Raw genomic sequence first — 57,671 nt, 5'->3', positions numbered from 1 at the left:
CAACATCGCTTCGCTCAACGCGCAGCGCAACCTGAACACCTCGGCCGGCTCGCTCGCCACCTCGCTGCAGCGCCTGTCCTCGGGTCTGCGCATCAACAGCGCCAAGGACGACGCCGCGGGCCTGGCGATCTCGGAACGCATGACCTCGCAGATCCGCGGCCAGGATCAGGCGCGCCGCAACGCGAACGACGGTATCTCGCTTGCGCAAACGGCCGAAGGTGCCTTGCAGTCTGCCGGCGATATCCTCCAGCGTGTGCGCGAACTTGCAGTGCAGTCGGCCAACGCAACCAACTCTGCATCGGACCGCCAAGCGCTCAATGCCGAGGTCAACCAGCTGACATCGGAGCTCGATCGCCTTGCCAAATCGACCGAGTTCAACGGCCGCAAGCTGCTCGACGGCTCCTTCTCCACCGCCACCTTCCAGATCGGCGCTAACGCCGGCCAGACCATCCAGGCCACCACCGCGAACTTCAGCACGAACCAGTACGGCGGCTACAGAATCGGCTCTCAGGTTGCAGCCAACACCGGCGCGAAGGGGGATCTGACCCCGGGCAGCACCGCGTTTGCACTTGGCTCCTCCGCGGCGGCACTGAACCGCGTGCAAGGCGGAACGGTCACCATCAGCGGTGCCGCAGGCACTGCAGCGGTGACGATCGGTGCAGGCGCCTCGGCAAAGAACGCCGCCGAACTGATCAATGCCGAAAGCGGCACGACAGGGGTTACCGCCAGCGCGCGCACCGAGTTCGACATCGACTTCAGCGCACCGAACACCAGCTACAAGTTCGACATCACCTCGAACAACGCTGCGCCGCTGACGATCTCCTTCACCATCGGCGCAGAAGACAATGACGGTCTGGCAGCAGCCATCAATGCCTTCAACGATGTCTCGGCCAAGACAGGCGTGAGCGCGCGAGTGAACGATACCGGCGACGGCATCACCTTGTTGAACGCAGCCGGCGAGAACATCACCATCGCAAATGCCGCCTCCGGGTCCGCAACGGCGACCATCGGGGGGACCTCGACAGGCGCTGGTGCAACTGCGATCGGCACCGGGCAGCTCATCATCGACTCCGATCGCTCCTTCAGCATCGAAGCGCCCAACACAACCGATTTCTTCAACAACACGACTGCTGCATCTCAACTGCAGGCTGTCAGCAATCTGGATGTCAGCTCGGTCGAGTCGTCGCAGCGAACACTGGCGATGGTCGACGCGGCCCTGTCCGCAATCAACGGCCAGCGCGCCAAGTTCGGCGCCCTGCAGTCGCGCTTCGAAAGCACGATTGCCAACCTGCAGATCTCGTCGGAGAACCTGTCGGCGTCGCGCTCCCGCATCCGCGACACCGACTTCGCCTCCGAGACCGCCAACCTGACCCGTGCGCAGATCCTCCAGCAGGCCGGCACGGCGATGCTGTCTCAGGCCAATGCGCTGCCGCAGCAGGTGTTGTCGTTACTGCAAGGGTGACGGGTCTATCCACGCCACTTAGCAAACAAGGCCTGTAGACACAGGCCTTGTTTGCATTAGAGCCAGGTTTGAGGCGGCTTGACGCACTGCACCCGTAACTCCGAAGATACCCACAACTACCCGCATTTTTCGACTACCGACGAACAGGTTGACTAAGCTTGCCAGAACCACGATGAGTTTCAGATCTGAATTGGCGTTGCATGCTTGTTTGACACCCAGTATCGATTGACTCGATAAGATGCGCTTCTCCTTACCGCACCGCTGCACACTCCATATTGGGGTTCCCAAGACTGGAACGACCGCACTGCAGGTTTTTCTGGCAGCAAATGCCGAACGCTTGCGCAGTCACGGCTTCAATTACTCCGATGCCGCACGACGCAGCAGCGGCCACCATGACCTAGCCTTCCTGTGCAGCGGCGGCTACCCCGAGTGGGCCGTACCCAACGAAAAACCGTTCGATGTTCTCGCCCATCAACTCAAGCAGGACATTCAGGCTAATCCACTCGAACTCATCCTGAGCAGCGAGAATTTCTATTGGCTGTGCTCCGCTGAAGACGTTGCTCAATTCATCAGGGGACTAGGACTCCATCCTCAGGATACAAGAATCGTAATCTATCTACGGCAACAAGAGGACATGGTTGCCTCTTGGTACAACCAAGCGGTCAAAGCGCTCGGCTACGCAGGCACGCTGGAACAGCATATGACAGAGAACGCCGAACTCTGGGACTACCATAGGAGTCTAGCGGCATGGGAAATGGCTTTTGGCCGATCTAACATTCAAATTCGAACCTACACTGCCAATGTGGACATATGCCGTGATTTTCTTGCTTTTCTCAATCTGCCAGAGGGAGATTTCAAATTCAGCCAGGAGCGTGTCAACCCCTCTCTGAATCGCGATCTGCTGGAGTTTCAACGCCAAGTCAACCAACTCCCCTTGCCTACTGTCGAAAAAAGACAGTTTCACAAGGCGCTCATGCAACTCAGTGAGAGCGTCGCCAGCACTGCGCTTTTCAGCACGCACCCGCTGCTTGATGCTGCGACGCGGGCAAGAGTACGCGCTCACTACGCCGCGGGCAACACACAGGTCGCCAAACGCTACCTCGACCGTACGGAACTCTTCGAACCGAGTACACCGGAGACGGAGGACGGCAGCCTCGATACCCCTCCCTACCCGGGCTTGACTGTCGAGAAAATGTGGCTCATTTTCGGATGGTTGCTTTCACAAAGCCGGAAGGACACGCAATGAACAATGCCCACCCCGCTTCGGGCGGCGAGTTTTACAAGGACTTTCCAAGAACTTGTGCCCCTGATGATTACTGGCGCCAGGTAGGCAGGACCATCAACGGAGAGCCTGTTTCGGGAACGCAGATCCGGATGATCGTCGATGCGGTGAATGCTGGACTCGAGTTGCGCGAAGACGACTACTTGGTCGATCTATGCTGCGGCAACGGCGCGTTGTCCCGGTTTTTCCTATCGCAATGCCGCGGCGGCGTTGGCGTCGATTTCTCGCCCTCGCTGATCGAGATCGCCCGGCGCGATTTCCTCTCCCGCGCGAGTGAATCCTATGAACTGATGGACGTGGTCGATTACATCCGGCAGGCTGCGCGACCCGAACGTTTCAGCAAGGCTCTGTGCTACGGCGCCTTTCAATACCTACCCTCCGCCGCAGCCGCTTCCTTGCTCGCGACACTCCGGAAACGCTTTGCCGGCGTTACCCATTTCTATATCGGCAACCTCCCCGACAAGGGGCTGATGTCCCGCTACTTCGATCAGCGTCCGTACACGCCCGGTGTTGAGAATCGCGCCGACTCGGTGATCGGTATCTGGCGTACCGAAACCGAATTTGCACGGCTGGCGGGCGAACACGGCTGGAACTGCCGCTTTCTCCGCATGCCGGAACAATTCTACGGCGCCGCCTATCGTTTCGACGCAGCGCTGACCCCGGCTTGACGCACCCATGAAAGTCACGCGCAAACGCTCCGTCGACGAACTGGCATTGTTTGGCGGCCCCGCGCTGTTCCAACGACCCAGGTCGATCGGGCAACTCGATGCACCACCAATAGAGCCCTTTCTTGCCTCGCTTAAGTCGATCATCGAGCAACGCCGTCTCACGAACGACGGCCCCTTTGTGCGCGAACTGGAAGCACAACTGGCCGCATACCACGGCGTTGCCCATGTCGTCGCCCTAGCCAATGCCGGCCTTGGCTTGATGATGCTGATGCAGACTTTTTCCGACGGCCGTCCCGGCACCGTCATCATGCCGGCGTTCTCGTTTCGCGGGTTACCTCATTTCGCACGCTGGGCGGGACAAACGCCCTGCTTTGCCGACGTCACCCCGGACACCCATACGCTGCAGCCCGAATCAGTCGAAAACTGCATCACCGATCGTACCCGCTCCATCCTGGCGGTCTGCAACGTCAACGGCGCGGGCAACATCGACGACCTCACTTCGGTGGCGGCACGACACGGCATACCGCTTTTCTTCGATTCGGTTTATGGAATCGGAAATCGCTACGGCCAGACCCGTCTGGGCGGTTTCGGCCGAGCTGAGGTCTTCAGCCTGCACGCCACCAAGCTCCTCAACGGTTTCGAAGGCGGCTACGTCACCACCAACGACGCCGGACTGGCACAGTCGTTGCGGCATCAACGCAACTTTGCCTACGGCTCGGACACTGCCGGCCTTCCGCCGCATCTGCTCGGCTGCAATGCCAAGCTCAACGAAATTCACGCCGCGATGGCGCTTCATTCCCTGCAGAACATCAACGCGATCATCGATGCCAATCGGCGCCGTTTCGCACTCTATCGCAAAGCGCTTTCCACCCTCCCCGGCCTGAGCCTACTCGCCCCGACGGGCCCGGACGCCGAAACCTGGAATCATTCCATGGTGATCGCCGAAATCGCACCCGAGTGGCCGCTGAGTCGGGATTTCACCTGTGCCCTGCTACGAGCGGAAGGGGTCGCTATCAACCCTTATTACAGTCCGCCGCTGCACCTCAAGGACAATGACCCCGTCCGCCTGCCTGTGACCGAATCGCTGGCGCAACGCTTCCTCCAGCTACCCGCTGGCCATCAGGTCCGGCCGGACGATATTGCCGCAATCGGCGAGCTGCTGCAGTTCCTGCATGCGCATGGCGATAGCATCGCCGCACGCCGACCGGCCAGCAGTGAACTTTGCGGCGTCTCCAGATGAAACGTCCCGACCAATGGGCCTTGTTCGGCGGCACACCCTCCTTCGCCCAGCCCCTGCATGTCGGCCAGTTGAACCTGCCGCAGTGGGACCAGATCGAAGTGACATTCAGAGGAATATTTGAACGACAGTGGTATACCAACCACGGCCCACTGGCCAGAGAGTTCGACATCGCCTTTGCCCGACATCTCGGCGTCAAACATGCGATTACGGTTAACAACGGCACCGTCGCCCTGATGGTCGCGGCGCGCACACTCGGATTCGATCAGGGAGAGGTGATCGTGCCGTCGTTTACCTTCCCAGCCACCGTGCAGGCCCTTTCCTGGGCCGGACTAACGCCCATCTTCTGCGATGTCTCGCCGGAGACCCATACCCTCACGGCCGAACAAGTCCGACCCTTGATCACGCCCTCGACCGTCGCCATTGCGGGTGTCCATCTTTGGGGGCAGCCCTGTGACCCGGAAGCCTTGGCCGCGCTGGCAGAGGAATTCGGGCTTGCGCTGCTGTTCGATGCGGCCCATGCGGTCGGCTGCACGCATCACGGTCGCCCTCTGGGTCAGTTCGGCGATCTGGCTACCTTTTCCTTTCACGCCACCAAGATCGTCAATGCCGCCGAGGGCGGCTGCATTGCAACCAATGACGATGAACTGGCCGCACGGGCAAAAACCATCCGCAGCTTCCATCCCGGCGAGCAATACGCCCCGGTAGACACCCGCATCAACGGCAAGATGAGCGAGGCCCAGGCCGGCCTCGCCTTGCTGAGCTTGGCCGAGCTGGAAAGCAACATCGCCGCAAATCGGCAACGTCACATGATCTACCAACAACGGCTAGGCGAGTTGCCGGGCTTGCGGCTCCTCACCCCAGCCACGGACGACACGAGCAATTATCAGTACGTCACCGTCGTCATCGACAGTGAGCGCGCCGGACTCTGTCGCGACCAACTAGCTAGGCTTCTCGACGCCGAGAACATCATCTGTCGACGCTACTTTGAACCTGGTACGCACCGCCTGCCGCCCTACCGCGATGACCCAGCGCTCCGGGTACTCAGCCTCCCGGTCACAGAACGACTGTGCCGTGACGTTCTCGTGTTTCCAAACGGCACCCCCATGACCGAGGACGACGTAAGCAAAATCTGCGACGTCGTTGAAGCGCTTCTGGCACAAGCGCCTGCCCTCCGTGCCAAGCTGGAGCAGGTGGCATGAGACTGGGGATCATGCAGCCTTATTTCTTCCCTTATCTGGGGCATTTCGACCTGATCCACAACACTGACCGCTGGATCATATTCGACACGCCACAATACATCCGGCACGGCTGGATAAACCGCAACCGGATACTCCACCCTCAAACGGGTTGGCAATACGTCATCGTGCCTCTGAGCAAACACGGACACCGCACCGCGATCAACGATATTCGCGTCAACGATCAGGTGCGATGGCGCGACACTCTGCTCGGCCAGCTCACACACTACAAGCGCCGGGCGCCCTTCTACGCGGAGACGTTAGATCTGGTGCGGGACTGCCTTGCCCGTCCCGAGACTTCGATCAGCCGCCTCAACGGCCATATCCTTGAAAAGATATGCCAACGGCTGGGCATCACCTTCGACCATGTCTATTTTTCCGACCTCGACCTGAACATCGGCGAAGCCACCCACCCCGGCGACTGGGCGCTGCGCATTGCCGCCGCACTCGGCGCGCACGAGTACATCAACCCGCCGGGGGGCGAAGCCCTGTTCGATCCGGCCGCCTTTGCCTCCCACGGGATCAAGCTGACCATCAGACAGCCTACACATATGAAATACTCTTGCCGCGGCTGCCTGTTCGAACCCAACCTGTCCGTCATCGATGTCTTGATGTGGAACAATCCCAAAACCATCAAAGCTTTTCTTGATCAGCATGCCCTCCCGAGGCATGAAGTGCCACAGGACTGACCCCGATGCCTGCATTCAGCCCTATTTGCATTTGCCCCTATCGCCGCCTTGAGCACCTGCAACACACTGTGGATGCGCTGAAGAAGAATCCAGAGGCAATCTACAGCGACCTCTTTTTCTTTTCCGACGCCCCGGCTCCCGGCGATGAGAAGGCCGTTGCCGCTGTCCGCCGCTACTTGCGCACCATCACCGGCTTTCGCCGTATCGAGATCATCGAACGCGAGATGAACAACCGCGTCGCCAACTGGGTCGACGGCGAGATGCAGTTGCTCAACGAATACGGCAGAGTGATCTCCCTGGAAGACGACCTCATCGTCGCGCCCTCCTTTCTCCGCTTCCTCAACGACGGCCTCGAGCGCTTCAAGGACGACGAGCGGATCTTCGCCATCTGCGGATATACCCCACCGATGCGCTTCGAATGGATTACCCGGGAGAACGCGATCCTGAGCCCGCGATATTCTGGGTGGGGTTACGGCTACTGGAAACGCAGCCTGGAAAGAATTCCGCGTCGCATCGAAGACTACGCACGCACCAGCCAATCTCCTGCATTCCGGAAGCATCTCGAAATGCAAGGGGACGATCTGGCACAAATGCTGCAGCGTGAATTGACAGGTTCGCTAGACGCGGGTGACGTGCGCATGAACTACATCATGGCGCGCGACGACCTGCGCGTGGTTTGCCCCACCGTTTCACTCGTGCATAACATAGGCTTCGACGACACCGGCACCCATTGCCCCAGCACTCGACGCTTCGATGCCGATCTTCGCCGGGCCCGGACAGGCATGCCGATTCCCGACTCGCTAACGGACGACCCGCTTGTCTTCGAACTGCTGCGCCGATTCCGCTGCTCCACCTGGCGTACTGAGCCCTGGCGGGACGACGAGATCATTACCACCATCGACGAAATTCAGCAAACGCTGGAACCGAAACGGCACGCGGCACGCTTGGCAGACACACTCCCAGCCGAACACGCTCACAAACTGGGCAAGGGCATCGTGTTCCTGCTCGGCCTGCCACGTTCCGGCACTACGCTTTTACAGCGCCTGCTGGGGGAACATCCAGAGATTCACACCACGGCCGAGCCGTGGCTTCTGCTCCCTGTCAGCACCCTGCTCTCACCAAGACTGGTCACCGCTGATTACGACACCGTGCTCGCGGCACAAGGCGTGGAGGAATTCACTCTGGAACTCCCCGGGGGCAAGGCCACGCTGCTCGATGGACTACGGCAATTCGTAGCAGACCTGTACGGGCAATGCCGCACCGCAAGCGGCGCAAGCTACTTTCTCGACAAGACCCCCCGTTATCACTACATCGTCCCGGAACTACGGCAGCTCTTCCCACTGGCAAAGTTCGTCGTCCTGCTCCGCAACCCGCTCGGCATTCTGGCTTCCGTGGCCGAGTCCTGGTTCAACGGCAGCGTCGAACACGCGCTCGCCAGCCCGCACCACCAGCGCGATCTAACCCGCGGGCTCGAGCATCTGGCCCAGGCTTTGCCCTTACTCGGTCACCAGGCCCATACCCTGCAGTACGAGACGCTGGTCAAACAGCCCGAAACGGAGTTGCGGAAGCTGTGCGACTTTCTCGAAGTAGACTTCACGTCTGCGATGCTGCGGTACGACCCCACACAGCATTTCAAAGGCGCCTTTGGTGACAATATTGGTATTCCGCAGCACGATGCAGCCAGCCCGGCATCCGTCGACAAGTGGCAGGATGTTCTCTTTCGCCCGGAGAACATCCTTGCCGCCAAGGCTTTCCTCGCGGCCACCTCCCCACAGATCCTCGCGCAGTTCGGCCAGGACTCGCAGAATCTCCAAGCACAGTTCGAAAACGCCATTCTGGAACGGGTGCTGCAAGGCGCCCTGCCATTCGACGCGCTAGCGCCCAGCCAGACCTTGGCACTGGCCGACGAGGCCTGCGACAAGGGAGAGCGAGCAGTCGAGGCCGAAAAGTTCGATGAGGCAGCAGAGCACTTCGAAACCGCACTGTCCCTCGTTCGCAACCATACCCGCACGCAAAACAACATCGGCGTACTGTGGTGGATCAATCAACAACCGGAACACGCACTTTCATTCTTCGCCAGTGCGCACCAAAACGATCCGAACGACCGCACCTCACTGCTCAACTTCACTGCCGCGCTGACCGTGCAGGGGCACATCGAGCAGGCGCGCCACGTGTATTTTAGCTACATGATGAGCCACCCGGAGGACCATGAAGTCGCCGGCCTCTATCTCAGCCTCGACGAGAAGCAGCCTTCTACCCCACCTCCCCCGCCGGCGCCCTCCAAGACGGCACGAGCGCAGGTCCGAGCAGACGACTTCTCCGACTATACGATTTCGCGTTTCCGCCACTTCACTCGGCTCGGCCTGCCGCCCATGCATGCGGGAGCGGATATCGAAGATTGTGACCTGAAGGTGTACCAGGACATGCTGACCTACTGGTTCATTCTCGACAACTTCGCACCGGGCGCTCGCCTGCTGGAAATCGGTGGAGGGAATTCCAGAATCATTCAAGCGCTGAAGGACCAATACGAATTCTGGAATCTGGACAAATTCGAAGGTCTGGGCGCGGGGCCAACAGAGGCCAGCAACACGGCAGGCTACACGCTGGTGCGCGCCTACATTGGCGACTTTTCTCCTGAGCTGGCAGACAACACCTTCGATGGCGTATTCAGCATCTCGACCCTCGAACACACTCCGCAAGACGAAGCCACACTCGAGCGCATCGCTGCCGATATCGACCGCATCCTCAAACCCGGTGGGCTGTCGATGCACTGCATCGACGTGGTATTGCACCGACAGGCCTTTATTCACCCGCTGATCCCTTATTTGCACGCTCACCGCCCCACCCTCAACCCGGCAGTGCCTCTCTGGGCACTGCGCCTCGACCCTGATCTTTGGCACATGAGCAAGGCGACCTACACACGGCAATGGCAGCCAATCACCCAGAAGACCTATGAAGCCTTCGGGCGCCCGGCTTCCTATAATCTCGTCTGGCGCAAACCGGCCGCGAGCTAGATCGCCCCCGCTCAAGCCCGGCACTTCGCCCGGCTACTCCCAAACGCGATGCCACCGAAACAACATGAATAAGCCCAGACTTCAGGAACTCCCGCTGCGCCAGACCCGCCATGTGTACGGCCCCGATGGCCTGCCGCTACTGGCCGTACCGCCGCGCAAGGGGGAAGACACCCCGCCACGGATTTCGATCGTTACGCCCTCCTACAATCAGGGCGACTTCCTGGAGGAATGCATTCTTTCGGTACTGGAACAAGGCTATCCAAACCTTGAATACATCATCATGGACGGAGGGAGTACCGACCGCTCCGTCGAGATCATCAAGAAGTACGAGAAATACCTGACCTACTGGCAGTCCCAACGGGACGGTGGGCAGTATCAGGCCATCAACGAAGGATTCCGTCGCAGTACCGGATCCATCATGGCCTGGATCAATTCAGACGACAAATACCATCCCGGCAGCTTCCGAACCGTCGCCGACGCATTCATCAGCCACCCCGAGGTTTCCTGGCTCACAGGCCGTCCAAGCACGTGGAACGAACAGGGTGATCTGGCGGACGTCCGCATGATGCGCACTTTCACCAGGGACGATTATCTCGACCCAGCGCTCGATACCTACATTCAGCAGGAAAGTACCTTCTGGCGCCGCGATCTATGGGAAAAGAGCGGCGGAGCGATCAATGACGAATTTGACTACGCGGGCGACTTCGAGCTGTGGCTCCGCTTCTTCGACCATGCTCAGCTCCACCTCGTGGACGCACTTCTGGCCGGTTTTCGTTACCACGCCGCCCAGAAAACCGCCGTCGCCAGCGAGCGCTACCTGGAAGAAGTGCAGCGCATCCGCCGCACGCAACACGTCGCTAGCAACAAGGGCACGTCTCCCCCAACCCACCGGATCGAGATCGCCACCAGTCTTGTCCCCAATAACGTCAGCGGACAATTGCCCGCCGTCCGCAGTTGGCAAAAACTCGGTTTCGAGGTTGTCAGCATCAACCCTGCCGAGGAAATCCCGCTACTCGACCAGCATTACCCGGGCGTCCGCTTTATCAGCGCAAAACGCCACGGCAAACACCTGGTCGGCAAACCCTGTGTTTTCATCGACGACATCCTGAGCTACTTCCGCACAAGCGCAGCGGATCGTTTCGGGATCGTCAATTCCGACGTATTCCTTTTTGCCGACAGAGATTTCGTCGACTTTATCGGGCAGCACAGCCGGAACGCCCTTGTCTATGGCTCGCGCGTCGAAATCCCGGGATACGGCTCGGCGCTCGGCTATACGTATCACTATGGCTTCGATTACTTCTTCTTCGATCGCATCCTGTTGGACGCTTATCCGGCATCTCAATTCATGCTCGGTATCCCGTGGTGGGACTACTGGGTCCCCTTCCAGGCTGTACAAGCTGGCGTACCAATCAAGCGGCTGGACGCCTACGTTGCTTTCCATGTTTCCCATCCCGTCAATTATCGCCAGGACGATCTCTACCGTTTCAAGGAACATCTTCTCTCTCTGGCCAAGAGCCCGCTACTGAACGAGGCCATCCGACGTGTCGAAGTCCGTGTAGGAGACCCTGACGAGGCACTCCAACGTGAGACACAACTCGCCTTACTGGGAGACGTTTTGCGCCACAGCCTGGAATGCAGCGATGTGCGCCTGGAATACTCCTCCCCGGTGGTTGAACTCAATGCAATAAATCAGGGAGCCGAGCCGGACCGTCCCTACCGCGTCAGTGCAATCGTTTCCACCTATGCCTCCGCAACATTCATCGCCGATTGTCTGGACGACCTGCTCAGCCAGTCGATTGCGGACGACACGGAGATCATCGTCATTGATGCTGCCTCTCCAGAGAACGAGGCAGAGATCGTGCGCGCCTACCAGGCCAAGCATGCCAATATTCGCTACCACCGGACTGCGGAGCGGATCGGCGTCTATGCGGCGTGGAATCTCGCCATTCGCATGGCGCAAGGTGCTTACCTCGTGTCGTGCAGTACCAACGACCGCCTCCGCCCCAACGCTCTCGAGCTGATGGCTAGAGTACTGGACGAACAGCCCGAGATTGCGCTGACCTACGGTTTCAGCTATCTCACCCGCACGCCGCACGAATCGTTTGCCCGTTTCAGCTATGCCGGTTGTTACAAATGGGCCGACTACAGCTATCGAGGACTCCTTAAAGAGCCTTCCATCGGTCCTCACCCAATGTGGAGGCGGCGCCTTCACGACGAATTCGGCTGGTTCGATGAGAGATACACCGCCATCAGCGACCAGGACTTCTGGCTACGCGTGGGGGCCCGCTACCCGATGCGATGTCTGTGGGACTTCACCGGCCTCTACTTGGTCAGCGACGACTCCCTTTCCGGCAACCGCGCACGTGCCCAGTCCGAATATCGCCAGATCGCAGAATGTCACCGTCGGGAGTATGCCTACGGCTTGTGGCGCGAAGGCCGCTACTTCACCACCGGCATGGCCCGGCGTATCGATGCGGAACTGGATGGCTGGATCGAAAAGCCCCAGTTCACGCTCTTCTTGCGTCACACCCAGGCAGACTTCCATGCGCTCTCCGCCACGATCCGTTCACTCACAGCCCAGTTGTACGGTGCATTCAGACTTGTTGTCCTATCACCTATCCAAGCCCCTCCGGGCATAGAGGGCGAACGGCTGGCCTGGATTCAGTGCCCCCCTTCGCAGTGGGCGGAGGCGGTAAACCAGTTGGCAGCTGGAGTCGACGAACGCCATGCGACCTGGGTGGCCGTGCTGGCGGACGGCGACCGACTGCCCGAACGCGCCTTGCTCACGCTTGCCCTGGACATCCATTCGCACACGGCATGGCAGCTCCTTTATGTCGATGAAGATGAAATTGACGCTGAAGGGAAACACCACAGTCCCCACTTCAAACCGGCTTTCGATCCCGACCATGTTTTAGCCACCCCCTACATCGGCGAAGTACTCTTCTTCCGCGCGGACCACCTCGCCGACCTCGGTGGGCTGTGTTCTGCCCTACCCGAAGCGGAGACCTTCGATCTCATGCTTCGCACGCTGGAATCCTGTTCCCCGGAGGCCATCGGCCACGTCCCAGACGTGCTGTTACACCGTCCCGCGGGCCGCTGGTCCCCCTACCCGCAGCACAGCCACGCTCAGGCGGTGGCCGACCACCTCGGCCGTAAGGGCATCGACGCGTCGATACGTTTCGACGAAGGGCAGCCGCTACGCTTGGATTTCCAGGTACCTGCCGCCAAAGCCATCCCTTCCGTAGCGATCGTCATCTACCCCGCGACCTGCCAGCTTGCTGCCCTCGAACAGGCCATCACCAGCCTGCTGGAGAAGACCCCGCCCCAGCCACACACGCTCTATCTGATCAACCCAGGCCCTCGTCATCCGGACATCTGGCGTTTTCTAACCCAGCTCGAAAGCCTCGGGCTGCCCAATGTGGTCTTCCTGCCCGCCCCATACGATGAAGGGCTAGTGCGGATCCTGCAGGAGGCAGTCGCCCGGATTACCGATGACTTCCTCGTTTTCTGGGCGGATGACAGCGTGGCGGTACAAACCGACTGGCTCACACCGCTGCTCAAACAGTTCAGTCGCCCCTCATCACCCGTCGCCGTCGGACCGCGGCTGGCCAATGCCGCCGCGCAACTCATCAGTGCGGGAGAGATCATGGGACTCTGTGGCCCATCAGGCGCACCCTACAAAGGGGTATTTCTCGACTATCCGGGCGAAAACGCCTGGCTGCAGTCAGACCATCGCGCCCGGATTCTGGATCGCCGCTGCCTGCTGGTACGCAGGTCCACCCTCGCCGCCGCAGGAGGCCTGGATACGGCCAGCAGCGAAGAGCATTGGGCCGCGGAGCTTTGCCTGCGCCTCGGGACGCTCGGCCCGCTGCTATGGACGCCAAGCTCCACTGTCATGGTGCGCGAATCGCTCGAACAACTTGAGCAGGAGGACACCTCAAGGCGCAAGAGCGAGTTGGGAGGGGCCACGATAGCCACCCTTCTGCGCTGGCAGACCCAGATAGCAAATCAAGTCGCTGCCGAGCCGCACCTGAACATGGAAGCAAGAGACCTGATACCCGAGACGCGCAGCGCGCTCACCTATGCTCCGTTGGCCAGCCTCGGCCTTCCGCGAATCTACGCACACGCCGCCGACCGCGAAGGTTGCGGCCACTACCGCGTTCTCCAGCCGCTCGAAGCCCTGCTGTCGAACGCGCGGGTCAGTGGCGGCGCAGCCACAGACCCCCTGCCCCTTGCACGGATGGTCGCCGACGAATTCGACACCCTGATCTTCCAACGACCGCACACTGCGCCCGTACTCCGTGCCATGCACCAATACCGGCAACTGAGCAGCGCGTTGCGCATCTTTGAAGTAGACGACCTGCTCACCGACGTTCCGGAGAGCAGTCCCCATGCCCGTGACTTCGGTCCGGACACCATCGCACTGTTCAAGCAGGCGCTCGGCCTGTGTAACCGCCTGGTGGTCCCCACCGAGGCGCTCGCTCAAGCCTATGGTCAGTTGGTGGATGAGGTCAGGGTCGTGCCAAACTACTTGCCGAAGCGGGTCTGGAACACCCTGACACCGGCCAGAAGATCCGGCAACCGCCCGCGGGTCGGCTGGGCGGGCAGCATCTCCCACCTCGGCGACCTGGCATTGCTGACCGATGTCGTGAAAACCCTGGCCAATGAAGTCGACTGGGTCTTTCTCGGCACCTGCTCTCGGGACATGCTTCCCTACATCAGTGAGAAAAAAGCTGCCGTTTCCTTCTCGCAGTATCCCGCGGCCCTGGCCAGCATGGGCCTAGATCTCGCCATTGCTCCGATCGCCAGCAATGCATTCAATGAGGCCAAGAGCAATCTCAAGCTACTGGAGTACGGCATCCTCGGCTACCCCGTAGTGTGCTCCGACATCGGGCCATACCGGCAAGGGCTCCCGGTCAAACGGGTCACCAACACACCCCAGGCATGGATTGCGGCAATCCGGGAACGTATCCACGATACGGATGCGGCCCGGCAGGAGGGCATAGCCCTGCGAGCCCAGGTTCGCCAGCACTGGATGCTGGACGACCATCTTGACGAATGGCTTGCTGCATGGACGCGTTGATCAGCCGGCAACATCGATATGCGCCACCGGCAATCCGCGCTGGTGGCGCTGCCACGCTTCCTCAAGTCCTGCTCCAAGGTGTCGAGCAAAGGCCTCCGCATCGAAAAGAGCAACCTTGTCTCGTGTCTCACGCAATTGATTCCGTAGCATTGCCCTCATTTCGACATTGCGAATGAGTTCAACGATCAAGCGCTCATAAGTTGTTTCATCGTTGGCAACGAGTTGGGGCAAACCCGCGGCGTGTAGAATGCTCGCGGAAACTCGCGACACGAAGGAGTCACCGCAGATTGCCAATTGGGGCACCCCTGCCCACAGCGAATCACTTGCCGTTGTGTGGGCATTGACCGGAGATGTATCGAGGGTAAGATCGGCTTGCCCCAACCTGCCCAAATGTTCGGCAGCAGGAACCCGCGGCGCCCAAACGAGCCGCTTGCGTTCAATGCCCGCGGCGGCGGCCTCGCGCAAGAACACCCCCTTGGCACTTTCCGGCCCATCCAGCAGCCAGAGCACTGCGTCAGGACACTGCCCAAGCACCCGCATCCACAACGCAAAGGTTTCCCGGGTGATCTTGTAGTACTGATGAAAGCCCGCCAGCACGACAGCACTCTCCGGAAGCCCCAGGCTCTCTCGGTCCGGCGTCCGGCCAATAACCCGCAGACGATCATTGGGCTGATAGCAGGCAGGCAAACGCAAGACCTGCTCGCTGTAGCCGCCCTCCATGCCAGGCGGAATGACGACGGCGTCTGCAATGACGTAGTCGATCCAGGGCGCCCCCATGGTGCCGGGAAAGCCCAGCCACTGCATCTGGATCGGTGCCGGCCGATACGCGAGAATTCCTGCCCGGTAACCTTGGGTCCATCCCTTCAGGTCAATGGCAATATCGACGCCATCGGACTGCAGTCTCCTGGCCGCGTCGATGTCGGACATCGCTGCAACGTCCACCCACCGCGGGATTGCCGACTGCAGTCGACGTCGGTATTCATCGCCCTCAGTCACTCGGGGGCCGTAATCGTAAGCAATTAGATGGAACCGTGCCGGATCCAGCGCCTCAAGCACGCCCACCAGAAGATGCGCCGTCGCATGATCCCTGAAGTCGGCGGACAACAGGCCCAGTCGCAATGGCCCACGAGCGGACGCGGCGCCTGTTCGCGCCACAGCTACCCTCGCCACATACTGCGCCGCAAAATGCTCGGCGACAACGCGCTGGTCTACCGGGCCCGTACCTGGCGTGGCAAGGTAGGCAAACGGCGACGGTAGCACATGCGCCTGACTTTGCAGACCCTCGCCGAACTGCTGGAAGAACGCGGCTTCGATCAGCTCAGCCCCGTCCCAGTCGGCAAGCTGCCGGCAAGCATGCGCCGCCTGCAGCATCCAGTCGATTCTCGGCTCGCGCTTGATTGCCTCGATCAAGGCCTCACGCGCGGTCTCGTTGTCACCGAGATCGGCGCTGGTACATCCCAGGTTGTAGTACGGGTCCGGGAACGCAGGATCACACTCGATCGCCCTCAGCAACATGGTTCTCGCCTGCATCAGCTGTCCGGCGTCGCGCAGCGCCACCGCCGCATTGTTGCAGGCCTGCGCCCACTCGGGAGCCAGGCTCGCAGCGCGCAGTCCCGCCTCCACTGCATCCTGAAACCGCCCCGCCCCCCTCAACGCAACCGACAGATTGGACCAGGCGACCGCATCGCCAGGCACTGACTTCACGGCGGCGTCCAGAAGCACGAGCGCCTCATCGATCAGCCCTTGCTGCAGCACGATGCCGCCAAGCATTGCCGCCGCACCCGCGTCCGCAGGCAAACGCTCGAGGTTGACCCGGCAGAAAAGTGCCGCACGGTCGAGGTCGCCGAGCTCAGCCAGCAGTTCACGGCACAGGCGCGCGAGTTCGGCATCAGATGGGGCGAAATCGAAGGCCCGCCAGAAATGGTCCAGCGCTTCGGCACGCTGGCCAACCTGCAGCAGGACACACCCGAGATTGTGGTTGAACGCCGAACTGACAGGCTGTAACACCAACGCCCTCCGATGGGCGTCCAATGCATCCTCGAACAACCCGCACGATGCGAGCGCATTCCCAAGGTTGCTCCAGGCCTGTGCGTCGGATGGCGCCAGGCGGACGGCAATCCTAAGCGCGGCCACGGCCTCCTCACTTCGACCGGCAAGCTGCAGCGCGCAGCCATGGAGCTTGTGGACAACCTGATGTCGCGGATGCCTGGCACCGAGTTCTGCCGCCAGCGCAATCGTCCGATCGTAACGCCCCTGTGAAAAGAGGCTGGCGGCCTGACTCAATAATTCCTGATCACGAGCCGATAAAGGAAGCTGGACCTTCATTCACACCCTCTGTCACATGGAAGCAAGCCGGCCCGCATCTTAACCGCCCGCCTCCGCGACCAGTGCAGCAAGCAGCCCCGGCGAATATTCCTAAAGTTCAGCGACGGCCGACCGTTAAAGGTTCCAAGAGTGCAGCTGGCAGGTTTCGCAGGCTGGCTCGCAGAGGACAACCCGGCCACCGCCGGAACATTTTTGATACTTCTCTAACGGAGAAAAATCATGTCACAAGTGATCAACACCAACGTTCAGTCGCTCAACGCCCAGCGCAACCTGAGCACCTCGGGCGGCTCGCTGGCCACCTCACTGCAGCGCCTGTCGTCGGGTCTTCGCATCAACAGTGCCAAGGATGACGCCGCAGGCCTCGCGATTTCCGAGCGCTTCACCGCCCAGATCCGCGGCCTCGACCAGGCCCGCCGCAATGCCAACGACGGCATCTCGCTTGCGCAGACCGCCGAAGGCGCCCTGCAGTCCTCCGGCGACATCCTGCAGCGCATCCGCGAACTGGCCGTGCAGTCGTCCAACGCGACCAACTCCGCCTCCGACCGCCAGGCGCTCAACGCCGAAGTCAACCAGCTCACGTCCGAACTCGACCGCATCGCCAAGACCACCGAGTTCAACGGCTCCAAGCTGCTCGACGGCTCCTTCGGCAGCGCCACCTTCCAGGTCGGCGCCAACGCCGGCCAGTCGATCTCGGCCAGCACCGCCAACTTCTCCACCAGCCAGTACGGCAACTACCGGATCGGCTCCAAGGTCGCAACGGACGCTGGCGCCAAGGGCGACCTGACGGCAGGCAGCACCGCCAATGCGATCGCCTCGAACGCGGCGGCTACCAGCCGCGTCGCCGGCGGTGACATCACGATCAGCGGCGCCACCGGCTCAGCCACGGTCACGATCGCGGCCGGCGCATCGGCCAAGAAGGTGGCAGAGCAGATCAACGGCGAAACCGGTACCACCGGGGTCAAGGCCTCTGCCAAGACCGAGATCGACGTCACCGCAATGACTGCGAACACGTCCTACAAGTTCGACGTCAGCTCGGACAACGCAACCGCGGTCACCATCTCCTTCACCCTGGGCGCAGCGGTGGACAAGGACGGCCTGGCCTCGGCAGTAAATGCCTTCAACGACGTCGCCTCCAAGACCGGCGTCACAGCCCGCGTCAATGACGGCGGCGACGGCATCACACTGCTCAATGCGAACGGCGAGAACATCACCATCGCCAATGCGGCCAGTGGTTCGGCGACGGCAACCGTCGGTGGCACATCCACCGCTGGAGGCGCGAGCGCGGTCGCCACCGGCCAGCTGGTCCTCGATTCGGAGAAGTCCTTCAGTATCGAAGCAGCGAACACGACCGATTTCTTCACCGCAACAGCGGCTGCAGGTCAGTTGCAGAAGGTGAGCGACCTCGACGTGAGTTCGGTCGACGCAGCACAGCGGACGCTGGCGATGGTCGACTCTGCACTCGCCGCGGTGAACAGCCAACGTGCAAAATTCGGCGCCCTGCAGTCGCGCTTCGAGACCACGATCGCCAACCTGCAGACCAGCACCGAGAACCTGTCGGCCTCCCGCAGCCGTATCCGCGACACCGACTTTGCATCGGAAACCGCCAAGCTGACCCGCGCGCAGATCCTGCAGCAGGCTGGCACGGCGATGCTGTCCCAGGCCAACGCCCTGCCGCAGAACGTGCTTTCGCTGCTCCGGTAAGCGGTGTAGGCTAAGTTGCTTGGCACGGCGCGGGGTTCGCAAGGGCCCCGCGCCGTTACACCATGAGGGTGACCACAATGAACATCTCTTCGGTGAATACCTCGGTTCCGACCGAAAACCTGCTCCAGACCACATCCAGCGCCCGCAGTCCGTCGGCCGAACGGGCCGCCGCTACGGACGCAAGCAGCACGGCAAAAACAGGTGCAGCCGCCGCCGGGGCCCGTACAGAACAGAGCAAGCGCACCGCGGCCGAAGACGCCGCCGCAGCGCAGAAGCCCAGTTCGCTCGAGCAGGTCGAGCAGGCAATGGACGAAGTCCGCAAAGCGATTTCGCCTGTGGCACGCGACTTGCTTTTCTCTATCGATGAAGACACCGGCAGAACGATCGTCAAGGTCGTCGATGCCAGCACCGACGAAGTGATCCGCCAGATCCCTTCCGAGGAGATCATTTCCATCGCCAAGGCGCTGGATAAATTGCAGGGCCTGCTGGTCGAACAGAAGGCCTGACCCGAACAGCAGACAGGAGGTTCCGACATGGCAACGATCACGAGCGGTGGTTCGATCATCGACATCAACTCGATCGTGCGCGGCTTGATGTCGGTGGAAAGCCGCCCCCTGACCCTGCTGGCACAGCGCGAGGCGAGCCAGCAGGCCAAGTTGTCCGCCTTCGGCCAGATCAAGGGCGCATTGTCGTCCCTGCAGACCGCCACCGACGGGCTCAAGACCGCAACCAAGTTCTCTGCCACCAAGGCCAGTGTGGCCGGCGACGCCGGCTTCACTGCCAGTTCCGGTGCGGGCGCCGCAAACGCGAGCTATGCGGTGGACGTGCTGCAGATGGCCAAGATCCAGCGCGTTTCGACCCCCGTGGGCGGCAGCTTCACCCCCGCGGCAGGCAAACTCACCATCGAGTTCGGTACCGTCACGGACGCTGGCTCGGGCAAGTCCTTCACGAGCGACAGTCCCCCTCGCACTGCCAGCCTGGACTTCGAAGGCAGCACACTGGAAGAACTGCGCGATGCCATCAACGGCAACGCGGCGCTCGGCGTCAAGGCCAACATCATCAACAACGGCACGGCCAAGCAGCTTGTCTTGAGCGGTACCGCCACGGGCGCCAACATGGCGTTCAAGCTGACGGGCGAGGACGGGCTCGAGGATCTGAGCTTTGACCCGGCCGCAACACCCCTGCCAGCCGACAAGATGTACTCGGTACAAGCGGCGCAGGATGCGCGCATCCGCGTCGATGGCATCGAAGTCACGCGCGGCAAGAACACGATCACCGACGTCATCGACAACGTGACGCTCACACTCACCAAGGAGCCGGTCGCGCCGGCCGCAAGCCTGAGCGGGACCCTCTCGGTGAGCGAGGACCAAAGCGCGGCAAAAACTGCCGTCGAAGCTTTCGTCAAGGCCTACAACGATGTCGCGAGCACCCTGGCCAGCCTGACCGCTTACAACCCCGATAACAAGACCGGCGCCACACTCACGGGCGACTCCACTGCACGTAACATCCAGAGTCAGTTGCGCAACGCACTGGGCGCCTCGATCACTGGCCTGACGGGTGCGAATTCGCTGTCTCAGGTCGGCATCAGCTTCGACAAGGACGGCAAGCTCGCGCTCGACAGCACCAAGTTTACCGCCGCACTCAACGATACGAGCAAGGACGTTGCGGCCTTTTTCACTGGCAAGGACGGCGTAAAGGGTTTTGCCTCAAGCTTCAGTGCCCAGCTCGACGGACTCATTGCCCGCGACGGGCTGATCAACAGCCGCACCGAGGGCATCAACTCCACCATCAAGTCGCTGACGACGCAGTACGACACGATGGAGGCTCGCCTGGCGAAGATGGAAGAGCGTTATCGTAAGCAGTATTCCACCCTCGACACACTACTCAATGGCCTGACCCAGACCAGCACCTACCTCATGCAGCAACTGGCCAACCTGCCGTCCATCGGGCGATCCTAGCAATCGGAGCAAGATCTCCATGTTTGGTACTTCCTACCCCAATCGCGCCTCGGCCTATGCCCGCGTCGGCAATCAGACCAGCGTCGAGTCTGCTTCCCCGCACAAGCTCATCCTGATGCTGTACGACGGCGCCCTTCTGGCACTGGGCACCGCGACGGTGGCGATGCAGAACAAGGACATCCCGACCAAGGGCAAGTCCATTTCCAAAGGCATCGACATCATCATGAATGGCCTCAAGGTCAGTCTCGACATCGAGGCTGGCGGCGAGTTGGCGGAGCGTCTCGACGCCCTTTATGAGTACATGGCCGATCGCCTGCTGCACGGTAACCTGCACAACAACCAGGCGGCGATCGAAGAGGTCATCGGGCTGCTTGGCAGCCTGCGCGAAGCGTGGGCGGCGATCGAGTCGCAGGTTCAAGGATAGGAGCGGATCACAGCCATGCTTACGCTGGAGAACGCTCGCACCCTGCTTGAACTCTATCGGCGCATGGCGCTTGCCGCCGAGGCAGGCGAATGGGATGAGTTGGCCGAGCTCGTGCGCCAGTCTGGTGCGCTGCGTGTGGCGGCGGCGCCGGCCCTGCAGCCGCCTTCCCCGGACCAGGCGGCTGAGATCGAGATCGTGATCAAGCAGATTCTGGAACTCGACCACGGCATTCGCCTGCATGCCGAACCGGCACTCGAGAGCACGCGCAAGCTGCTGTCCAGTTCGGTCAAAGGCCGTGCGGTACGCAATGCCTATAGTGGCTGAAGGGCGCAGAGCACTCGAACCAGGCCCCTCCCGCCATGATCCCCGCTGACCTCGCCGCCCGCCTGCGGCTGCTCAACGAAGCGAGCTTCTTCAACTCCGAGCCGCCCGTACCGGGCCTGCAGCGCGCACGCGAGATCCAGTCGCAGTTGCCCGAGCTGGTGCCGGGGCAGCGTTTTTTCGCAACCCTTCAGCGCACGCTGCCGGACGGTACCTTCCGTGCGCTGGTCGCCGGCCAGCAGATGACGCTGGCGCTCAACACCGCAGCCAAAACAGGCGACACACTGGAGCTCGAGGTATCGCAAGTGACGCCGCGTGCGGTGTTCGCACGCATCGTCGGCCAGGAGGCGGCGGCAACCGTCACGGCATCGGCCCAACCGGCACTGAGCCAGACCGGACGCCTGATCAGCTTCCTGCTCACCGGCCAACCGGCAGCGCAGCCGGCAAGCCTTGCCGCCAACCAGCCCCTGCTTGCCGCCCCGCCCGCCAACGGCGCCCAACTGGCGCCGCTGCTGCGCCAGGCCTTGGGACAGAGCGGGCTGTTCTACGAATCCCACCAGGCCGACTGGGTGCTCGGCAGACGCGACACGGCCAGCCTGACGAGCGAGCCGCAGGGGCAGGCACAGACGCGTTCCACCGCGCAGGGTGCGTCCCAGGCCGCGACCGGGCAAGCGGTGCATCAGGGCGTCGCCAGCCCGAAGAGTGGTGCGCAGTCCGGTCAGCCCGCTGCTGCCGACGGCAGTGAACGCGCAGCCCAAGCTCGCGGCGCTGCCCTGGCCGATGAGGCCGCGCCCGTGCGCACCGCGCCCATACCGGAACGTCTGATCCCCATCGTCCATCAGCAGCTCGACGCCCTGGCCACCCAGCAGTATGTCTGGCATGGCCAGGCATGGCCGGGCCAGGCGGTGGAATGGCGAATCGAGGACCCCGAGCGGGATGACGGCAGCGCCGAAGAGGAGACCGCCCACGGCTGGGACAGCACCTTGCGGCTGACCCTGCCCCGGCTCGGCGGTGTGGAGGCCCAGTTGCACCTGAGCGGGAAGCAGGTGGCCCTGCGCCTGCGCGCAGACGAGGCCGACACCCTCGTGGCACTCGACGCCGGTGCCGCAGCCCTGGCTTCGGCGCTGGAAGCGGTGGACCTGAGGTTGTCGGGCCTGATCGTCGAGCCAAGCCATGACTGACGCCCGCCCCGCCACCCGCAACGAAGCCGTCGCCCTTGCCTACACGGCCGGCGAGACGGCGCCGCGCGTGGTCGCCAAGGGCAAGGGCGTGCTGGCGCAGGAGATCATCGACCGCGCACGCGAGGCCGGGGTATTCGTGCATGAATCCCCCGAGCTGGTGAGCCTGCTCATGCAGGTGGACCTTGACGCGCGCATCCCACCCCAGCTCTACATTGCCGTAGCCGAGCTGCTGGCGTGGCTGTACCGGATCGAACAGGGGGCCGACGCCGGCCCCCCGCCGCACAACCTTGACCTGCCCGAGAGCCTGCGGCCACGCAGCGCCGACGCCGAGACAGGCGCCTGAAGCCGCTCGCGCGGCCGCCGGCCATGATCTCCACTGTCGTGATATAAGGATGCGGAACTCCAGCAAACAGACTGGGCACACTGGCACAGCGCCACACAAGATGCAGATCGAACAACAAGACACCCGCGTCGAGTTGGTGTACGGGGAAGACGAAGCCAAGTACCTCCTGCGCGACGCCGCCGAGATCAAGGCGCTCTTCCGCGCCCTGCTCGGCCATCGCGGCCTGCTCGGGGCACGCTCGATCCCCGGCGGGCACAACTTCATCACCGCACTGATCGAAGCCGACGAGCAGCGCGGCATCCTCCTCGACGCCAGCACCGACCCCCTGCAGAACGAGCGCATCGCGCAGTCCAATGCGCTGGACTGCGTCACCCAGCTCGACCGCGTGCGCATCCAGTTCCTGCTCGAGAACCATGCACTGGTGGTCGAGGACGGCAAGGCGGGCTTTCGAGCGCCCTTCCCGCATACCGTCCTGCGCCTGCAACGGCGCGAATTCTTCCGCCTGCAGACGCCGTCGACATCCGCACGCAAGGTGGTATGCAGGTTTCCGCTGCCGCTGGGAAACGGGCGCACGCACGAGGTCGAGCTGAGCATCCTGGACATCAGCCGCGGTGGCGTTGCGATCGCCGTGCCCCCCGGGGGCGTTGCGCTCGAGCAAGGCGCAGTATTCGAAGATTGCACCCTGTTGCTGCCCGACACGCCGCCGGTCAGCACCAGGCTGACCATTCGCAACCTGTTCCGTATCACACGGCCAAACGGTGTCGAGTTGTTGCGCATCGGCTGCGCCTTCGCCGACCTGTCGGCCAGCGCCGGAGACGCAATCCAGCGCTACGTCCTGCGCATGGAAAGAGAGCGCAACGCGCGCGAACGGGGGCTGATTTGAACATCGATCACAGCCCCGAGCACCAGGAGGTCCCCCCGGACCAACCCGTCCAGGATACGGCTGGCCTCGACCGCTACATTCTGCGCGGACGCCGGCAGATCATCCAGATCCTGCAGGAGATGATCGACGACCGCTGCCTGATGTCCGCGCACATCCGGGGCGGTCTCTCGTATGTCAGTACCGTGCTTGCAGTCGAGCCCGAGCAGAACGCCATCCTGCTCGACGCAAGCCCCAACCCGAGCACCCATGCACGGGCACTCGAGGCCACACAACTGTTGTGCACCTCGCAACTCAACCGCATCCGCGTGCAGTTCTCGGTCGAGGGGATCAGACAGGTATCGATCGACGGCCGCCCGGCGCTGCGCGCCAGTATCCCCACCGAAATCCTGCGCCTGCAACGCAGGGAGTTCTTCCGCCTGCAGGTGCCGATTGCGCACGGCATCGCAATCACGCTCCCGCCCGCGGCGGGCAGCAAGGGCCCAGGGTGCGAGGCACGCGTGATCGACCTGAGCTGCAACGGTGCCGCAGTGTTAGTGCCACCCGGCGTGCGTACGCTGACGATCGGCGAAGTCGTGCCCGGCTGTACGCTGCGCCTGATCGACCAGGAGCCGCTCTCCCTGGCCCTCGAAGTGCGCAACATCAACCGCCAGACAAAACCCAACGGAACGGAACAGCTGCGCATCGGACTGCGCTTCGAGTCCATGCCCCGAAGCGCGGAGACGCGCATCCAGCGCTACATCTTCAACACCGAACGTGAGATCAACGCCCGCACGCTCGGCGGGCTTTAGGCTGGAGCGAAGCATCCGCGGAACAGCGACGCAGTGACGCGCTTGCGCCGGCCGGCGCGCAAAGGAACGTGACATGAGGACCGAACCCCTGCCGATCCGCCCCTCCGCCTGCGAAACCGAACAACGCACCCGGCATCCGCACGATTTCGGCCAGGGGGAAAAGCAACGTGCGGAGACACGAGCCCTGTGGGTCACGCTGCTCACCCTGGCAACCATGGTGGCCGAGGTCATCGGGGGCTGGATCACCGGATCGATGGCGCTGCTGGCCGACGGCATCCACATGGGCGGCCATGCGCTCGCCCTGGGGTTGGCAACAGCCGCCTACTATCTTGCCCGTCGCCATGCCAACGATCGCCGGCTAAGCCTGGGCAGCGGCAAGATCGGCGACCTGGCGGCCTACACCAGCGCACTCCTCCTCGGTGCAAGCACCCTGTGGCTGGTGGTGGAGTCCATTCAGCGCCTGCTGCATCCGCAACCGCTGTTGGCGGTCGAGGCAATGACGGTGGCCGTCGCCGGCCTGGCCGTCAATCTGCTTTCAGCATGGCTGCTGGCCGATGGACATGGACATGCGCATGGACACCCGCACCATCATCATGACGACGACCAGTGCGACTCGCACCGGCACACCCACGCCCACGGTCCAGACCATGCCGCGTCGGAGCATGTCCCCAGCCAGGACAACAACCTCCGGGCTGCACTGGTGCACGTCATCGCCGATGCGGTGACATCGGTGGCTGCGATCGTAGGTCTGCTTGCAGCCTGGATGTGGGGCTGGCAGTGGCTGGATCCGTTGATCGCACTCGTGGCCTCGCTGGTGATCCTGCGCTGGGCGTATGGCCTGCTTCGCCAGACGGGCGCAGTGCTGCTCGACGCGGAAGGCCCGAACGGACTCCGCGAGCAGGTACGCGACAGGCTGGAGGCAGTCGCCGGCACGCGCGTGGTCGACCTGCATCTCTGGTCCGTTGGGCAAGGCGCGTGGACACTGGTGGCCAGCGTCGTCAGCCACGCTCCAGCCTCGCCAGCAGACTACCGGGCCCGCCTGCTAGACCTCAAGGACATTCACCATCCGATCATTGAGGTACAGCAGTGCAGCACTTGCGAATGGCCTGTTGTCCCCACCAAGAGGAGCACCATTCCATGACCACACGTCGGGAGTACGACAGCTTCGGCCCGATTGACGTCCCTGCCGCCCGCCTCTGGGGCGCGCAAACCCAGCGCTCGCTGCTCAACTTCGCCATCTCCACGGAGCGCCAGTCAGTCGAGCTCATCCACGCCCTCGTCCTGGTCAAGCGTGCCGCCGCACACGTCAACCACAGCCTCGGCCTGCTGCCGGCCGACAAGACGCAGGCCATCATCGCTGCAGCGGACGAGGTGCTCGCCGGCCTGCATCCGGACGAGTTCCCGTTGGCGGTCTGGCAGACCGGCTCCGGCACGCAGACCAACATGAACGTCAACGAAGTCCTCGCCAACCGCGCCAGCGAACTGCTGGGGGGCGAGCGCGGCGAGAAGCGCCTCGTCCACCCCAACGACGATGTCAACCGCAGCCAGTCGAGCAACGATGTCTTTCCGACCGCCATGCACGTCGCCGCTACCCTTGCCATCAGCCTGAAGCTGCTGCCCGCGTTGTCCAGGCTGCACACCACACTGGAGGCGAAGTCCCATGCCTTCGCCGACGTCGTCAAGATCGGTCGCACCCATCTCCAGGACGCCACCCCACTCACCCTTGGCCAGGAAATCTCCGGCTGGGCCGCTCAACTGGCGCATGGAGAACGCCACCTGCGCGCAGCGCTTCCGCACCTGAGCGAACTCGCCCTGGGCGGGACTGCGGTGGGAACCGGGCTGAACGCGCCGAAAGGCTACGCCGAGGCCGTTGCCAGAGAAATCACCCGCCTGTCCGGCCATGCCTTCGTCACCGCACCCAGCAAGTTCGAGGCCCTGGCAAGCTGCGATGCGCTGGTGCACGCCCACGGCGCCCTCAAGACCCTCGCCGCCAGCCTCATGAAGATCGCCAACGATGTGCGCTGGTTGGCCAGCGGCCCGCGCAGCGGCCTCGGCGAGATCGCCATCCCAGAGAACGAGCCCGGCTCGTCGATCATGCCAGGCAAGGTCAACCCGACGCAGAGCGAAGCCGTCACGATGCTCGCTGCGCAGGTCATGGGTAACGACGTCGCCATCAACATCGGCGGCGCCTCGGGCAACTTCGAGTTGAATGTCTTCCGTCCGATGGTCATCCACAACTTCCTGCAAAGCGTGCGCCTGCTCGCCGACGGCATGAACAGCTTCAATGACCACTGCGCCGTCGGCATCGAAGCGAACCGTGCGCGCATCACCGAACTGGTGGAGCGCTCGCTGATGCTGGTCACCGCACTCAATCCCCACATCGGCTACGACAAGGCCGCCCAGATCGCCAAGAAAGCCCACAAGGAGGGCAGCAGCCTGCGCGAAGCGGCGCTGGCGCTGGGCTACCTCTCCGCGGACGACTTCGACCGTTGGGTCGACCCGACCAGAATGATCGGCTGAGCAGGGATCACCGCCGGCAGAACGACGCGCGCAATGCGACGACAAATGCCGCTATCGGCACGCCAACGCGCGGAGCACCCCGGCAAGTGCATTGACGGCGATGTCCATCTCGTCCGGCGTGTAAGCCGCGAACCCCATCAGGAAACCGGCCCTGTGCCTGGTTGAGGCATGCAGCGCCGTCAGCCCCAGGAGATCGATTCCCGCCCGAGCCGCGGCATCGATGACCGCGCGCTCGGAGATGTCGCGGGTGAAGACACAGGGCATCTGCATTCCGCCTGCCGGCACCCTCGGTTCGACGGAGTCGGCCAGATGCGCGCGCACGAGCCCTGCCAGCACGTCGAGCCGGTCGGCATAGACGCCACGCATCGCGCGCACATAGGCGCCGAAATGCCCGCCTTCGATGAAGCGTGCCAGCGTCAGCTGCGGGATGGATGCGCTGTGCCCGTCCAGCAAGGTCCGCGCCACCGTCATGGGCGCCACGAGTTGGGGCGGCAAGACCACGTAACCGATGCGCAGGCCGGGAAACAGCGACTTGGTGAAGGTGCCGATGTAGATCGTCCGATCGTACGGATCGAGTCCCTGCACGCAGGCCGTGGGCTTGCCGGCGTAGTGGAACTCGCTGTCGTAGTCGTCCTCGATGATCCAGGCCTGGTTCTGCCGCGCCCATTCGATCACCGCGAGCCGCCGATCCAGCGCCAGCGTCGCGCCGGTCGGGAACTGATGCGAGGGCGTCAGGAAGACCGCCCTGGCTGGGCTCGCCGCATCGTGCAGGCGCGCCACCTGCATGCCCTGGTCGTCGAGCGGCACGGGGACACACGCCAGCCCGGCGGCATCGAACGCCTTGCGGGCACCGTGGTAGACGGGGTCTTCGATGAAGATGCGGTCGCCCGCGTCGAGCAATACGGTTGCGCACAGGGCCAACGCCTGTTGCGAGCTGGTCAGCACCAGCACACGCTCGGGCGTGGCGCGCGCCCCCCGCTCAAGATTGACGTAGTCCGCGATGGCGCGTCGCAACGGCTCCACGCCTTGGGGTGGGCTGTGTCGCAAGGCCTGGGTGCCATAGTCCTTCAACACCTGGCGTTCCAGGCGCTCCCAGGTTCGCAGCGGAAAGCTGCGCGTCTCCGGCACCCCGGGGGCGAACGGCCTTGGCGCAACAAAGTCGCGCACACCGCCGCCCTGAAGGATCGATGTACCACGCTGACTCAGACGCACCGACTCGCGCTGGGGCCCGGGGCGCCGCGCGGTGCCGCACCTTGACGAGGCCTGCGCCCGCTCGGACACGAAGCTGCCGCTCCCCACGCGCCGTTCGATGAAGCCTTCTGCATGCAGCTGGCTGTATGCCGACTCGACCGTATCGCGCGAAACGCCTAGCGACCGGGCCAGTGCCCGCGACGCCGGCAGCGGTTTGCCGACGTCGAGTGCGCCGTCGAGGATCAGTTGCCGGAGGGCGCGCTGAATGCGGGCATGCAGCGGCAAGGCGCCATGGGCGGGGTCTCCAATCCAGGCTTTGACCGATTCGAGTTGAGCGTGCTTGAACAATTGGCCGGTATCGCTTAACGAAAGTGGTGGGGAACAACGGGCCATTTTAGGCTTAAAAAGCTGCTTTCGGAGCAGATCGATCCCCCACTCTCCTGGAGCCCCAAGCCCGCCATGTCGTCATCCACCTCACCTTCCCCCATCTGTCCGAGCGATCTCGCCCACCCCCTGGTGGCCGGGCTGGTCTCGGTCATCGTCAACTACGGCGGCACCTTCATCCTCGTCTTCCAGGCCGCGAAAGTGGCCGGCCTCAGCCCGGAGCTGACAGCCTCCTGGGTGTGGTCGATCTCGATCGGCGTGGGCGTCACCGGGATAGTCCTGAGTTGGACGGCACGCGAGCCGATCATTACCGCGTGGTCCACGCCGGCCGCCGCGTTCCTCATCACCGCACTTGCGACCACGCCCTATGCCGAGGCGATCGGTGCCTACCTGCTCTCGGCGGCGGCCTTCGTGGCATTGGGGTTGTCCGGGTACTTCGAGAAAGCCATCCGGCTGATCCCACCGGGCATTGCCGCCGGATTGCTGGCCGGCATCCTGCTGCAGTTCGGCATCGGCGCCTTCGGTGGCATGAGCATCGACCCCGTTCTGGCGGGCTTGTTGATCATGGCGTATCTGGTGCTCAAGCGCTTCACCGCACGCTATGCCGTGGTAGGCATCCTGGTGCTGGGGCTGGCCTTCCTGCTCATCGAGGATCGCGTCGATCTGTCGGGGCTGGCATTGCAACTCGCCGCGCCGGTTTTCACCATGCCGGCGTTCTCGCTCAACGCCACCTTGAGCGTTGCACTGCCGCTGTTCCTGATCACGCTGACCGGCCAGTACATGCCGGGCATGCTGGTGCTGCGCAACGACGGCTTCAAGACCAGTGCGAACCCCATCGTGACCGTCACCGGGCTCGGTTCGCTGCTCATGGCACCGTTCGGCTCCCATGCGTTCAACATCGCCGCCATCACGGCCGCGATCTGCACCGGCCGGGAAGCGCACGAAGACCCGTCCAGGCGCTGGATCGCCGGCATCGCCGCGGGGGTCTTCTACATCCTCGTCGGGGTGTTCGGCGTGACCTTGGCCGCCCTCTTCATGGCCTTTCCGGCGACCTTCATCACCACGCTGGCCGGCCTGGCGCTGCTGGGCGCCATCGGCGGCAGCCTGGCCAGCGCCATGGCCGACGCACAGGCGCGCGAGGCCTCGCTGATCACCTTTCTGGCCGCAGCCGCCAACATCAGCTTGCTGGGCATCGGCGGTGCGTTCTGGGGCCTGGTGATCGGGCTGGTGGCGCATGCGGTGCTCAACGGCCGCCTGCCCCAACGAGCGCCAAGGCAGGTAATGGCGTCTGCCCCCGTAAACAAGGGGGTGAGCTGATGAGCCCCTCTGTCGATGCCCTGTGTGATCACGACCCGCATGGACGTTATCCCGAGGCCCTCACCGTGGAGGACTTCCGCCACAAGCTGGCCGCCGTGCGGGCACGCATCGACGCCGCCTGCCGTCGCGCGGGCCGCGATCCGGCGGACGTGCGCCTGCTCCCGGTGAGCAAGACCAAGCCCGAGGCCAGTGTTCGCATGGCCTACGCGGCCGGTTGCCGGATGCTGGGCGAGAACAAGGTGCAGGAGGCCCATCGCAAATGGGAAGCCACGCAGGATCTCGGCGGGCTGCGCTGGTCGATCATCGGCCACCTGCAGACCAACAAGGCGCGGATGGTGGCGCGCTTCGCCGACGAGTTCCAGGCGCTGGACAGCCTGCGCGTGGCCGAGGCACTGGAACGCCGCCTGCAGGTCGAGGGACGCTCGCTGGACGTGTTCGTGCAGGTCAACACTTCGGGCGAGGCCAGCAAGTATGGCCTGGCACCCGAGGATGTCCCAGGCTTCGTGCGCGCCCTGCCGGCCTTCTCTGCCCTTCGCGTGCGCGGCCTGATGACGCTCGCACTGTTCTCCAGTGAGGCCGAACGGGTACGGCAGTGCTTCATCCTGCTTCGCACGCTGCGGGACCGACTGCGCCAGAGTGCCGCCGCAGGTATTGGCCTGGATGAGCTGTCCATGGGCATGTCCGGCGACTTCGAGATCGCCATCGAGGAAGGTGCCACCGTGGTGCGTGTCGGCCAGGCCCTCTTCGGCGCCCGCCCCTTGCCCGACAGCCACTATTGGCCAGCGAACCCCCAAACACAGGAGCCCCGATCATGAAGACCGCCATCGCCATTCGCCATCTGGATTTCGAAGACCTGGGAACGCTGGAACCCCTGCTGCAAGCGCGCGGCTACACGATCGAGTATGTCGATGCGACTCGAGATGCGTTGAACACCCGCGCTGTCGATGCTGCTGACCTGCTGGTGGTGCTCGGTGGCCCCATCGGCGCCTTTGACGACGAGGCCTATCCATTCATCGTGGATGAGTTGGCCTTGGTGCGTCGGCGGCTGGACGGCCATCGCCCACTGCTGGGGATCTGCCTGGGCGCGCAACTCATCGCGCGCGCGCTCGGCGCCAGGGTGGCCCCCATGGGTGTCAAGGAGATCGGCTTTGCGCCACTGACGCTGACACCGGAAGGTCAAGCCTCGCCGCTGGTCGCGCTGGGCAACGTGCCGGTCCTGCACTGGCATGGTGATCAGTTCGACATTCCACCCGGCGCGCTGCGGCTGGCAGGGACGGAGGTGTGCCCCAACCAGGCCTTTTCGGTCGGGCGCCATGTGCTCGGGCTGCAATGTCACCTGGAGGCAGACCCGCGCCAGATCGAACGCTGGCTGGTCGGACATGCCTGCGAACTGGCCCAGGCGGGAATCGACCCGCGTGCACTGCGCACCCAGGCATGCGCCCTGCACACACGGCTACCGCAGGCTGCGCGGGCGGCGTTCTCCCGCTGGCTCGACGGCGTCGAATCGGAACCGCCCTGCAGCCAGCCATGACGGCGAAACGCTCTCCGTGCCACTTCGGTTCGACTTGCTCCAGCCCATCCCACGTTATCCAAGACACCTACCTGAGGCAGCAATCATGCAATACCACGCGTCGCACCTGATGCGGGCCTATGCCCGTCAACCCGTTTCCTTCGTCCGCGGCTCCGGCGCACGCCTGTGGGATGCACAAGGCTTCGAGTACCTCGATGCCATTGCCGGCATCGCGGTCACCAGCCTGGGCCACGCCCACCCCGAGATCGCCGCCGCCATCAGCGAGCAGGCCGGGCTGCTGCTGCACACCTCCAACGTCTTTCGCATCGACTGGCAGGAGCGGCTGGGCGCGCGCCTGTGCGCATTGACCGGCATGCAGAAGGCTTTCTTCTGCAACTCGGGGGCAGAAGCCAACGAAGCGGCGCTCAAGCTGGCGCGTCTGCATGGCCATCGCAAGCAGGTGGCGCAACCCCAGATCCTCGTGATGGAGAACGGCTTTCACGGTCGCACCCTCGCAACGCTCTCGGCAACCGGCAACCCCGCGAAACAACACGGCTTCGAGCCACTGATGCCGGGCTTCGTGCGCGTGCCCTACAACGATCTCGACGCGGTGCGCCAGGCTGCCGCGCAGTGGCCCGACATCGTGGCGGTGCTCGTCGAGCCGGTGCAGGGCGAAGGGGGAATCCGGGTTGCCGCAGCCGATTACCTGCGCGGACTGCGTGTCCTGTGCGACCAACACGACTGGCTGCTGATGGTCGACGAAATCCAGGCCGGCATGGGCCGGACCGGCGCCTGGTTCGGCCACCAGCATGCGGGCATCACGCCCGATGTCGTCACGCTGGCAAAGGCGCTGGGCAACGGTTTTCCGATCGGCGCCTGCCTGGCGCGGGGGCAAGCCGCCGACCTGTTCTCACCCGGGCAGCACGGCTCGACATTTGGCGGCAACCCGCTCGCTTGCCGGGTCGCGTGCTCGGTGCTCGACATCATGACGCGCGAGAATCTGCCTGAGCGGGCCGCCCTGCTCGGTGCGCGCCTGCTCGACGGCCTGCAGCGGGCACTGGGCAGCCACCCCGACGTGGTCGCCATCCGTGGCCAGGGCCTGATGGCGGGGATCGAACTGAACAGGCCCTGCACTGAGCTGGTCGGGCGCGCCCTGGCCGAACAGCGCTTGCTCATCACGGTGACCCGCGGCAACACCATCCGGCTGCTGCCCCCGCTGGTGTGTGACGAAGCGCAGATCGACGACATCGTGGCGCGCCTCGCCCACCTGCTGTCGCCGGCCGCATCGGACGGCCCTGCAGCGCCCGTCGAAACGACGCCGCAGGAAGCAGCGGCATGAAGCTGGGCATCGACGCCCCCACCCGTATCGAACCCGAGCATTCCAGACCACAGGACGACCCACCCATGTATGACCCATCCCTGACGCTCTCCGATTTTGATCCCGAGTTGGCCGCAGCCGTGCTGCGCGAGGAACGCCGGCAGGAAGACCACGCTGAGCTGATCGCCTCCGAGAACTACGCCAGTCCGCTGGTGATGGCCATCCAGAACACCGTGTTCACCAACAAGTATGCCGAGGGCTATCCGGGCAAGCGCTACTACAGCGGTTGCGAGCACGTGGATGTGGCCGAGCGCCTGGCCATCGAGCGGGCCAAGGCCCTGTTCGACTGCGACTACGCCAACGTGCAGCCTCATGCCGGCGCGCAGGCCAATGCCGCGGTCTTCCTGGCGCTGACCCATCCCGGCGACACCGTGATGGGCATGAACCTGGCCCAGGGTGGCCACCTGACCCACGGCAATCCGTCCAACTTCTCCGGCCGTCACTACAGGATCGTGCCCTATGGTCTCGATCCGGAAACGGGACTGATCGACTACGACGAGATGGAGCGCCTTGCGCTGGAGACCCGGCCCAGGATGCTCATCGGCGGCTTCTCCGCCTACTCCCGTTACAAGGACTGGGCGCGCATGCGCGCCATTGCCGACAAGGTGGGCGCCATCTTCTGGGTGGACATGGCCCACGTGGCCGGTCTGGTCGCGGCCGGCGAATATCCGGACCCGCTGCCGCATGCCCATGTGGTCACCAGCACGACCCACAAGACGCTGCGCGGCCCGCGCGGCGGCATCATCCTGGCCAAGTGCCAGGATGATGGTTTTTACAGGAAGCTCGACACCGCCGTGTTCCCCGGCATCCAGGGCGGCCCGCTGATGCACGTGATCGCCGCCAAGGCGGTGGCCTTCAAGGAAGCCCTGTCTCCGGCGTTCAAGTCCTACCAGCGGCAGGTGGTCGTCAATGCTCGTGCCATGGCCGCCGTGCTCCAGCGCCGCGGCTACCGCATCGTGTCCGGCGGCACCGACAACCATCTGATGCTGATCGACCTCTCAAACAAGCCCTATACCGGCAAGGAAGCGGACGCCGCACTCAGCGCCGCGTACATCACCGCCAACAAGAACTCGGTGCCCAACGACCCGCGCTCACCCTTCGTGACCTCAGGGCTGCGCATCGGCACACCCGCCGTGACCACGCGCGGATTCGGTGCGGCGAAATGCGAGGACCTGGCCGGCTGGCTGTGCGACGTGCTCGATGCGTTGGAGGTCGGCAGCAGCGAGCAGGTGGCAGGGAGGATTCGGGAGCAGGTGGTGGCCTTGTGTCGTCGCCATCCCGTCTATCGGTAGGCGCTGCTGGATCGCGCCAATCGGTATGCGCACAGCTGCCATCGCTCGTCCTCAGCCACGAGCCTCCAAACATTCGCACCTTCACTTCACATTGAAATCACTACCCTGGGTACTTGGACCAGTGGCACGGCAATCCGGGCAGGTCGAGGAAACCTCGACCTCCTGGCAGTCGAGCGCGTGTCCGGCTCGGGCAATGCTGCGCAGCAAGGATTGCATGAGGGCCGAATCGTGAAGCTCGCTCACTTTCCCGCAGTGCGGGCAGACCAGAAACAGACCGGGTAGATCATGCGATTCGTGGCGGCAGGCCACGAACTGGTTGATGCGTCCGATCTTGTGGACCAACCCCTGTTCGATCAGAAAATCCAGTGCCCGATAAACCGTCGGCGGGGTTGCGTTGCTGCGCAGTTGCTTGATCTGGGCGAGCAGGTCATAGGCCTTCAGGCCATTCTCGTGCCGCAGGAGTAGATCCAGGACGTCGCGCCGTATCGGTGTCAACCGCGCGCCGCGCGCCGCGCAGTGGGCTGCTGCGCGGTCCAGAGGATCCTCGCTCTTGTTGGCTGCGCCGTGACACATGATGTTCATGCGCGCAATTCTAGGGGGGCGAGCTGGAATGTACAAATGCAATGTTATAACATTGCATTTGTACATTCCCTCTTTGCCATATGTTCAAGAACCTGGAATCAGCGCCGGCCGGGACGACAGTCGCCACCGATGCCGCGCTTGCCACCCTGCCATTCGATCGGGACGGTCTCATTGCCGCCGTCACGCAGCAGTTCGACACCGGCGAAGTGTTGATGCTGGCCTGGATGAATCGCGCAGCACTGGAAGAGACCCTGGCGACGGGACGCGCCTGTTACTGGTCGCGCTCGCGCAAGGCCCTGTGGAGAAAGGGCGAAACCTCGGGGTGCTCGCAGACAGTCAAGGAGGTCCGCCTGGACTGCGACGGCGACGCCGTCCTGCTTCTGGTCGACCAGCTTGACGGAGCCTGTCATACCGGCCGCCGCAGTTGCTTCTACCACCGGATCGACAACGAGCGCCTCGTCGTCCTGAGCGCTCCGCCCCATCGAGACGGAGGCGTCCAATGACCCGGAATCCCGAGGACAGCACGCACAGTGCAAGCATCGGCTCGCAGACCGCAGCGGCACCGGGACCTGGCCGGAACCGGCCGGCGACGATTCGTCTGCACAACACCTTGCGCGGCCAGAAGGAAATCTTCGCGCCGCACGATCCGCAACGCGTCACGATGTACGTTTGCGGCCCCACGGTCTACAACTTCGTCCACATCGGCAATGCCCGGCCGGTGGTGGTGTTCGACGTGCTCTACCGCTTGCTCTCGCGGCATTACCCGCAGGTCGTATACGCCCGCAACATCACCGACATCGACGACAAGATCAACGCTGCTGCGCAGGCCGCGGGCGAGCCGATCCGCGTGCTGGCCGAGCGCTTTGCCGCCGCCTACCGCGAGGACATGGCCGCCCTCAATGCGCTGCCGCCCGGCGTCGAGCCCTGGGCCACGGATCACGTGCCGCAGATGATCATGCTGGCGCAGCAGCTGATCGAGCGCGGTCATGCGTATGTGGCCGATGGGCATGTGCTCTTCCATGTGCCATCGCTTGCCGACTACGGCAAGCTCTCCGGTCGCCGGCGCGACGAGATGATTGCCGGGGCCCGCGTGGAAGTCGCACCCTACAAGCGCGACCCGGCGGACTTCGTCCTGTGGAAGCCTTCGACGGACTCGCAACCGGGTTGGGACAGCCCCTGGGGGTTTGGTCGTCCGGGCTGGCACATCGAATGCACCGCGATGATCCACACCCACCTCGGGCGCTCGATCGACATCCACGGCGGTGGCCAGGATCTGATCTTCCCGCATCACGAGAACGAGATCGCGCAGGGCGAAGGCGCCTATGGCGGCGAGTACTGCCGCTACTGGGTCCACAACGGCTACGTCACCGTCGACGGCGAGAAGATGTCGAAGTCCTTGGGCAACTTCCGCACCGTGCGCGACCTGCTGCAGCACTATCCGGGCGAAGTCATCCGCTACGCCCTGCTGGCAGGGCACTACCGCAAGCCGCTCGACTTCTCCCTGGGCGCGCTGGATCAGGCCCGCGCTGCGCTCGACCGCCTCTATGGCAGCCTGTTGCCTTACGATGATCGGCCGCGACGACCCCACGGCGCCGACGCCCAGGACATCGAGGCCGCGCTGGCCGATGACCTCAACACCCCGCTCGCGCTTGCCCGCCTGCACGAAACGGCTGCGGCCCTGCGCAAATGCACCGACCTCGCGGAACAAGAACAGTTGCTGGAGACGCTGCGCGATGGTGCGGACCTGCTCGGCCTGCTCCAGCAGTCCCCCGGCCAATGGCGGCAGCACTCTGTGGAAACGGACGATGCGCCCGGCGTGGAGCGCATCGAAGCCCTGATTGCTGCCCGCAGCGACGCCCGGGCAGCGCGCGACTTCACGCGGGCCGATGCCCTGCGCCATGAATTGATCGCGCTCGGCGTGGGCATCGAGGACGGCGCAGCCGGCACCACCTGGCACCGCCTTCCCGTGCAGGTAAGCGAATGAGGGCCGAGCTCACCCTCGGCGGACACTACAGACGCTCGCTAAAGGCCTATGGTGGTACGGATGTGCTCACTATGAAAAGCGTACCGGTGCCGAAGCCCGGCGCAAACGAGGTGCTGATCCGGGTGCAGGCGACTACCGTCTTCTCTGCGGACCGGCGGATCCGGGCGATGGACTTTCCTTCCGGTTTGCGGCTGGCCGGTCGCCTTGCGTTCGGGCTTAGCCGCCTGCGGCGCCCGGTGCTGGGAGCGGAGTTGACCGGCATCGTAGTCGCGCTGGGCAGCCGAACGACACGCTTCAAGATCGGTGACCCGGTCATCGCACTGAGCGGCCTGCGCATGGGTGGGCATGCCGAGTATGCGGCCATTCCCGAGCGGGCTGCGATCGCGGTTCGACCTGCGCCCATGCCGATCGAGACCGCCGCTGCGCTCAGCTTCGGCGGCACGGCAGCACGCAGCTTCCGCTGCCGGGCCAGGCTGTCCGCGGACGAACACATCCTCGTGATCGGTGCGGCGGGGCCGGTGGGCAGTTCGCCCCGCTACTCGACAGCGTTTTCGCCTTCGAAGCGTTGCCCGAAGCGCATGCACGAGTCGATACCGGACACAAGCAAGGCAGCGTCGTGGTCATGACTTGCGGACAGGGCTGACCAGACTGTGCACCTCCTCCTCCACCTGCCGGTCGCCCCCGGCACAATCTGGATCACGACTTGGCGTCTCACGGTTCCGAGGCTGCGCTGAACGCCAGCAGGAGATAGTCGCGCACATGCTTTGCCGCGATATCCCGAACCGACGACAGCTTGATGTGGCGCCGCAGCTTGCCCGTGCCCTCAAGCACCCCGAACGAGTCTTCAAGCGACGCACCCGCGCCGAATTCAAGCGAGACGTGCTTTGCGTAAGAGAAGATCCCGCAGAACGGCTTGCCGACGGAGAATAGGATGCCGCCGTACTTCACCTCTTCGGACACTGACGGCCCCAAGGCGAGAATGATCTCACGCAGTACCTGCACGAGTTCGAAGCGCTCCTGATCAAGCAGGCGGATGTCTTCGAGAAGTTGTGGAATGCGGTCGATGGTCATGGCAGGCAAGGTTCAAGGGGAGAATGCTGCGGTGCACTGTACGGGCGCGGCCATTGCGCACGTTCCAGTCGATATCCGGAGGTTAGGCTCGTCCGTAGTTTCGACAAACAGATCCATTCACGACCACTTCGCAAGACTTCTCCGAATGCGCTCACGGAACGCCTCGACCTCCTCCATGGAGAGCCAAGCGACGTAATGGCGCGTCCCCGTCGCGGCTCGTGGAGCCGGGGCTTGATTGGGCCGAGGTCGCCTGCATGATCGTAGGCGATCCCGGGTGCTCATACACGATCAAGGAAGCGCATAGACGCCGACCTCGCCCCGGGGCGAAGCCGTTTCAGCTTGTCGCTCGTTCGTACACCCCGTACGCCCAAAACCCCCTGCCCGGCTTCGACGGGCCATGCCAACCGAGCTTTCGAAGCTCCTGGGCGATGAAGTGATTGATGAACCCATGGCCAACGAGCAGGACGTTTCCATACTGCTCGGCCAACTCCACCAGCCGCGTCGCCGCTCGCCTCGCGCGCCCTTGTATCCTTGAGTTCATAAGCGGGCTTGCCATGGCGCAACAAGGTAATTCGCATGTTCCCCGAAACTCTCAGTTTATGGCGCACCGATGCATGCCATGACCGCCGGAGTATATGCTATTCAAATTGCCTGTTGGCGGATATCAGCAACGCAACCGCCAGCGCCGCAACGGCAAGCGCCGCCAGCATGCCGGGGTAGCCGAGGCGGTCGAGCAACAGCCCGGCTGGCGGCGCGACAGCGATCCGGCCGAACGTAAACAGGCTGGCCTGCAGGCCGTAGTCGGCGGCCCGCCAGTCATCGCGCGCGAATTCCATCATCAGCGCGAAGGCGAGTGCGGAAGCCACGCCCATGGCGACCGCGAGGACTGCGGCGGCGGCGACCAGCCCGGCTTGCGTCCCGTACCCGGCAGCGGCAGCCAGCAGTAGTAGAGCAAGCACATTCGCGCCAGCGGAGAGCGGCAGTACCCGGAGGATGAGCACGCGCGGCACAAGTCCGGCAGCGAAACTGGCCAGCGCCCCAAGGGCGCCGCCGCCGACACCAGCGATCCAGGCGACCTCGCTAGCCGGAAAGCCGCGATCGAGCAGCAGCGGCTTGAGATAGACCCACGCGGCGGCGACGAAGGGAAAGTAGCCGAGCAGCACGACTGTCCAGATCCCCGCCCCGGCCTGTCGGAAGAAGCCGCGCCACACGGCGAGCGGCGTCGAGCGGTGGATGCCGGAACCACTGCCATCGTCCTCGATACATCCAAGCAACCACAAGGCCACGAGCAGGCAGCCCCCCAGCAGCAGGAAGGGCGCCGCCCAGCCAAGCGCCTGCTGCAACAGCAGCATCGCGCCACCGCCGACGACCGCGCCCGCGAACGTGGCGGCCGAGCGCACCCCGCCGGCGCGGGGGCGCTCCTCGGCGGGAAACAGCTTGATCGCCAGCGCATTGACCGGGATATCCGCCCAGGTGGCGCACAGGGCGGCCAGCAGCGTCAGCGCGAAGAGGATGCCTTTGTGGGCATCCGCCCCCAGCGCGGCCAGGGACAGCAGGGCCAGGAGGTAGCTGCCGCCGGTGAGCCACGCCCAGCGCCGGTAGGGACGGCGTCCCGCCCGCCAACGTTCGATTGGCAAGGCCAGGAACAGTTTGAACACGGCCGGCAGGCCGGCCAGTTGGAAGAGCCCGATCTCCGCGCCCGACCAGCCCTGCTGCCGCATGACGAGCGGCAGTCCCAGCCAGAGATAGATGGCCGGTGCCGTCAGCGCGAAGTTGATCCAGCCGAACAGCACGTGGCGCACGCGCACGTGGGAAAGGGCCGCGCTCATGCCGCCTTCCTCGCAACGACGACCTGCAGCGGCGCCATCGGAAACAGGGCCGATGCAAAGGTCTCGATGCGGCAGAAACCGATGCGCCGCAGCGCCGCCGCCATGTCACCCCGGTGGCCGACGTGGCGTCCCTGCATCAGCATCGGCAGGTAATACTGCAACACCTCGGCGGCTGCGGCCGGCTCGTCGCCAATCTCGGCGTGCGCGCAGATCAATGCGCCGCCCGGCCGCAGCGCAGCCAGGATCTTGCGCAGAACCGCCTCGGTATCCGGCACGAAGTGCAGCACCGAGGAACACCAGACGAGGTCGTAGTCGCTGCCGCCCACACTGCCGATCGCGTCGGCCGCCAGGTCGCCGCCGAGCACGGAGAGCCGGTCTGCGAGGCCTACGGCGGCGATGTTCTCAGCCGCGACAGCCACGGCTTCGGGGAAATCGAAAACCACGCCGGAAAGCCCGCCCTGTCGCCGCGCCAGCTCGATCGCCACCCAGCCAGGGCCTCCGCCCAGGTCGAGCAGCTTCGTCGCCGCCGCGAACTCCGGTACGCGCGACACGATCTCCAGCGCAGCCGGCACGGTGGCCGCATGCTGGTCCTGGGCCAGTTGCCTGCGCGCGGCCGCGGCCCACTGCTCGGCCATGCGTTCGAGGGCCTGCCCGCCTTCGGCCTGCACCCGCTGTCGCACCTGATCGCGCAACAGACCGGCGGCCTGCCTGAGCCGGGCCTCACGGTAGCGCCAGGCGTCGCCGGACCAGGTGGGAGAGGCGGCCAGGAAGTAAGCGCGTCCGACTTCCGCGAGGTCGTACACGGTCTCCGATCCCCCGATGTGGTCCACGGCGGGGCGCGCAGATCGGTCCAGCAGGCCCATGCCCCAGAGCAGTTCGAGCAGATGGGCGGTGTTCCGGGAATCCAGGTCGAGCTGGGCGGCGAGCTCGTCGGGCGTTCGAGGCTCGACCATGGACTCGAAGATACCCAGCGCCAGGGCTGCGCTCAGTGCCTCGGCCTGGATGGGCGCGGCCGCCAGCGCCCAGTAGCGTTGCAGGGGGTGCTGTTTTTCAGGATTCATGTGCATTGCTCCGTTTACATGCGCCAGGTCAGCCGCACGCCCAGCTCGCGCGGCGGGCTGTAGATGGTGGCCACGCCGTTGAGGAATCCGACGGTGTCGTACTGCTTGTTCGTGGCGTTATGGACGTAGGCGGACAGCTCGGTGCGCCCGAAGGTGTAGCCCGCCAGCAGGTTGACGACGCCGTAGCCCGCCCGCCCATAGGTGTTGGCGGCGTCGAGATAGACCTTGCTGGCGCCACTCAGATGGGCCTGGGCATACCAGCCTTGCGGGGCGTCGTAGCGCACCCCGAGGTGGCCGGTGATATCCGGTGCGAGCGGGTTGTGCTTACCCTTGTAGTCGTTGGCGCCATCCCGGAACTCGCGGAAACGGGTGCGATTCAGCCCCAGCGCGGCCTGGAGCTGCCAGCCCGAACCGAGCAGGTACTGCAGCTCGGCATCGATGCCCACCGGACGCGCCGACGCCGCATTGGTGAGGAACATCTGGCCGGGCAGGCCGATCTGCTGGACCTGCATGTCACGCACGTCCATGACGTAGGCCGCGACGCCGTAGCGCAGGCGCCGCGCCAGGAGCCGCCCCTTGACGCCAAGCTCGAAGGAGCGCACCCGTTCCGGTTGGTAGCGCCGGTAGGCCTCGGGCGCAAAGGCATTGAAACCGCCGGCACGAAAGCCGTCGGCGACGCTGGCATAGACCTGTGCGTCCTGCCGCCATTGGTACTGCAGCGCCACCTTCGGCGAGAAGCGGGTCCATGCGCGCGACTGTTCGCGCTCCCCGGCCAGGGCGAAGCGCACCTCGTTGCGCTCGATGCGGGCACCCGCCGTGACCGTCCACCGATCCGCCAGCGGGACGATCCAGTGGGTGAACAGCGCCGCCGAGTGGCCCTTTTGCGTGGCCGAGGTCGTTGTCGAACCCAGCGGAATCTTCTGCCCGAAACTCAGGTCATGATCGTCGCGGTCCGCGTAGAATCCCGCCAGCCACTGCGCCGGGCCCACCCTGCCCTCCAGCCGGAATTCCTGCGACAAGGTGCGGAAGTGGTGGTCGCGGCTCACATGCAGCATGTCCGCCGGCATGAAGTCGATGTCCTGCTTGATGCGGTCGGTGAATTCGCTGTTGGCGGTGATCGAGCGCAGCTTCAACTCGGGGGCCAGTTCGTGCGCGATGTCGAGCGACACGGTGCGCGCGGTCGAGTCGTTCCAACTGTCGGTGCCGGAGCGCACCGTGGCGCGCGGCGCGCTGACTGCCCCCCACAGCGAGCCCGCGTCGCGATAGTCCCGTTGGGCATAGCGCAGCGTGGCATCGGTTCGATCGCCGGGCGTCCAGCGCAGCGCCAACCTGCCATTGCGGCGTTCGCGGTCGTCCTCCTTGCCGCCCTTGAAGGCGTTGTCGACGAAGCCGTCCTGGGCGAAGAACTCGCCAGCCCCCCCGAGGTAGAGGGTGTCCTTCACTAGCGCATGGCTCGCATCGAAGCGCAGCGCACGCTTGTCGCGGCTGCCGAGCTCCGCCGAAACGACGGCGTAGGGATCGTTCCCCGGCTGGCGTGTGACGATGCTGACCGCACCAGCCTCGGCGTTGCGTCCATACAGCGTTGACTGCGGCCCCCGCAGCACCTCCACTCGCTCAATGCCCAGCAGGTTGTCGTCGAAACCCTGCCCGCGCAGGGTCGGCACGCCATCGACCACCAGCGCGACCGAGGACGAGAACCCGATGACGTTGGCCGTCAGGCCGCGCATGACCGGCGGCTGCAAGCCCGACTGCCCCGACGCCTGGAAGGTGAAGCCGGGTGTCATCCGCGCCACCCCTTCTAGGCTATCAACGCCGGCAGCTTGCAGATCCTCACCGTCAAAGGCCGAAACGCTGGCCGGCACATGTTCCAACACCTGGGATTGCTTGTTCGCCGTGACCGTGACGGCGGGCAGCGCCTGTACTTGCGCCTGCTGTGCTGCGGCCGGCAGGGCTGCGCCAATCAGCGCCAGCAACCCGGCCGCGCGGCTGGAAATCGTGGGCATCGCTTGTCCTCCTCGAGTTCATGTGGACCTCATGGTATTCGTCAATGCGAATCGTTCTCATATAAAATCGATTGCGTTCGGGAGGGATTCGTATGCAAACGGGAGCGAGGCGTGGCGCCATGACTGATTTCGTACGCGCGACGGGTGCGGCCGGGCCCGCGGTCCAGGGGGCAAACGCAACGCACGTGGCGTTGCCCGACCGCTTCGGCGATTGCTGGATCGAGCGAACCGCGCTCGACGATGGGCTGACCGTGGTGCACTCGCACTACCGCCCCACGCGCGAACTGGCCGAAGAGACCGTCCAGGCGGGCAGCAGTCCGACACTGGTCATCACCCTGGGTCTGGCGGGTGAGTCCGGCTTCGTGGCGCGGGAAGGAACCCGCCTGCGCTTCCGGGCCGGGCATACAACACTTACCGCTTTCAACGAGAGTCGCGGCGAGCGGCGTTTCAATGCGGACGGAGCGGTACGCCAACTGCGCCTGGTGCTCACCGGAACGGCGCTGTCGCGCTACCTTGGAGAGGCGGCTGTGGCGCGTCTGGCCCGCCGTTCGGGCGTGCGCATCCTCGGCGAGCACGCGACGCCGCCCTGGTGTCGCGCCTTGCTGCGCCCCCTGCTCGCCTCCGAAGCGACGCCGCTGGATCGGCACATCGCCGCGCTGACCCTCGCGGCCGAGTATCTGCGCCCGCTCATGCCGACCGGCGCGTCCGCCGCGCCGTCATCCACGCATCTCGGCGCCGACGACATCGACAAGCTCCAGCGCGCCCGCGACCTGATGCGAAGCCACATGGACCGTGCATTGACAATTGCGTATCTCAGCACCACCGTGGGCATGAACGAGTGCAAGTTCAAACAGGGCTTTCGCGAACTGTTCGGCGCCCCACCCCATCGATTCCTGCTGGAGTTGCGCATGCGGCGCGCGTGGACGCTACTGGAGTCCGGATCGCGGGTGGCACAGGCCGCCTACGCGGTCGGTTACGAGCACCCCGCCAGTTTCAGCGCGGCATTTGCGCGGTATTTCGGGCGAACGCCGAAGTCGGTGTCTGGCGGTCTCAACCATGGCACCGATCCGATTTGACTGCCGGCTCACGAGCAGCGCGGAGGCATCGTCTGCCGCCCCCAGACGGAGTTGATCTGGCGGGCGTCTCCTCTACTTCTCCGTCGGGACGGCAAGCTCGTACGGTCACATCATCGATACCCCGTTTCATTCTTCCTATGTCGTGGTGCACCACGCCCTGCCAAGCCACTGCTCCTGCTCCTGCTCCTGCAGAGTACAAATATGATATTGCTTAATCCAAAGCAATATCATATTTTCGTAAAACATTAATTTTTTACCTATATAGATGAATACACAATCAAATACGATGCGCCTTCCCGACGAACAGTCGGATGCGCCGCGTACCGATCTCGATCGCCGCATGCAACGTCTCGGCGGCCGACTTGCCATACTCGCCCGCGCGTTGATCGCGCTGGTCGTCCTTGTCCCGTTGTTGCGCTGGTGGTGGCCTCACGGGCGAGATCTGCTGCCGGCGGTCCTTGGCGGAAGCGTAGACATGGCCGCACTTGGCTGGTCTCAGCGCGTAACCGGCAGTGCCATAGACTGCGCCATCGCGGCGCTGGGTGTCGCAGCACTGCTGACGCTCGGACGCCTGGGCGATCTATTCCGGTGCGGCGCCTATTTATCTGGCCAGGCCGCGACCCTGATGGGCTTGCTGGGACGCCAGCTGCTCTGGCTGGCCGGTGCCCAGATCGCCTACGCACCACTGATGAGCCTCGGCGTGACGCTGCTCAACCCACCCGGCCAGCGCATGCTGACGGTGACAGTGACCGGCACGGAAGCGATGTTGCTGATCGGTGCGCTGGTGACGCTTCTGTTTGCGCGCATCACCGAAGAGGCAGTACGCATCGCCGACGAAAACGCGCAGATCATTTAGGGAGGCGGCATGGCCATCGTCGTCAACCTAGACGTGATGCTGGCACGCCGCAAGATGCGCTCCAAGGCACTTGCGGAAGCAATCGGCATCACGGAGCAGAATCTGTCGCTGCTCAAGAGCGGCAAGGTAAAGGGGATCCGCTTCTCGAGCTTGGAAGCGATCTGCCGCCATCTCGACTGCCAGCCGGGTGACTTGCTCGAATATGTTCCGGACCAGGAGTGATCGAGGCACCGACTCAACCCGTCGCGAAGCGCGTCATCGCGCTACTACGCGCCGAACGGCGGCGGGCGGCCGCCTGTCTGCTTCTCTCCGTGCTCACCCATGTCGTGCTGCTTGCCCGGACGCCTCTTCCCGGGGGGCGTACGCCTGTCACGGTAGAGAAGTTGCGGGCGCCAATTACGCTACGCCTCGTTCCCGCCGCAGCATCCGCCCTGCCGCCTGCGGCCACGGCGCCTGTCGGCGCCGGCGACTCCTCACCAACCGCGACGACCCGGTCCGCCACCACAGAACCCGAGCACATGCCGGCCGTCATCCCCTTGCCACCGCGCCAGGACACGCCTATGCGTCCCCCTCACCGTCCCACGACGGTCTCCCCGCCTCAAGCTCCTCGCGACAACCTCGCCCGGCCAGCCGCGTCCCAAGCCCGCCCGACTGGCCGACCGCGTATCGACCTCGACGCGGCACGCGCGTTTGCCCGGCAATCCGGTACCGCGCCCGATCCACGACCGTCAACACGCAATCTGGCGCCCATGCCGACGGATGCACCCACCGCCCGCGACCGCGTCGATGCTGCGATCGCTCGCGCGACTGCAGCGCACGAGCAAGCCGAACACCGAGCCGCGGATGGCAGTTGGATGATCGAGACGGACAAGCTGCTTTGCCGGGTCACACCGGGCATGCGCCGCCCTCCGGCGCTTGAGGGCACGCCCTATACGACGCTGTGTAGCATGCGCTGAGGCGCCAGTACCGTGGGACGTCGCAATGTTGTCCCCAGCCTCCGACCCGAAGTCTCTATCAGGCGCGAGCATCAAATGTACCTTCATTCGCCATCAGGCCAAGCACAGCGCAACAGTCCAGCCCCGGTGTTCTGGCGCGACCCGGCCCTGCCTTTCGTCGAGAGTCGCCGCGCCTGCCACAGCCGGGCCTGCTACAGGCCGCACCATCACCCGACCTTCTCCATCGGCGCGGTCGATTGCGGCACCAGCGTTTTCACCGGCGCCGCTGATGGTCCGATCGCGCTGCACGCTGGCACACTCGTATTCGTGCCCGCGACACGTGTGCATGCCTGCAACCCGACACCGGGCACAGCCTGGAGCTACCAGATGCTGCATCTGGACACTGCCTGGCTCGCGGCCATCCGACAGGAATATGCCGGCACCGCCCCAACGAAAACCGAGTCGATACGCATCGTGACCGACCGCGCGAGCCACCTTCGCTTCTGTCGGCTCAATGCCTTGCTGTTCTCTCACGCCCCTCCGCACGACAAGGAAGCCGCGCTGATCGAGTTCATCGGCGATTGCGACGCAGAGCAGGGCATGCGCGTCGAGATACCCTGCGTTCCGTCGCACCTTGCCGAGCAAATCCGGCCGGCGTTGGACTGCTTGCTCGCGACCCCTTCCACCCACATTGCCCTCCACGAGTTGGCGTACCTGACCAGCATGAGCCGCTACCAGGTGATCCGCGCCTTCCGTACCGTCACCGGCATGACGCCGCACGCCTGGCAAATGAATCAGCGCGTCAACCTCGCCAGGGAGCGGATCAGGGAAGGAGACGGCTTTTCGGACGTAGCCTACCACCTGGGCTTCTCCGACCAGGCACACTTCCAGCGGGTATTCAAGGCCCATGTGGGCACCACGCCCGGCCGATTTCGCGGATAGCCCCGGTCTACCGGGCTGCAATTTCGTTCAATACAAGGCGGCCCGTGCCCGGCACACTGCGCGAAAATTCCCCGTGCGTGCCTCGAATGGAACAGTTCCTGATCATCGCCGCAGCGCATTTCCTGGCGCTGCTCTCCCCGGGCCCGGATTTCTTTCTGATCACCCGAACCTCTCTATCGGCTGGCTGGCGGGTGGCAAGCGGAGCATGCGTAGGCATCGCAATGGCCAATGGGGTATTCATTGTCACGGCGTTCGTCAGCACAGCCGCATTGCGCCCCGACAGCGCGCTGTTCATCGCCCTGCAAGCGGCCGGTTGCGTCTATCTGCTTTACCTCGGGGTGCTGTTCGTTCGCCATGCCGGACACAGCGAACTGGATGTGTCGACCGGCCATCGAGTCGCCCATCCAGACCGCCCGGTCGTTGCATGGCACCGCGCGGCCAGCATGGGATTCCTATCCGGCATACTCAACCCGAAGAACGCGCTGTTCTATGGCACCCTGGCCGGGATGCTTGCCGGCCCATATGCCAGCACGGGCTGGAAGGTGGTCTATGGCGCCTGGATGTTCAGCGCAGTGCTGCTCTGGGATGTTCTCGTAGCCATCATGGTCGGCAACCAGATCGTATTGCGGCGCTTTGCGCGGGCACTACCCTGGCTGGAACGCCTATCCGGGGTCGTGCTGATCGTGTTGGCATTGGGTTTCATCGCGGCACTTTCGCTTCGCTGAGCAGCATCGGCACGTAATCGCCCACAGGAGCATGAAGTGGATCGGCGCGCTGGCCTCGCATTTTTCTCCATGCTCAGCTGGACTGCTGCACCGCCGCAAGAGCAGCCACTGCGCCGCACCGCTGTGGTCGTTGATTCGTCCCAGAGGCCTGTCCGCCAGCGACCAGTCCTCGACCGTGCTCAAGGCACTGAAGCGTATTCCAACCATTGGCGAAGTCACCGCGCAGAAGCTGATGCAGCAGTTCGGTGACGCCTTCCTCGCGTCGATGCTCGGGGACAACATCCACGAGTTCATCAACCTGATGGATGGCAACGGCGAGCCGGTCTTCTCGGACCGGCAAGCCCATCGCATGGAACGTGCGATGGCCAACATGGAGTTCGGCTTCGGCGAGGGCGGCTACCAGCCGTCCGAGTTCATCAAGAGGCAGCTTCCCCAAGGCACGTTCGACCTGCTCATCGCCGACGAGGCACACGAGTACAAGAACGGCGGCTCCGCACAGGGCCAGGCCATGGGGGTGTTGGCGGCCAAGGCGCACAAGACGCTATTGCTCACCGGCACACTGATGGGCGGCTACGGCGACGACCTGTTCCACCTGCTGTTCCGAGCCCTGCCGGGGCGGATGATCGAAGACGGCTACCGGCCGACGAAGAGCGGCAGCATGACCTCGGCCGCGATGGCGTTCATGCGCGATCACGGCGTGCTCAAGGACATCTATTCCGAGAGCACGGGCACGGCGCACAAGACGGCCAAGGGCACCAAGGTATCGGTGCGTACGGTCAAGGCGCCGGGTTTCGGTCCAAAGGGCGTGCTGCGTTGCGTCCTGCCGTTCACGGTCTTCCTCAAGCTGAAGGACATCGGTGGCAACGTGCTGCCGCCCTACGACGAGGCGTTCCGCGAAGTCGCGATGGACACGGCGCAAGCCGCGGCCTACCGCGATCTGGCGGGTCGGCTGACCCAGGAGCTGAAGCAGGCCCTGGCGAAGCGCGACACGACGCTGCTCGGTGTGGTCCTCAACGTGCTGCTGGCCTGGCCGGACTGCTGCTTCCGGTCGGAAACCGTGGTGCATCCGCGCACGCGCAACACCTTGGCGTTCGTTCCGGCTCAGTTCAACGAGCTGGAGGTGATGTCCAAGGAACGCGAGCTGATCGAAATCTGCAAGCAGGAGAAGGCAGAAGGGCGCAAGACCCTGGTCTATTCGGTCTACACCGGCACGCGCGACACCACGTCGCGTTTGAAGGTGCTGCTAGAGCAGGAAGGCTTCAAGGTGGCGGTGTTGCGCGCAAGCGTGGATGCCTCCTGCCGGGAAGACTGGATCGCCGAGCAGCTGGACCGCGGCATCGACGTGCTCATAACCAATCCCGAGCTGGTGAAAACCGGCCTGGACCTGCTGGAGTTCCCGACCATCGTGTTCCTCCAGTCCGGCTACAACGTGTATTCGCTGCAGCAGGCCGCCCGGCGCTCATGGCGCATCGGCCAGAAGCAGCCGGTGCGCGTGGTCTACCTCGGCTACGCCAATTCCTCGCAGATGACCTGCCTGGGGTTGATGGCCAAGAAGATCATGGTCTCGCAGAGCACGTCGGGCGACGTGCCTGAATCGGGACTGGATGTCCTGAACCAGGATGGCGATTCGGTGGAGGTGGAGGTGGCGCTGGCGCGGCAGCTGGTGCATTGAGCGTTGCTGGACTTGGCGGCCCCTCCGGGGGCCGCTGCTTTTCAGCGAAGCCGGCGCTCTTCCCGTTCCTTGTCCCGAAGTTCTCGATCCAGCAGCGGGTAGTAGATAACATCGGGAGGAGGGACCGAGAAACAGCAGGGGTGACCGTCGTGGCGCCGTTTTCGGCCCATGGGGCACGGTATGCCGCCCCGGCAGCAAATGCATTTCTAATCGTTACTCGGGCTGATTGCATAAACGCGAATGATTATCATATACTGCGTCGTGCGGGGGGCAATCAGTGCCACCTGTGCGAGAAGCCGGCCGCTCGTGTTTCTGTGACAGGCTGGCCGATCGGTTCGCAGCCGCGCCGCGGCGGTCCGGTCACTCGAATTTTCCGTCAGCCAGCCAAGCCTCCCCAGGCCAAGCCAGCCAGTCCTCAACGGCTCAACTTGGCGGGAGACTTTATGCCATCAGATTCTCTTGCAGCACATCGTGCGCCGCGCGTAACGGCGCCCGCTTGTCCGCTTCATGCGTTCCGGCCGGCCGGACTGCCGAGGTACGTCCTCATCGCAGCCTCGATGGCGGGGAGGGACGCGCGATGATCCTCGACAGCATCCTCGACGGGGTAGGGGGGACTCCCATCGTCCGTCTCTCCCGGCTGTTCCGTGACTCCCCGTGCGAGGTCATGGCGAAGATGGAACTGTGCAACCCCGGCGGCAGCGTCAAGGATCGCCCGGCGCGGTACATCGTCGAGCGCGGACTCGCCGACGGCAGCATTCCGTGCGATGCCCACGTTGTCGAGAGCTCCTCGGGCAACCTGGCGATTGCGCTGGCCATGGTGTGCAGGCTGCGCGGACTTCGCTTCACCGCGGTGGTGGACCCGAAGATCTCGCCGACCAATCTCCGCATCATCCGCTGCTACGGCGGCAACATCGAGCAGGTCACCGAGAAGGATCGCCAGGGCGGCTACCTGGAGACCCGCATCGAATGCGTCAAGCAGATGCTGCGCGAGCGGCCGGGCACGGTATGGATCAACCAGTACGCCAACGAGCGCAACTGGCAGAGCCACTACCACGGCGAGGGCGAGGAGATCCTGCGCGATCTGGATCGGCCGGTGGACTACCTGGTGCTGGGGGTCAGCACTTCCGGCACCTTGCACGGCATCGCCCGGCGACTGCGCGAGGCGTGGCCGCAGCTGAAGGTCGTGGCGGTCGACGCCGCCGGGTCGGTGCTGTTCGGTGCGCCCCCCTACCCACGGGAGCTGCCCGGGATCGGCGCCAGTCGGGTGCCGGAGCTCTTGCGGCGCGACGAGATCGGCGACGTCATCCATGTCGACGATTACGAGTCGGCGCTCGCCTGCCGCGAGCTGGTCAAGCACGAAGGCATCTTCGCCGGCGGCTCGTCGGGCTCGGTGATCGCCGCGATCCAGCGCCTCTGCGCCCGCCTGCCCCATTCCGCCCGCATTCTCACCATCCTCCCGGACCGCGGCGAGCGGTATCTCGACACGGTTTACAACGACGAGTGGCTGTCGCGCATGAGAGACCGCCACCTCGAGCACAACCCCGAAACCTCCCTCAACTCGACCATTGGACAAGCCGCATGACAAACACCACGAGCTCCCCGGGCCTGCTCTACCTCAGCCGCAGCGACCTGATCGAACTGGGCGGCGGCCATTCGCAGCCCTATGTCGACGCCATCGCGGAAGGCCTCGCCACTCATGCTCGCGGCGCCTACGTGCAGCCGCTCAAGCCCTATCTGCGCTGGCCGGGCGCCGACCACATCGCCGACCGCATCATCGCCATGCCATGCTATCTGGGCGGCGAGGATCCGATCGCGGGCCTCAAGTGGATCGGCAGCCGCCAGCACAATCCGGCCCGCTTCGGCCTCGAGCGCGCCAGCGCGGTGGTGGTGCTGAACGACGCCCAGACCAATTACCCGATCGCGATCATGGAAGGCGGCTTGATCAGCGGCATGCGCACCGCCGCGATCACCGCCGTCGCCACCCGGCATCTCGCGCGCAGCGGCTTCACCGACGTCGCCTGCATCGGCTGCGGCCCGATCGCGCGCATGCAGATGCAGACCCTGCTCGAGCAGTTCCCGTCGATCGAACGGCTCCATCTGTTCGATCTTTCGCCGTCCGCCGCCGACGCACTGTCGCGCACCTTCAAGGAAAGCTTCCCCAGGGTCGCCATGCTGCGCGCCCCTTCGGCCGAAGCCGCGGTGCGCGAGTGCGACGTGGTCGTCACCTGCACCGTGGCCGACTCGCCTTACCTCACCTTCGACTGGCTCAAGGCCGGCGCCTTCGTCAGCAACGTTTCCATCATGGACGTGCACAAGGACGCCTACGAGAAGGCCGACAAGGTCGTGGTGGACGATTGGGATCAGTCCAACCGCGAAAAGAAGATCATCAACCAGCTCGTGCTGGAAGGGCGCTTCAGCCGCGAGCGCCTGCACGCCGAGCTCGGCGAGATCGTCATCGGCGAGCGGCCGGGCCGCGAGCGCGACGACGAGATCATCCTCCTCAATCCAATGGGCATGGCGCTCGACGACCTCGTCTGCGCGCGGCATTTCTACCGGCTGGCCGAGGCGCAGGGCGTCGGCACCCTCTTGCCGCTGTTCGGCTGAGGCACGTGTCGAAGATGTCGTCTCACGCCTATGAGCGCGGCCTCCTCCAGGATCTCTTCGATGCGCTTTGGCTGGAGGATCTCTACGGCTTCCGCAGCCATTGCCGCTTTTACTCGCCGAGCGAAGACGAAGCAGTCCTGGAAGTGTATCTGAGCGCGGGCCGGGCGCTGCGCTGGCACGGCCGCCATGCCGGCGGCCTGCGCCCGTTCCGGGTTTCGGATCGCGGCGTCGCCTCGCCGGGCGCGACCCGATCCGCCCGGCTCGCCGCCGTCGAGGTTGCCGAAACCCTACAGACCGCCGACTGGTGGAAGGAGTCGACCGGCCGCCTCGCCCGCTTCCTCCGCCTGGCCAGCGACCAGGCCGAGCTCGCCGCGGCGCACGAGCCCGGCATTCTGGCAAGGCTCGCCGCCGCCCCGGACGAGCTGCTCTCGTGGGAAGCGTTGAGTTGCCTGAAGGACCGCCCTTTTCACCCCCTGGCGCGGGCCAAGGACTGGGGCGAGAGCGACGGCTCGGCCTATGGCCCCGAGGCGGCGGCGTCCATCCCGCTGCAATGGGTGGCCGTGCCGCGGGGCCAGGTGCGCGGCACGGCCGCCCCCGGTCAGCCCGTCGCGGAAGCGCTGCTCGACCGTGTGCAGCATGATCGGCTCGCCACCACCGCCCATGCGTTCGGCGCCAAAGGTGATGCCTGGTTGTGGATGCCGGTGCACCCCTGGCAGCGGGCGCACCTCGAACGGAGCGCGTCGCCCACGCTCGCCGACTGCATCGACCTTGGAACCGGGCCAGGGGCGGCGACTCCCACCGCCTCGCTGCGCTCGCTCGCCGTCGTCGGCCGACCGGGCACGCACCTCAAGCTTGCGCTCTCGGTCAATGCCCTGGGTGCAGTCCGAACCCTGCCGCCGCGCTACCTGCACAACGCGACGCTCGCCGGCGCCTGCCTCGAGAATCTGCGCGAGCGGGACGAGTGGCTGGCGTCACATCTGCTGCTGTGCGACGAGAGCCACTGGTGGGCGCTGCGCCAAAGGGACGCGCTCGAAGCCGAACCGGGTGAGCTCGCCTGCCTGGTTCGCCGCTACCCCTCACTGCCCGACGCCCGGCTGATTCCGATGGCGGCCCTGCCGGTGTTCACGGCCGACGGCGCGCTGCCTGCGTTCGACCAACTCCTCGGCCCCGCCCCCGAGGAACACGATGCCTGGGCGCTGTTCGCCGACGTGGCCGGCGCCTTGCTGGAGCTGGGCTTACGCTGCCTCGCCTACGGCGTCATACCCGAGCTGCACGGGCAGAACGTGGTGCTCGCATTCCGCGGCCGGAGGATCGCTGCGCTCGTCCTGCGCGACCACGACACCCTGCGCATCTGCCCGCCGTTGATGGACACGCAGGGGGTGGCGGTGCCGGACTACGTCATCCACCGCAGCACCCCCAACACCCTGGAACTGGCCACGCCACGCGAGCTGCTCGCCTACCTGCAGACCCTCGCCATCGAGGTGAACCTCTACGCCGTTATCGCCGCCCTGGCTGAGCGCTACGGCCGGGACGAGGCGCACGGCTGGCGGATCCTCCGCGGGGCCCTGGAAGCCTGCCTGGCGCGCGTGCCGCTGCCGGAGGCGATCGCCGCATCGACCAAAAGCCTGTTGCTGGACGAACAGGGCTGGCCCTTCAAGCAGGTACTGGCGCCGTTGCTCGGCCGCGCCAGCTTCGGCACCGGCATGCCCAGCGCCATGGGGCGCCTGGACAACCCGCTTCTTCCCGGCCGGTGCTGAGCGATGGCTGCCATGCCGCTGCCTTCGCGCAATCTCGGGCTGCTGCTGGCCTGCCAGGCGGTGACGACGCTCGGCTTGATGGTGCTGGTGCCCATCATGCCGCTCTACGTGGCGACACTGAGCGGGGTCGATGCCGTCGGCGCCGCGCGCTGGAGCAGCCTGGCGCTGGCCGCACCGGCGGTGGGCACCTTGTGTTTCGCCCCCGCGGTCGGCAGGTGGTGCGACCGCTTTGGCTATCGCCCCATGCTGCTCGCCTCGTTGGCGGTGTTCATCGCCAGCATGCTGCAGATGGCGCTGAGCCCCGGTGTCTACGGCTTCATGCTAGGCCGCCTGCTGCAAGGCTTCAGCACCATCGGCGTGGTTCTCACCGCCTTCATCGGTCAAGCGAGCGCGGAAACCTCACGTGGACGCGCGCTGGGTCTGCAGGAGAGCGCGATCGCCTGCGGCTGCCTGGCCGGTCCGGTGCTGGGCGGCGTAATGCTTGACTACTGGTCGCTGGAGCCGCTGCTGACCACTACGGCGGTCGCGACCGGCATCGCCGGCCTGTTGCTGTGGAGCCAGGTCAGCGAGCCCGCCAAAACCCCGCCCGCGGCCGACGCGCCGCCGTTCGCCGGGCTGCGCAGCGTGCTTGACGACGCCGAGCTGCGCAATTGGATGCTCGCCGCGTGCCTGGCTCAGGCCGCCGCCTTCGCGCTGGTCAACGTGTTCGCGCTCTACGTCGCCGCGCGCTTCCCCGCCACCGAGGCCATCGCCAGCAAGACCGGGCTGCTGCATGCGCTGGGCTGGCTCGCCGCCATGCTCGCGGCGCCGCTGTGGGGCCATCTGAACGACCGTGGCGCCCCCAGGCGCCACTTCATCCTGGCCGCCCTCGGCTGCGCGCTGTCCATCGGCCTGCTGACGGTGGTCGACGCGATGTGGCTGGTCGCCTTTCTGCGCATCGTTCAAGGCGCCTGCTACGCGGCCCTGGCGCAATCGATGCTGCTCGCCTGCAGCCGGCAATTGCCGGCCTCGGCCTACGGCCACCTGACCGGACTGAGCAGGAGCTTCATGGTCCTCGGCCAATTGCTCGGCCCGCTCCTGGTCATGCTGCTGATGCCCACGCTCGCACCGGCAAACCTGCTGTGGGCGGTGGCGGCCCTGTTCCTCGCCACCGGCCTCCTGGCCTGCGGCGGTCGCCACGCCGCCCTCGCCAGTCGTATGAAAAGTTAAAGGAAGGATCGGAATGTCCTCACGCTTGCTGCAACTTCCCCCGGTGGAACGCCGCCTGGTGGAGCAGTACTTCAACACCTATTGCCGCGAGACCGGTCGTGGCGACCCGCGTCTCGCGCCCGGCGAGGCGGGCCCGGCCGACTTGCGTTCGCAGTTCGAGGAGTGGCGGGCCGCCGGGCTGATGCCGTTTCTGCTGCCGTTCGACCGCACCGGGTCCTGCCTGGCCGGCGCCCTGAGCTACTTCTCGCCGATCGGCTACCACCGCCTGGCGCCATTCGCCTTGATCGGCGGCGGCGACGTCTGGCAGCCGCTGGCCGAGGCGACCCCGCTCGCCGACCTCATCGCCGCCGCCCTCGCCGCTGCACGGCGCCATCCCGCCGACGTTGCAGAGCGCTGCCGCGCGCGTCTGCAGAGCTTGATGCGCAACAGCCTGGATCACGTGCGCCGCTTCCACCAGCCCGCCCCCGAGGCGCCGCGTCCGCCCTTCGCCGCCGCGGAGCAGGCGCTGCGCTTCGGCCACATCTTCCACGTCACCTCCAAGGCGTTCGAGGGTTTCGGCGAGCAGGACCTGCAGAGCTACGCGCCGGAGCTGGGCGCCTCCTTCCGCCTGCACTACTTCGCGGTGACCGCCAACCTGATCGAGGCGCAGACGGCGAACGGAGACGTCCCGCCGCTCGACCAGGAGGCGGCGCGCGCCGCGGAGCAGTGGCTCGCGGGCGGAGACTACCGGCTGCTGCCCTGCCATCCGTGGCAGGCCGAATACCTGCTCGGCCTGCCCGAAATCGACGCGCTGAAGCAGAACGGCGCGCTCGTCCCCCTCGGCCCGCTCGGCGAGGTGGTGTGGCCCACCTCGTCGGTCCGCACGGTCTGGCTGCCGCGCCGCAACCTCTTCCTCAAGTTGTCGCTGAACATCCGCATCACCAACTTCGTGCGCAACAACCCGCCGGAACAGGTCGAGCGCGCGCTCGACGCCAGCCGGGCGCTGTCGCTGCTGCCGCAGGTGCTCGAATCGGCCGCTTTCCGCGTCCTTCCCGAGCTCGCCAGCCAAACCCTGAGGCTTCCCGACGAGGCGCTGCGCGCCGCCTGCGCCGTGGTGTACCGGCAAGCGATGCCGGCCGACGAGGCAGAGCACGTGCGGGTGCTGGCCGCGGTGCTGGAAGAGCCGGCCGAGGGCGAGGGCGAGATTCCCCTGCTCGTGCTGCTGCGGCAAGCGGCAGGGGAGTGCGTGCTCGACGAGGCCCTGGTGCGCGCGTGGTGGGCGCGCTACCTCGAGGTCACCCTGCTGCCCTTGCTGCGGCTGTTTTCCGAATACGGCATCAGCCTCGAAGCGCATCTGCAGAACGCCATGGTCGCCTTTCGCGACGGCTGGCCGGCGCGCGGCTACGCACGCGACATGGAGGGCACCAGCATCAGCCGAAAGCGCTTCCCCCGGCTCGACCGCATCAAGCCAGACAGTCCGGCGCTGTACTCGGAAGAGCAGGCCTGGCACCGCTTCCAGTACTACGTGGTGGTCAACCACATCGCCCACGCGATCGCCTGCCTGGGGCGGACCGGTCTCGTCACCGAGGCAGTGCTGTGGCGGGACACCGCCGCGCGCCTCACGGCGAGCGGCGATCCGCTGGCGCTGCAGCTCACCGCGCAGCCCACCCTGCCGGCCAAGGCCAATTTGCTGAGCAGCTTCGATCAACAGGGAGAACGGCCGAGCTGGGTCGACATTCCCAACCCCATGCTTCAAAGGTAATCCCATGCGACCCGCCGACTACCAAGACCTGATCGCCAGTCCCGCCTACCGCCAAGCGAGCCGGCGCGTGCTGCGCCAGCTCGTCGAAGCGCTGCTGTTCGAGCACGCCCTGCCGCACTGCGAGTGGCAGGGCGACGCGCTCACCGTTCCCGGCCGCGGTGCCGACGGCGTCCCCGTCAACTACCGTTGCCGGGCGCAGCGCACCTTCAGTTTCGGCCGCGTGCGCCTCACCTCCACCTTGTTGCGCGAACCCGACGGCGGCTCCGCCGAGGAGGCCGCCGACCCGGCGCTGTTCCTCGCCGAGATCGTCCCCTGGCTCGAAGCTGACGAGGGCCGCCTCAAGCAGTTCGCCGCCGAACTGCTCGCGACCCAGATCAAGGATGCCCAGACCCTGCATGCGCGCGGCGGCAGGATCCTGCGCGATGCCGACTACGACACCGTGGAAGCGCGGCTCACCGACGGCCATCCCTATCACCCGAGCTACAAGTCGCGCCTCGGCTTCACCCTGGACGACAACGCCGCCTATGCGCCGGAAATGGCCGCCGTGGTGAGGCCGCTGCTGATCGCAGTGCCCCGCGAGCGCTGCCGCTGGGCGGTCAGTCCCACCCGGGACGGCGCGGGCGTGGCGCACGCGCTGCTGGACGATGCCGACCGGCAAGGCTTTCGCGACGCGCTCGCCCGCCGCGGCGCGCGCCCCGAGGACTACCTGCCCCTGCCGGTCCATCCCTGGCAATGGGAGGAGGTGATCCTGCCCGCCTGCCACCAAGAGCTCGCGCGCGGCGAGCTGGTGGTGATCGGCGAGATGGCGCAGCGCTACCTGCCGCAGCAGTCGATCCGCACCCTGTGCAACGTCGACGCGCCCCGGCAGCTCTCGCTCAAGCTCGCGATGAACCTCGTCAACACCTCGACCTCGCGCGTGCTGGCGCCGCACACCGTGGTGAACGCCCCGGTCATCAGCGACTGGCTGCAACGGCTGGTGACGGAGCGCACGGACTGGCCCGAACCGCTGGCGCGCCCGGTGATCCTGCGCGAGGTCGCCGGCGTGAGCTGCACCTCGTCGGCCCCGGTGCAGGGACTCTACGGTGCCATGTCGTGCATCTGGCGCGAGAGCGTGCACAGCCACCTGCGGCCGGGCGAGGCCGCCGTGCCGATGACCGCGGTGATGCACGTGGACGCCGACGGGCGGCCCTTCGTCGACACCTGGGTGAAGCGATACGGCGCGGAAAGCTGGCTGCAGCGCCTGGTCGAGCGGGCCTGGCTGCCGGTGCTGCACCTGCTGTGGCAGCACGGCACGGCGCTGGAGTCGCACGCGCAGAACATGATCCTGCTGCACGAGGACGGCCTGCCCGCGCGCGTGGCGCTCAAGGACTTCCACGACGGCGTGCGCTTCTGCCGCGAGTTGCTGTCCGCGCCTCCGCCGGCGCTCACCGCCCCG

45 protein-coding genes and 1 pseudogene (2 of these 46 running past the window's edge) are annotated in these 57,671 nt (G+C 64.9%); 39 read left to right on the top strand and 7 right to left on the bottom strand.

Annotation, left to right across the window (positions count from 1 at the left end; genetic code table 11):
* The 8 genes from LQF09_RS08590 to LQF09_RS08555 all read left to right on the top strand — a co-directional run.
* A protein-coding gene (locus tag LQF09_RS08590; protein ID WP_270069694.1) for a flagellin crosses the window boundary here: on the top strand, positions 1-1,462 show its 3' portion. 20 nt of this gene lie to the left of the window's left edge; 1,462 of the gene's 1,482 nt are visible here — the last part of the coding sequence; the start codon falls outside the window, past its left edge; it ends in the stop codon at positions 1,460-1,462.
* 238 nt (positions 1,463-1,700) lie between these two features.
* Positions 1,701-2,708, top strand: a complete 1,008-nt coding sequence (locus tag LQF09_RS08585; protein WP_270069693.1) for a hypothetical protein — start codon at positions 1,701-1,703, stop codon at positions 2,706-2,708.
* On the top strand, positions 2,705-3,412 hold the full coding sequence (locus LQF09_RS08580) for a class I SAM-dependent methyltransferase (RefSeq protein ID WP_270069692.1): 708 nt from the start codon (positions 2,705-2,707) through the stop codon (positions 3,410-3,412). Before LQF09_RS08585 ends, LQF09_RS08580 begins: the two co-directional genes overlap by 4 nt.
* 7 nt (positions 3,413-3,419) lie before the next feature.
* Entirely contained in the window at positions 3,420-4,652 is a 1,233-nt protein-coding gene (locus tag LQF09_RS08575) for an aminotransferase class I/II-fold pyridoxal phosphate-dependent enzyme (protein WP_270069691.1), read from the top strand.
* Positions 4,649-5,851 carry an aminotransferase class I/II-fold pyridoxal phosphate-dependent enzyme gene (locus LQF09_RS08570; protein WP_270069690.1) on the top strand — a complete coding sequence of 401 codons (1,203 nt, stop codon included), beginning with the start codon at positions 4,649-4,651 and terminating at the stop codon, positions 5,849-5,851. The genes LQF09_RS08575 and LQF09_RS08570 overlap by 4 nt, the downstream gene beginning before the upstream one ends.
* Positions 5,848-6,576, top strand: a complete 729-nt coding sequence (locus tag LQF09_RS08565; protein ID WP_270069689.1) for a WbqC family protein — start codon at positions 5,848-5,850, stop codon at positions 6,574-6,576. The genes LQF09_RS08570 and LQF09_RS08565 overlap by 4 nt, the downstream gene beginning before the upstream one ends.
* 5 nt (positions 6,577-6,581) lie before the next feature.
* Complete coding sequence (locus LQF09_RS08560; protein ID WP_270069688.1) at positions 6,582-9,590, top strand: sulfotransferase; 3,009 nt, start codon at positions 6,582-6,584, stop codon at positions 9,588-9,590.
* 64 nt (positions 9,591-9,654) lie between these two features.
* The gene (locus tag LQF09_RS08555) at positions 9,655-14,673 is read left to right on the top strand and encodes a glycosyltransferase (protein ID WP_270069687.1); all 5,019 of its coding nucleotides are present in this window, start codon (positions 9,655-9,657) and stop codon (positions 14,671-14,673) included.
* On the opposite strand, the gene LQF09_RS08550 is transcribed toward LQF09_RS08555, so the two are convergent.
* A complete protein-coding gene (locus tag LQF09_RS08550) occupies positions 14,674-16,998 on the bottom strand; it encodes a tetratricopeptide repeat protein (RefSeq protein ID WP_270069686.1) in 2,325 nt (774 codons plus the stop codon).
* A 219-nt stretch (positions 16,999-17,217) separates the two neighbouring features.
* Between LQF09_RS08550 and LQF09_RS08545 the strand changes: the two genes are divergently transcribed.
* From LQF09_RS08545 to fumC, 11 genes are all read left to right on the top strand, one after another.
* Complete coding sequence (locus tag LQF09_RS08545; RefSeq protein ID WP_270069685.1) at positions 17,218-18,699, top strand: flagellin; 1,482 nt, start codon at positions 17,218-17,220, stop codon at positions 18,697-18,699.
* A gap of 77 nt (positions 18,700-18,776) precedes the next feature.
* Positions 18,777-19,205, top strand: a complete 429-nt coding sequence (locus LQF09_RS08540) for a flagellar protein FlaG (protein ID WP_270069684.1) — start codon at positions 18,777-18,779, stop codon at positions 19,203-19,205.
* A gap of 27 nt (positions 19,206-19,232) precedes the next feature.
* On the top strand, positions 19,233-20,657 hold the full coding sequence (gene fliD, locus LQF09_RS08535) for a flagellar filament capping protein FliD (RefSeq protein WP_002939401.1): 1,425 nt from the start codon (positions 19,233-19,235) through the stop codon (positions 20,655-20,657).
* Positions 20,658-20,676: 19 nt separating this feature from the next.
* Positions 20,677-21,081: a flagellar export chaperone FliS gene (gene fliS, locus LQF09_RS08530; protein ID WP_270069683.1), complete on the top strand. Its 405-nt coding sequence runs from the start codon at positions 20,677-20,679 to the stop codon at positions 21,079-21,081.
* 15 nt (positions 21,082-21,096) lie between these two features.
* A complete protein-coding gene (locus LQF09_RS08525; protein WP_270069682.1) occupies positions 21,097-21,405 on the top strand; it encodes a flagellar protein FliT in 309 nt (102 codons plus the stop codon).
* A 35-nt stretch (positions 21,406-21,440) separates the two neighbouring features.
* Complete coding sequence (locus LQF09_RS08520) at positions 21,441-22,583, top strand: flagellar hook-length control protein FliK (RefSeq protein ID WP_270069681.1); 1,143 nt, start codon at positions 21,441-21,443, stop codon at positions 22,581-22,583.
* Positions 22,576-22,926, top strand: coding sequence for an EscU/YscU/HrcU family type III secretion system export apparatus switch protein (locus LQF09_RS08515; protein WP_002924132.1), 351 nt, complete (start codon positions 22,576-22,578; stop codon positions 22,924-22,926). The genes LQF09_RS08520 and LQF09_RS08515 overlap by 8 nt, the downstream gene beginning before the upstream one ends.
* 100 nt (positions 22,927-23,026) lie before the next feature.
* On the top strand, positions 23,027-23,809 hold the full coding sequence (locus tag LQF09_RS08510; RefSeq protein WP_002924131.1) for a flagellar brake protein: 783 nt from the start codon (positions 23,027-23,029) through the stop codon (positions 23,807-23,809).
* Positions 23,806-24,597 carry a flagellar brake protein gene (locus tag LQF09_RS08505; protein ID WP_002924130.1) on the top strand — a complete coding sequence of 264 codons (792 nt, stop codon included), beginning with the start codon at positions 23,806-23,808 and terminating at the stop codon, positions 24,595-24,597. Before LQF09_RS08510 ends, LQF09_RS08505 begins: the two co-directional genes overlap by 4 nt.
* Positions 24,598-24,670: 73 nt before the next feature.
* Positions 24,671-25,738 (top strand): CDF family Co(II)/Ni(II) efflux transporter DmeF, encoded by a 1,068-nt coding sequence (gene dmeF, locus LQF09_RS08500; protein ID WP_270069680.1) that lies wholly within the window; start codon positions 24,671-24,673, stop codon positions 25,736-25,738.
* Complete coding sequence (gene fumC / locus LQF09_RS08495) at positions 25,735-27,117, top strand: class II fumarate hydratase (RefSeq protein WP_270069679.1); 1,383 nt, start codon at positions 25,735-25,737, stop codon at positions 27,115-27,117. Before dmeF ends, fumC begins: the two co-directional genes overlap by 4 nt.
* A 51-nt stretch (positions 27,118-27,168) precedes the next feature.
* Here the strand turns inward: fumC and pdxR are convergent, their stop codons facing one another.
* Positions 27,169-28,593, bottom strand: coding sequence for a MocR-like pyridoxine biosynthesis transcription factor PdxR (gene pdxR / locus LQF09_RS08490; RefSeq protein WP_270069678.1), 1,425 nt, complete (start codon positions 28,591-28,593; stop codon positions 27,169-27,171).
* Positions 28,594-28,767: 174 nt separating this feature from the next.
* Between pdxR and LQF09_RS08485 the strand changes: the two genes are divergently transcribed.
* The 5 genes from LQF09_RS08485 to glyA all read left to right on the top strand — a co-directional run bounded on the left by LQF09_RS08485 (position 28,768) and on the right by glyA (position 34,189).
* Positions 28,768-30,009, top strand: coding sequence for a benzoate/H(+) symporter BenE family transporter (locus tag LQF09_RS08485; RefSeq protein WP_270069677.1), 1,242 nt, complete (start codon positions 28,768-28,770; stop codon positions 30,007-30,009).
* Entirely contained in the window at positions 30,009-30,824 is an 816-nt protein-coding gene (locus LQF09_RS08480) for a YggS family pyridoxal phosphate-dependent enzyme (protein WP_270069676.1), read from the top strand. The genes LQF09_RS08485 and LQF09_RS08480 overlap by 1 nt, the downstream gene beginning before the upstream one ends.
* Positions 30,821-31,540, top strand: coding sequence for a glutamine amidotransferase (locus tag LQF09_RS08475; RefSeq protein ID WP_270069675.1), 720 nt, complete (start codon positions 30,821-30,823; stop codon positions 31,538-31,540). Before LQF09_RS08480 ends, LQF09_RS08475 begins: the two co-directional genes overlap by 4 nt.
* A gap of 85 nt (positions 31,541-31,625) precedes the next feature.
* Positions 31,626-32,858, top strand: a complete 1,233-nt coding sequence (locus LQF09_RS08470; RefSeq protein WP_270069674.1) for an aspartate aminotransferase family protein — start codon at positions 31,626-31,628, stop codon at positions 32,856-32,858.
* Between the two features lie 65 nt (positions 32,859-32,923).
* The gene (gene glyA, locus LQF09_RS08465; protein WP_270069868.1) at positions 32,924-34,189 is read left to right on the top strand and encodes a serine hydroxymethyltransferase; all 1,266 of its coding nucleotides are present in this window, start codon (positions 32,924-32,926) and stop codon (positions 34,187-34,189) included.
* Between the two features lie 81 nt (positions 34,190-34,270).
* Here glyA and LQF09_RS08460 read toward each other — a convergent pair whose 3' ends face one another.
* Positions 34,271-34,771, bottom strand: coding sequence for a Fur family transcriptional regulator (locus LQF09_RS08460; RefSeq protein ID WP_270069673.1), 501 nt, complete (start codon positions 34,769-34,771; stop codon positions 34,271-34,273).
* 80 nt (positions 34,772-34,851) lie between these two features.
* Between LQF09_RS08460 and hisI the strand changes: the two genes are divergently transcribed.
* Genes hisI through LQF09_RS08445 form a run of 3 tightly spaced genes read left to right on the top strand, consistent with a single transcriptional unit; the run spans position 34,852 to position 37,381 of the window.
* A complete protein-coding gene (gene hisI / locus LQF09_RS08455; RefSeq protein ID WP_270069672.1) occupies positions 34,852-35,274 on the top strand; it encodes a phosphoribosyl-AMP cyclohydrolase in 423 nt (140 codons plus the stop codon).
* Positions 35,271-36,755, top strand: a complete 1,485-nt coding sequence (gene cysS / locus LQF09_RS08450) for a cysteine--tRNA ligase (protein WP_270069671.1) — start codon at positions 35,271-35,273, stop codon at positions 36,753-36,755. The genes hisI and cysS overlap by 4 nt, the downstream gene beginning before the upstream one ends.
* A complete protein-coding gene (locus LQF09_RS08445) occupies positions 36,752-37,381 on the top strand; it encodes an alcohol dehydrogenase catalytic domain-containing protein (protein WP_270069670.1) in 630 nt (209 codons plus the stop codon). The genes cysS and LQF09_RS08445 overlap by 4 nt, the downstream gene beginning before the upstream one ends.
* A gap of 85 nt (positions 37,382-37,466) precedes the next feature.
* Here LQF09_RS08445 and LQF09_RS08440 read toward each other — a convergent pair whose 3' ends face one another.
* From LQF09_RS08440 to LQF09_RS08425, 4 genes are all read right to left on the bottom strand, one after another.
* The gene (locus LQF09_RS08440; protein WP_270069669.1) at positions 37,467-37,826 is read right to left on the bottom strand and encodes a DUF1801 domain-containing protein; all 360 of its coding nucleotides are present in this window, start codon (positions 37,824-37,826) and stop codon (positions 37,467-37,469) included.
* Positions 37,827-38,464: 638 nt separating this feature from the next.
* Positions 38,465-39,655 carry an MFS transporter gene (locus LQF09_RS08435; RefSeq protein ID WP_270069668.1) on the bottom strand — a complete coding sequence of 397 codons (1,191 nt, stop codon included), beginning with the start codon at positions 39,653-39,655 and terminating at the stop codon, positions 38,465-38,467.
* On the bottom strand, positions 39,652-40,716 hold the full coding sequence (locus LQF09_RS08430; RefSeq protein ID WP_270069667.1) for a class I SAM-dependent methyltransferase: 1,065 nt from the start codon (positions 40,714-40,716) through the stop codon (positions 39,652-39,654). The genes LQF09_RS08435 and LQF09_RS08430 overlap by 4 nt, the downstream gene beginning before the upstream one ends.
* 14 nt (positions 40,717-40,730) lie before the next feature.
* Positions 40,731-42,719 (bottom strand): TonB-dependent receptor, encoded by a 1,989-nt coding sequence (locus LQF09_RS08425; RefSeq protein WP_270069666.1) that lies wholly within the window; start codon positions 42,717-42,719, stop codon positions 40,731-40,733.
* 119 nt (positions 42,720-42,838) lie between these two features.
* Here LQF09_RS08425 and LQF09_RS08420 point away from each other — a divergent pair, with 119 nt between their 5' ends.
* The 12 genes and pseudogenes from LQF09_RS08420 to LQF09_RS08365 all read left to right on the top strand — a co-directional run.
* Positions 42,839-43,795 carry a helix-turn-helix domain-containing protein gene (locus LQF09_RS08420; RefSeq protein WP_270069665.1) on the top strand — a complete coding sequence of 319 codons (957 nt, stop codon included), beginning with the start codon at positions 42,839-42,841 and terminating at the stop codon, positions 43,793-43,795.
* A 286-nt stretch (positions 43,796-44,081) separates the two neighbouring features.
* Complete coding sequence (locus LQF09_RS08415; RefSeq protein ID WP_270069664.1) at positions 44,082-44,651, top strand: hypothetical protein; 570 nt, start codon at positions 44,082-44,084, stop codon at positions 44,649-44,651.
* Between the two features lie 9 nt (positions 44,652-44,660).
* Positions 44,661-44,873 (top strand): helix-turn-helix domain-containing protein, encoded by a 213-nt coding sequence (locus LQF09_RS08410; RefSeq protein ID WP_270069663.1) that lies wholly within the window; start codon positions 44,661-44,663, stop codon positions 44,871-44,873.
* A gap of 860 nt (positions 44,874-45,733) precedes the next feature.
* Positions 45,734-46,528: an AraC family transcriptional regulator gene (locus LQF09_RS08405; protein ID WP_270069662.1), complete on the top strand. Its 795-nt coding sequence runs from the start codon at positions 45,734-45,736 to the stop codon at positions 46,526-46,528.
* 86 nt (positions 46,529-46,614) lie between these two features.
* On the top strand, positions 46,615-47,253 hold the full coding sequence (locus tag LQF09_RS08400; RefSeq protein WP_270069661.1) for a LysE family translocator: 639 nt from the start codon (positions 46,615-46,617) through the stop codon (positions 47,251-47,253).
* A 91-nt stretch (positions 47,254-47,344) separates the two neighbouring features.
* Positions 47,345-48,925: pseudogene (locus tag LQF09_RS08395) on the top strand (helicase-related protein); the annotation flags it as partial.
* A 577-nt stretch (positions 48,926-49,502) separates the two neighbouring features.
* Complete coding sequence (gene sbnA, locus LQF09_RS08390) at positions 49,503-50,507, top strand: 2,3-diaminopropionate biosynthesis protein SbnA (protein WP_002939336.1); 1,005 nt, start codon at positions 49,503-49,505, stop codon at positions 50,505-50,507.
* Positions 50,504-51,529: a 2,3-diaminopropionate biosynthesis protein SbnB gene (sbnB, locus tag LQF09_RS08385; RefSeq protein ID WP_270069660.1), complete on the top strand. Its 1,026-nt coding sequence runs from the start codon at positions 50,504-50,506 to the stop codon at positions 51,527-51,529. The genes sbnA and sbnB overlap by 4 nt, the downstream gene beginning before the upstream one ends.
* A 14-nt stretch (positions 51,530-51,543) precedes the next feature.
* The gene (locus tag LQF09_RS08380; protein WP_270069867.1) at positions 51,544-53,286 is read left to right on the top strand and encodes an IucA/IucC family protein; all 1,743 of its coding nucleotides are present in this window, start codon (positions 51,544-51,546) and stop codon (positions 53,284-53,286) included.
* Positions 53,287-53,289: 3 nt separating this feature from the next.
* On the top strand, positions 53,290-54,495 hold the full coding sequence (locus LQF09_RS08375) for an MFS transporter (protein WP_270069659.1): 1,206 nt from the start codon (positions 53,290-53,292) through the stop codon (positions 54,493-54,495).
* 13 nt (positions 54,496-54,508) lie between these two features.
* Entirely contained in the window at positions 54,509-56,236 is a 1,728-nt protein-coding gene (locus LQF09_RS08370) for an IucA/IucC family protein (RefSeq protein ID WP_270069658.1), read from the top strand.
* A 4-nt stretch (positions 56,237-56,240) separates the two neighbouring features.
* On the top strand, positions 56,241-57,671 hold the 5' portion of the coding sequence (locus LQF09_RS08365) for an IucA/IucC family protein (protein ID WP_270069657.1). The gene runs 348 nt beyond the window's last position; only the first 1,431 of its 1,779 coding nucleotides appear in the window; its start codon is at positions 56,241-56,243; the stop codon falls past the right edge of the window.

The sequence above is a fragment of the Thauera sp. WB-2 genome (assembly GCF_027594845.1).
Classification (GTDB): Bacteria; Pseudomonadota; Gammaproteobacteria; order Burkholderiales; family Rhodocyclaceae; genus Thauera; species Thauera mechernichensis.
Note: the sequence above shows the minus strand (reverse complement) of the source record. Positions and strands in the feature narration are given on the sequence as shown.

What these genes read in the sequence shown, in the direction of transcription:
- LQF09_RS08510 (WP_002924131.1), top strand. Translation starts at nt 23,027, where the DNA reads ATGCAGATCGAACAACAAGACACCCGCGTCGAGTTGGTGTACGGGGAA.
- LQF09_RS08575 (WP_270069691.1), top strand. Translation starts at nt 3,420, where the DNA reads ATGAAAGTCACGCGCAAACGCTCCGTCGACGAACTGGCATTGTTTGGC.
- sbnA (WP_002939336.1), top strand. Translation starts at nt 49,503, where the DNA reads ATGATCCTCGACAGCATCCTCGACGGGGTAGGGGGGACTCCCATCGTC.
- LQF09_RS08515 (WP_002924132.1), top strand. Translation starts at nt 22,576, where the DNA reads ATGACTGACGCCCGCCCCGCCACCCGCAACGAAGCCGTCGCCCTTGCC.
- fumC (WP_270069679.1), top strand. Translation starts at nt 25,735, where the DNA reads ATGACCACACGTCGGGAGTACGACAGCTTCGGCCCGATTGACGTCCCT.
- LQF09_RS08375 (WP_270069659.1), top strand. Translation starts at nt 53,290, where the DNA reads ATGGCTGCCATGCCGCTGCCTTCGCGCAATCTCGGGCTGCTGCTGGCC.
- sbnB (WP_270069660.1), top strand. Translation starts at nt 50,504, where the DNA reads ATGACAAACACCACGAGCTCCCCGGGCCTGCTCTACCTCAGCCGCAGC.
- LQF09_RS08585 (WP_270069693.1), top strand. Translation starts at nt 1,701, where the DNA reads ATGCGCTTCTCCTTACCGCACCGCTGCACACTCCATATTGGGGTTCCC.
- cysS (WP_270069671.1), top strand. Translation starts at nt 35,271, where the DNA reads ATGACCCGGAATCCCGAGGACAGCACGCACAGTGCAAGCATCGGCTCG.
- LQF09_RS08520 (WP_270069681.1), top strand. Translation starts at nt 21,441, where the DNA reads ATGATCCCCGCTGACCTCGCCGCCCGCCTGCGGCTGCTCAACGAAGCG.
- fliD (WP_002939401.1), top strand. Translation starts at nt 19,233, where the DNA reads ATGGCAACGATCACGAGCGGTGGTTCGATCATCGACATCAACTCGATC.
- LQF09_RS08410 (WP_270069663.1), top strand. Translation starts at nt 44,661, where the DNA reads ATGGCCATCGTCGTCAACCTAGACGTGATGCTGGCACGCCGCAAGATG.
- LQF09_RS08435 (WP_270069668.1), bottom strand. Translation starts at nt 39,655, where the DNA reads ATGAGCGCGGCCCTTTCCCACGTGCGCGTGCGCCACGTGCTGTTCGGC.
- fliS (WP_270069683.1), top strand. Translation starts at nt 20,677, where the DNA reads ATGTTTGGTACTTCCTACCCCAATCGCGCCTCGGCCTATGCCCGCGTC.
- LQF09_RS08420 (WP_270069665.1), top strand. Translation starts at nt 42,839, where the DNA reads ATGACTGATTTCGTACGCGCGACGGGTGCGGCCGGGCCCGCGGTCCAG.
- glyA (WP_270069868.1), top strand. Translation starts at nt 32,924, where the DNA reads ATGTATGACCCATCCCTGACGCTCTCCGATTTTGATCCCGAGTTGGCC.
- LQF09_RS08540 (WP_270069684.1), top strand. Translation starts at nt 18,777, where the DNA reads ATGAACATCTCTTCGGTGAATACCTCGGTTCCGACCGAAAACCTGCTC.
- LQF09_RS08470 (WP_270069674.1), top strand. Translation starts at nt 31,626, where the DNA reads ATGCAATACCACGCGTCGCACCTGATGCGGGCCTATGCCCGTCAACCC.
- LQF09_RS08525 (WP_270069682.1), top strand. Translation starts at nt 21,097, where the DNA reads ATGCTTACGCTGGAGAACGCTCGCACCCTGCTTGAACTCTATCGGCGC.
- LQF09_RS08430 (WP_270069667.1), bottom strand. Translation starts at nt 40,716, where the DNA reads ATGAATCCTGAAAAACAGCACCCCCTGCAACGCTACTGGGCGCTGGCG.
- LQF09_RS08550 (WP_270069686.1), bottom strand. Translation starts at nt 16,998, where the DNA reads ATGAAGGTCCAGCTTCCTTTATCGGCTCGTGATCAGGAATTATTGAGT.
- LQF09_RS08480 (WP_270069676.1), top strand. Translation starts at nt 30,009, where the DNA reads ATGAGCCCCTCTGTCGATGCCCTGTGTGATCACGACCCGCATGGACGT.
- LQF09_RS08570 (WP_270069690.1), top strand. Translation starts at nt 4,649, where the DNA reads ATGAAACGTCCCGACCAATGGGCCTTGTTCGGCGGCACACCCTCCTTC.
- LQF09_RS08475 (WP_270069675.1), top strand. Translation starts at nt 30,821, where the DNA reads ATGAAGACCGCCATCGCCATTCGCCATCTGGATTTCGAAGACCTGGGA.
- LQF09_RS08415 (WP_270069664.1), top strand. Translation starts at nt 44,082, where the DNA reads ATGCGCCTTCCCGACGAACAGTCGGATGCGCCGCGTACCGATCTCGAT.
- LQF09_RS08485 (WP_270069677.1), top strand. Translation starts at nt 28,768, where the DNA reads ATGTCGTCATCCACCTCACCTTCCCCCATCTGTCCGAGCGATCTCGCC.
- LQF09_RS08425 (WP_270069666.1), bottom strand. Translation starts at nt 42,719, where the DNA reads ATGCCCACGATTTCCAGCCGCGCGGCCGGGTTGCTGGCGCTGATTGGC.
- LQF09_RS08440 (WP_270069669.1), bottom strand. Translation starts at nt 37,826, where the DNA reads ATGACCATCGACCGCATTCCACAACTTCTCGAAGACATCCGCCTGCTT.
- hisI (WP_270069672.1), top strand. Translation starts at nt 34,852, where the DNA reads ATGTTCAAGAACCTGGAATCAGCGCCGGCCGGGACGACAGTCGCCACC.
- LQF09_RS08580 (WP_270069692.1), top strand. Translation starts at nt 2,705, where the DNA reads ATGAACAATGCCCACCCCGCTTCGGGCGGCGAGTTTTACAAGGACTTT.
- LQF09_RS08560 (WP_270069688.1), top strand. Translation starts at nt 6,582, where the DNA reads ATGCCTGCATTCAGCCCTATTTGCATTTGCCCCTATCGCCGCCTTGAG.
- LQF09_RS08400 (WP_270069661.1), top strand. Translation starts at nt 46,615, where the DNA reads ATGGAACAGTTCCTGATCATCGCCGCAGCGCATTTCCTGGCGCTGCTC.
- LQF09_RS08370 (WP_270069658.1), top strand. Translation starts at nt 54,509, where the DNA reads ATGTCCTCACGCTTGCTGCAACTTCCCCCGGTGGAACGCCGCCTGGTG.
- LQF09_RS08555 (WP_270069687.1), top strand. Translation starts at nt 9,655, where the DNA reads ATGAATAAGCCCAGACTTCAGGAACTCCCGCTGCGCCAGACCCGCCAT.
- LQF09_RS08380 (WP_270069867.1), top strand. Translation starts at nt 51,544, where the DNA reads ATGTCGTCTCACGCCTATGAGCGCGGCCTCCTCCAGGATCTCTTCGAT.
- LQF09_RS08545 (WP_270069685.1), top strand. Translation starts at nt 17,218, where the DNA reads ATGTCACAAGTGATCAACACCAACGTTCAGTCGCTCAACGCCCAGCGC.
- dmeF (WP_270069680.1), top strand. Translation starts at nt 24,671, where the DNA reads ATGAGGACCGAACCCCTGCCGATCCGCCCCTCCGCCTGCGAAACCGAA.
- LQF09_RS08565 (WP_270069689.1), top strand. Translation starts at nt 5,848, where the DNA reads ATGAGACTGGGGATCATGCAGCCTTATTTCTTCCCTTATCTGGGGCAT.
- LQF09_RS08445 (WP_270069670.1), top strand. Translation starts at nt 36,752, where the DNA reads ATGAGGGCCGAGCTCACCCTCGGCGGACACTACAGACGCTCGCTAAAG.
- LQF09_RS08460 (WP_270069673.1), bottom strand. Translation starts at nt 34,771, where the DNA reads ATGAACATCATGTGTCACGGCGCAGCCAACAAGAGCGAGGATCCTCTG.